The sequence below is a fragment of the Mycetocola sp. genome, assembly GCF_046716805.1.
GTDB lineage: Bacteria > Actinomycetota > Actinomycetes > Actinomycetales > Microbacteriaceae > Mycetocola_A.
The window spans coordinates 1-40,917 of sequence record NZ_JBKJWH010000186.1; the positions used below are offsets into that span (position 1 = coordinate 1).

Annotated in this window: 41 protein-coding genes; 23 read left to right on the forward strand and 18 right to left on the reverse strand. The window is 67.0% G+C overall.

The window, feature by feature from the left end:
- Positions 1-132: 132 nt before the first annotated feature.
- From ACLQ62_RS14865 to paaA, 6 genes are read right to left on the reverse strand one after another with little or no spacing between them, the layout of a single operon-like run.
- On the reverse strand, positions 133-903 hold the full coding sequence (locus tag ACLQ62_RS14865; RefSeq protein ID WP_411722404.1) for an enoyl-CoA hydratase/isomerase family protein: 771 nt from the start codon (positions 901-903) through the stop codon (positions 133-135).
- 31 nt (positions 904-934) lie between these two features.
- On the reverse strand, positions 935-2,050 hold the full coding sequence (gene paaE, locus ACLQ62_RS14870; protein ID WP_411722405.1) for a 1,2-phenylacetyl-CoA epoxidase subunit PaaE: 1,116 nt from the start codon (positions 2,048-2,050) through the stop codon (positions 935-937).
- A gap of 2 nt (positions 2,051-2,052) precedes the next feature.
- The gene (gene paaD, locus ACLQ62_RS14875; protein ID WP_411722406.1) at positions 2,053-2,568 is read right to left on the reverse strand and encodes a 1,2-phenylacetyl-CoA epoxidase subunit PaaD; all 516 of its coding nucleotides are present in this window, start codon (positions 2,566-2,568) and stop codon (positions 2,053-2,055) included.
- A 5-nt stretch (positions 2,569-2,573) separates the two neighbouring features.
- Complete coding sequence (paaC, locus tag ACLQ62_RS14880; protein ID WP_411722407.1) at positions 2,574-3,362, reverse strand: 1,2-phenylacetyl-CoA epoxidase subunit PaaC; 789 nt, start codon at positions 3,360-3,362, stop codon at positions 2,574-2,576.
- A 26-nt stretch (positions 3,363-3,388) separates the two neighbouring features.
- Complete coding sequence (gene paaB / locus ACLQ62_RS14885) at positions 3,389-3,697, reverse strand: 1,2-phenylacetyl-CoA epoxidase subunit PaaB (protein WP_411722408.1); 309 nt, start codon at positions 3,695-3,697, stop codon at positions 3,389-3,391.
- Positions 3,694-4,665: a 1,2-phenylacetyl-CoA epoxidase subunit PaaA gene (gene paaA, locus ACLQ62_RS14890; RefSeq protein ID WP_411722409.1), complete on the reverse strand. Its 972-nt coding sequence runs from the start codon at positions 4,663-4,665 to the stop codon at positions 3,694-3,696. Before paaA ends, paaB begins: the two co-directional genes overlap by 4 nt.
- A 122-nt stretch (positions 4,666-4,787) precedes the next feature.
- Between paaA and paaI the strand changes: the two genes are divergently transcribed.
- From paaI to ACLQ62_RS14905, 3 genes are read left to right on the forward strand one after another with little or no spacing between them, the layout of a single operon-like run.
- Complete coding sequence (paaI, locus tag ACLQ62_RS14895; protein ID WP_411722410.1) at positions 4,788-5,213, forward strand: hydroxyphenylacetyl-CoA thioesterase PaaI; 426 nt, start codon at positions 4,788-4,790, stop codon at positions 5,211-5,213.
- A gap of 12 nt (positions 5,214-5,225) precedes the next feature.
- Complete coding sequence (gene paaK, locus ACLQ62_RS14900) at positions 5,226-6,545, forward strand: phenylacetate--CoA ligase PaaK (protein WP_411722411.1); 1,320 nt, start codon at positions 5,226-5,228, stop codon at positions 6,543-6,545.
- Positions 6,546-6,583: 38 nt separating this feature from the next.
- Complete coding sequence (locus ACLQ62_RS14905) at positions 6,584-7,243, forward strand: TetR/AcrR family transcriptional regulator (protein WP_411722412.1); 660 nt, start codon at positions 6,584-6,586, stop codon at positions 7,241-7,243.
- A gap of 152 nt (positions 7,244-7,395) precedes the next feature.
- On the opposite strand, the gene paaZ is transcribed toward ACLQ62_RS14905, so the two are convergent.
- The 6 genes from paaZ to ACLQ62_RS14935 form a co-directional block, all read right to left on the reverse strand.
- A complete protein-coding gene (paaZ, locus tag ACLQ62_RS14910) occupies positions 7,396-9,465 on the reverse strand; it encodes a phenylacetic acid degradation bifunctional protein PaaZ (RefSeq protein ID WP_411722413.1) in 2,070 nt (689 codons plus the stop codon).
- Between the two features lie 116 nt (positions 9,466-9,581).
- Positions 9,582-10,448: a 3-hydroxyacyl-CoA dehydrogenase family protein gene (locus ACLQ62_RS14915; RefSeq protein WP_411722414.1), complete on the reverse strand. Its 867-nt coding sequence runs from the start codon at positions 10,446-10,448 to the stop codon at positions 9,582-9,584.
- Positions 10,445-11,182 carry an enoyl-CoA hydratase/isomerase family protein gene (locus ACLQ62_RS14920; RefSeq protein ID WP_411722415.1) on the reverse strand — a complete coding sequence of 246 codons (738 nt, stop codon included), beginning with the start codon at positions 11,180-11,182 and terminating at the stop codon, positions 10,445-10,447. The genes ACLQ62_RS14915 and ACLQ62_RS14920 overlap by 4 nt, the downstream gene beginning before the upstream one ends.
- On the reverse strand, positions 11,182-12,366 hold the full coding sequence (locus ACLQ62_RS14925; RefSeq protein WP_411722417.1) for a thiolase family protein: 1,185 nt from the start codon (positions 12,364-12,366) through the stop codon (positions 11,182-11,184). Before ACLQ62_RS14925 ends, ACLQ62_RS14920 begins: the two co-directional genes overlap by 1 nt.
- A 73-nt stretch (positions 12,367-12,439) precedes the next feature.
- Positions 12,440-13,507, reverse strand: a complete 1,068-nt coding sequence (locus tag ACLQ62_RS14930) for an enoyl-CoA hydratase/isomerase family protein (RefSeq protein WP_411722418.1) — start codon at positions 13,505-13,507, stop codon at positions 12,440-12,442.
- A 43-nt stretch (positions 13,508-13,550) separates the two neighbouring features.
- Positions 13,551-14,882 carry a PLP-dependent aminotransferase family protein gene (locus ACLQ62_RS14935; protein ID WP_411722419.1) on the reverse strand — a complete coding sequence of 444 codons (1,332 nt, stop codon included), beginning with the start codon at positions 14,880-14,882 and terminating at the stop codon, positions 13,551-13,553.
- Positions 14,883-15,083: 201 nt separating this feature from the next.
- Between ACLQ62_RS14935 and ACLQ62_RS14940 the strand changes: the two genes are divergently transcribed.
- The 9 genes from ACLQ62_RS14940 (at position 15,084) to ACLQ62_RS14980 (ending at position 25,092) form a co-directional block, all read left to right on the forward strand.
- A complete protein-coding gene (locus ACLQ62_RS14940; RefSeq protein WP_411722420.1) occupies positions 15,084-15,932 on the forward strand; it encodes a nitrilase-related carbon-nitrogen hydrolase in 849 nt (282 codons plus the stop codon).
- Between the two features lie 5 nt (positions 15,933-15,937).
- Positions 15,938-17,374: a dihydropyrimidinase gene (hydA, locus tag ACLQ62_RS14945; protein WP_411722445.1), complete on the forward strand. Its 1,437-nt coding sequence runs from the start codon at positions 15,938-15,940 to the stop codon at positions 17,372-17,374.
- A gap of 8 nt (positions 17,375-17,382) precedes the next feature.
- Positions 17,383-18,399, forward strand: a complete 1,017-nt coding sequence (locus ACLQ62_RS14950; protein ID WP_411722421.1) for a TIGR03842 family LLM class F420-dependent oxidoreductase — start codon at positions 17,383-17,385, stop codon at positions 18,397-18,399.
- The gene (locus tag ACLQ62_RS14955) at positions 18,396-19,316 is read left to right on the forward strand and encodes an ABC transporter permease (RefSeq protein ID WP_411722422.1); all 921 of its coding nucleotides are present in this window, start codon (positions 18,396-18,398) and stop codon (positions 19,314-19,316) included. Before ACLQ62_RS14950 ends, ACLQ62_RS14955 begins: the two co-directional genes overlap by 4 nt.
- Positions 19,313-20,155 carry an ABC transporter ATP-binding protein gene (locus tag ACLQ62_RS14960; protein WP_411722423.1) on the forward strand — a complete coding sequence of 281 codons (843 nt, stop codon included), beginning with the start codon at positions 19,313-19,315 and terminating at the stop codon, positions 20,153-20,155. The genes ACLQ62_RS14955 and ACLQ62_RS14960 overlap by 4 nt, the downstream gene beginning before the upstream one ends.
- A complete protein-coding gene (locus ACLQ62_RS14965) occupies positions 20,155-20,955 on the forward strand; it encodes an ABC transporter permease (RefSeq protein WP_411722424.1) in 801 nt (266 codons plus the stop codon). The genes ACLQ62_RS14960 and ACLQ62_RS14965 overlap by 1 nt, the downstream gene beginning before the upstream one ends.
- A 67-nt stretch (positions 20,956-21,022) precedes the next feature.
- Positions 21,023-22,183, forward strand: coding sequence for an ABC transporter substrate-binding protein (locus tag ACLQ62_RS14970; protein WP_411722425.1), 1,161 nt, complete (start codon positions 21,023-21,025; stop codon positions 22,181-22,183).
- A gap of 90 nt (positions 22,184-22,273) precedes the next feature.
- Positions 22,274-23,602, forward strand: coding sequence for an aspartate aminotransferase family protein (locus ACLQ62_RS14975; protein WP_411722426.1), 1,329 nt, complete (start codon positions 22,274-22,276; stop codon positions 23,600-23,602).
- The gene (locus ACLQ62_RS14980; protein ID WP_411722427.1) at positions 23,599-25,092 is read left to right on the forward strand and encodes a CoA-acylating methylmalonate-semialdehyde dehydrogenase; all 1,494 of its coding nucleotides are present in this window, start codon (positions 23,599-23,601) and stop codon (positions 25,090-25,092) included. The genes ACLQ62_RS14975 and ACLQ62_RS14980 overlap by 4 nt, the downstream gene beginning before the upstream one ends.
- Before the next feature lie 74 nt (positions 25,093-25,166).
- Here the strand turns inward: ACLQ62_RS14980 and ACLQ62_RS14985 are convergent, their stop codons facing one another.
- Entirely contained in the window at positions 25,167-26,120 is a 954-nt protein-coding gene (locus ACLQ62_RS14985) for a LysR family transcriptional regulator (protein ID WP_411722428.1), read from the reverse strand.
- A 108-nt stretch (positions 26,121-26,228) separates the two neighbouring features.
- Between ACLQ62_RS14985 and ACLQ62_RS14990 the strand changes: the two genes are divergently transcribed.
- The 4 genes from ACLQ62_RS14990 (at position 26,229) to ACLQ62_RS15005 (ending at position 29,881) form a co-directional block, all read left to right on the forward strand.
- Complete coding sequence (locus ACLQ62_RS14990) at positions 26,229-26,351, forward strand: hypothetical protein (protein WP_411722429.1); 123 nt, start codon at positions 26,229-26,231, stop codon at positions 26,349-26,351.
- A 224-nt stretch (positions 26,352-26,575) separates the two neighbouring features.
- Entirely contained in the window at positions 26,576-27,520 is a 945-nt protein-coding gene (locus ACLQ62_RS14995) for a zinc-binding dehydrogenase (RefSeq protein WP_411722430.1), read from the forward strand.
- Between the two features lie 94 nt (positions 27,521-27,614).
- Positions 27,615-28,163: an orotate phosphoribosyltransferase gene (gene pyrE, locus ACLQ62_RS15000; RefSeq protein WP_411722431.1), complete on the forward strand. Its 549-nt coding sequence runs from the start codon at positions 27,615-27,617 to the stop codon at positions 28,161-28,163.
- Positions 28,163-29,881: a septum formation family protein gene (locus ACLQ62_RS15005; protein WP_411722432.1), complete on the forward strand. Its 1,719-nt coding sequence runs from the start codon at positions 28,163-28,165 to the stop codon at positions 29,879-29,881. Before pyrE ends, ACLQ62_RS15005 begins: the two co-directional genes overlap by 1 nt.
- Before the next feature lie 22 nt (positions 29,882-29,903).
- Here ACLQ62_RS15005 and ACLQ62_RS15010 read toward each other — a convergent pair whose 3' ends face one another.
- Genes ACLQ62_RS15010 through ACLQ62_RS15030 form a run of 5 tightly spaced genes read right to left on the reverse strand, consistent with a single transcriptional unit; the run spans position 29,904 to position 33,883 of the window.
- On the reverse strand, positions 29,904-30,704 hold the full coding sequence (locus ACLQ62_RS15010; protein ID WP_411722433.1) for an HAD-IIA family hydrolase: 801 nt from the start codon (positions 30,702-30,704) through the stop codon (positions 29,904-29,906).
- A gap of 47 nt (positions 30,705-30,751) precedes the next feature.
- Positions 30,752-31,390, reverse strand: coding sequence for a metal-dependent transcriptional regulator (locus tag ACLQ62_RS15015; protein ID WP_411722434.1), 639 nt, complete (start codon positions 31,388-31,390; stop codon positions 30,752-30,754).
- Entirely contained in the window at positions 31,387-32,253 is an 867-nt protein-coding gene (locus ACLQ62_RS15020; RefSeq protein WP_411722435.1) for a metal ABC transporter permease, read from the reverse strand. Before ACLQ62_RS15020 ends, ACLQ62_RS15015 begins: the two co-directional genes overlap by 4 nt.
- Positions 32,250-32,969, reverse strand: a complete 720-nt coding sequence (locus ACLQ62_RS15025) for a metal ABC transporter ATP-binding protein (RefSeq protein ID WP_411722436.1) — start codon at positions 32,967-32,969, stop codon at positions 32,250-32,252. The genes ACLQ62_RS15020 and ACLQ62_RS15025 overlap by 4 nt, the downstream gene beginning before the upstream one ends.
- Positions 32,966-33,883 carry a metal ABC transporter substrate-binding protein gene (locus tag ACLQ62_RS15030; protein WP_411722437.1) on the reverse strand — a complete coding sequence of 306 codons (918 nt, stop codon included), beginning with the start codon at positions 33,881-33,883 and terminating at the stop codon, positions 32,966-32,968. Before ACLQ62_RS15030 ends, ACLQ62_RS15025 begins: the two co-directional genes overlap by 4 nt.
- A gap of 100 nt (positions 33,884-33,983) precedes the next feature.
- Here ACLQ62_RS15030 and ACLQ62_RS15035 point away from each other — a divergent pair, with 100 nt between their 5' ends.
- The 7 genes from ACLQ62_RS15035 (at position 33,984) to ACLQ62_RS15065 (ending at position 40,839) form a co-directional block, all read left to right on the forward strand.
- On the forward strand, positions 33,984-36,467 hold the full coding sequence (locus tag ACLQ62_RS15035) for a PEP/pyruvate-binding domain-containing protein (protein WP_411722438.1): 2,484 nt from the start codon (positions 33,984-33,986) through the stop codon (positions 36,465-36,467).
- A 9-nt stretch (positions 36,468-36,476) separates the two neighbouring features.
- On the forward strand, positions 36,477-37,127 hold the full coding sequence (locus ACLQ62_RS15040) for a TrmH family RNA methyltransferase (RefSeq protein WP_411722439.1): 651 nt from the start codon (positions 36,477-36,479) through the stop codon (positions 37,125-37,127).
- Positions 37,128-37,165: 38 nt separating this feature from the next.
- Positions 37,166-37,534, forward strand: coding sequence for a DUF4440 domain-containing protein (locus ACLQ62_RS15045; RefSeq protein ID WP_411722440.1), 369 nt, complete (start codon positions 37,166-37,168; stop codon positions 37,532-37,534).
- Positions 37,535-37,616: 82 nt separating this feature from the next.
- Positions 37,617-38,441: an ABC transporter ATP-binding protein gene (locus ACLQ62_RS15050; protein ID WP_411722441.1), complete on the forward strand. Its 825-nt coding sequence runs from the start codon at positions 37,617-37,619 to the stop codon at positions 38,439-38,441.
- Positions 38,438-39,124, forward strand: a complete 687-nt coding sequence (locus tag ACLQ62_RS15055; protein ID WP_411722442.1) for an ABC transporter permease — start codon at positions 38,438-38,440, stop codon at positions 39,122-39,124. The genes ACLQ62_RS15050 and ACLQ62_RS15055 overlap by 4 nt, the downstream gene beginning before the upstream one ends.
- Positions 39,121-39,867, forward strand: a complete 747-nt coding sequence (locus ACLQ62_RS15060) for an ABC transporter permease (RefSeq protein ID WP_411722443.1) — start codon at positions 39,121-39,123, stop codon at positions 39,865-39,867. Before ACLQ62_RS15055 ends, ACLQ62_RS15060 begins: the two co-directional genes overlap by 4 nt.
- A gap of 36 nt (positions 39,868-39,903) precedes the next feature.
- Positions 39,904-40,839 carry an ABC transporter substrate-binding protein gene (locus ACLQ62_RS15065; RefSeq protein ID WP_411722444.1) on the forward strand — a complete coding sequence of 312 codons (936 nt, stop codon included), beginning with the start codon at positions 39,904-39,906 and terminating at the stop codon, positions 40,837-40,839.
- Positions 40,840-40,917 lie beyond the last annotated feature (78 nt).

Consider the following 40,917-nt stretch of genomic DNA (forward strand, 5'->3'; position numbering starts at 1 on the left):
GGCTTGGAGCGTCGGGTCGCCGACGAGGGCCCCGGGCTACGCGAGCGTTAGCGCATCCGCCGCAGCCTGACCCAACCGCGAGTTGCTGGGTTTGAGGTGGTCTGCCGCCCCGCAAAGTCAGCAACTCGCGGCTCAGCGGCCGGTGAAGCTTGGCGTCCGTTTCTCCTGGAACGCGGCGAAGCCCTCCCGGTAATCGGGGGTGTCGCACAACGCTGCCTGGGCGGCGTTCTCCTGCGCCATCGACGCCCACAATCCGAGGCGGGAGTCGCGGAGTTCGGCGACGAGGGCTTTGCTGGCCAGGAACGCCCGGGTTGCGCCGGTCGACGCCGTGACGGCGGCTGCGCGGGTGGCTTCCTGTACCTCATCCGCGGGAAAGACCCGGCTGAACAGTCCGGACTGCACAGCCTCGCTTCCCGACAGGAGCCGGCCGGTGTAGATCAGGTCGAGGGTCTTGTGCGCTCCGAGCCGTTCGGTGAAGAGGGCGTGCCCGCCCGAGTCGAGGGTGGCGCCGAGCGCCGCGAACGGCGAGCCGATCTTCGCCGAATCGGCGACGTAGACGACATCGGTGGCGATCAGGAGCCCGAGGCCCACTCCGAGGCAGGCGCCATGGGCGGCGGCAAAGGTCGGGGCAGGGAATGCGCTCATTCGCTGCAGCAGCGGAGTGACCAGCCCGTCCAGGTAGCCGGCGACGTCATCGGTTCGCGGGTCGACGCCTGAGATGTCCCTGCCGGCGCAGAACGCCCTGCCCTCCCCGCGCAGCACGAGGGCACGCACGCCCTCCTCCTCGGCGCGCGCGTACGCGGCGTCCAGATCGCGAAGTGCGTCGGCATCCAGCGCGTTGAGCTTCGACGGCGCCGACAGCGTGACGTGAGCGACGTTGGCATCGATGGTCAGGTCGATCATGCGGGTCCTCCGGTTTCGGGCGGCAGGGCGATCAGACGTCGTAGTCGACGACGACCCTCTCGGTGGTGGGGTGGGACTGGCAGGTGAGGATGTAACCGCGCTCGAGCTCGTCCGGTTCGAGGGCATAATTTTCGGTCATCGTCACGTTCCCGGAGACCAGTCGGGCCCGGCAGGTGCCGCACACGCCGCCAGCGCAAGCGAACGGCACATCCGGTCGGACACGCAGAGCGGCATTGAGGATGCTTTCATTCGCGTGAACCGGCGTGGACACTGTGGCCGTCTGGCCGTCGAGGGTGAACTCGATGCTGTAGGTGGTGTCGCCGGGGTGGGTCACGACAGGGCGGCCGCGGTCGCCCTGCGCCTCGACCGGGTCGCCGGTGGTGAACAGTTCGAAATGCACGGCGGCGGGGTCGACCCCCGCCCGCTCGAGGGCGACCCGGCACAGTTCCACCAGTTCGAACGGACCGCAGAGGAACCACTCGTCGACGAACTCGGGCCGGATGATCGACTCGAGCATGGTGCTGAGCTTCTCCTCGTCGATGCGCCCCGAGAGCAGGGGCGAGGATCGCTGCTCGCGGGAGAGCACGTGATGCAGAGCGAGCCGGGCCGGGTAGCGGTCCTTGAGGTCGGCGAGTTCTTCGAGGAACATCACATCGAGCACCGTGCGGTTCGTGTAGACGAGCGTGAACCGGGACGTCGGGTCGGCGTCGAGGACGGTGTGCGCGAGCGACATCAGCGGGGTGATCCCAGATCCCGCTGCGATGCCGACAAGGTGTTTGCCCGCGAGTTCGTCCAGGGGCACGGTGAAGGTGCCCTGCGGGCTCATCACATCGATGCGGTCGCCGACGCGCAGCGAATCGTTCGCCCAGCCGGAGAACACCCCGCCGAGGTCCCGTTTTATGGCGACGCTGATGCTCCCGGTCGTCGGCGGCCGGCAGATCGAATAGCTGCGGCGCAGCTCGTGCCCGCCGATGTTCGCCCGCAGCGCCACGTGCTGACCGGGAAGATAGTCGTACGAGCCGTGCAGCTCCGGTGGCACCTCGAAGCTCACTTCGACGCTGTCTGCGGTGAGCGGGCGGATTGCGGAGACCGTGAGGGTGTGGAACCGGGCACGGTGCTTCGTCGCACCGAGGTTTCGCGCGGCCACCGTCAAAGGACCTTGAAGTAGTCGAACGGCTCCAGACAGTCGAGGCACTCGTAGAGCGATTTACATGACGTCGACCCGAATCGCGCCAGTTCACGGGTCCGGAGTGACGCGCAGCGCGGGCATTTCACCGACAGCTGCAGGCGCACCGGGCCGGCGTTCCGAACGGGGGCTGCCCCGCTCGGCGCAGCGATGCCGTACGCGCGCAACTTCGCCTTGCCCTGCTCAGACATCCAGTCGGTGGTCCAGGCGGGGGAGAGCGCGAAGCTCACACGCACCGGGCCCCACCCGTCCCGGGTCAGGGCGGAGACGACGTCGTCCCGCATGGCCTCGATGGCTGGGCAGCCGGAATAGGTGGGGGTGAGTACCACGGCGACCTCGCGCCCGCGAACGCGAACCTCACGCAGCACACCGAGGTCCTCGATGGTGAGCACAGGGATCTCAGGGTCGACGACGCTCGCCGCCGTGGCCCAGGCCGCAGCCTGCGCCTGGGTCGGGCTGATCGGCGCTGCCGTCGCCATGCTGCTCACCATGATGCTCCCGGGTGCCGGCGGGCGAGAACCTGCATCTCGGTGAGGAGATACCCGAGGTATTCGGAGTGTTGCCCCCTCCTGCCGCCGCCGGAGGCGATTGGCGTGCGCGGTATGTCGAGCTGTGCCTCGGCGAAAAGCTCAGCCACCACCCGGTCGAACCCCTCCCGCAGACCGGAGGGGCGCACGGCGATGCCGGCCAGGGCGTCGTGCAGCGGTTCGTCCCGGAACAGCTCCTCGAGGTACGGCCACAGGTCGGAGAGGGCGACGAGCAGTCGGGCCCTGGATTCATCGGTGCCGAGCGCGAGCCGCAGAATCCACTGGGAGGCGTGGTCGCGGTGGTAGTCGACCTCCTTCACGGCCTTGCCGGCGATGGCGGCGAGTGTGGCATCCGCCGACCCGGCCAGTTCCCGGTACAACTCGAACAGGTACACGCTGATCAGCAGCTGGCGGACGAGAGTGTGGGCGAAGTCGCCGTTCGGTTGCTCAACGAGGTGGACGGACCGGAACTCGTGCTCGTCGCGGAAGTAGGCCAGGTCGTCCTCGCTTCGACCGGTGGCGCCCCCGGCGTAGTGCAGGAACGAGCGGGCGTGCCCGATCAGATCGAGGGCGATGTTGCCGAGGGCGATGTCCTCCTCGAGTTCAGGCGCCCGTGAGATCCACCAGCCGAGCTGCTGAGCGAGGATCAGCGCGTCGTCGCCCAGCCAGGTCGCGTACTCGGCGACCTCGGCGGATGCGACGGATGCCCGGTCGACGATCTCCTCGCCGAGTGTGGTGACATTCACGTCGACGTGTCCATGCTGCTCGTCGTTCACAGGTGTTTCACGCCCTCTGATTTCGTGTAATACGAAGCGTGCCGGTAGTTCTTGCCCGAGGGTGACTCGAAAAAGGCGCCCTTGGCATCCGGGTCGCTCGTCGTGATGTCGGCGGCGCGGACCACCCACACCGACACGCCTTCGTTGCGGCGGGTGTAGAGGTCGCGGGCGTTGCGCACCGCCATGGTCTCGTCGGGGGCGTGCAGCGAACCGACGTGCACGTGCGACAGCCCCCGGCTCGGCCGCACGAACACTTCCCAGAGCGGCCAGGTGTCTCTTGCGTCCCGCTCACCCGGTGTCGTCATGACGCCGCCTGGAGAAATGTGGCGGCCTGCTTCTCGGCGTACGCTGCGGCGGCTTCGCGAACCCAGCGGCCCTCATCGTGCGCGTCGCGGCGGCGCTGCATCCGCTGGGCGTTGCAGGGCCCGCGGCCGGCGAGCACCTCGTGGAACTCGGTCCAGTCGATCTCGCCCATGTCGTAGTGTCCGCGTTCCTCGTTCCAGGCCAGTGCCGGGTCGGGGAGGGTGACGCCGAGCACTTCGGCCTGCGGCACGATCATGTCGACGAAACGCTGCCGGAGGTCGTCGTTGGAGAACCGCTTGATCTTCCACGCCATCGACTGCGCCGAGTTGGGGGATTCATCATCCGGCGGCCCGAACATCATGAGGCTGGGCCAGTACCAGCGGTTGACGGCGTCCTGCGCCATCTCCTTCTGCGCCTCTGTGCCGTTGCTGAGCTCGAGCAGAATCTCGAAACCCTGCCGTTGGTGGAAGGACTCTTCCTTGCAGATCCGGACCATCGCGCGCCCGTACGGGCCGTAGGAGGCGCGGCAGAGCGGCACCTGGTTGCAGATCGCGGCACCGTCGACGAGCCAGCCGATCGCTCCCATGTCTGCCCAGGTCAGGGCCGGGTAGTTGAAGATCGAGGAGTAACGGGCCTTGCCTGCGATCAGCTGCTCGGCCATCTCGTCGCGGCTGATGCCGAGCGTCTGGGCGGCGGAGTACAGGTACAGCCCGTGCCCGGCTTCGTCCTGCACCTTGGCCATCAGGATCGCCTTGCGCTTGAGGCTCGGAGCGCGGGTGATCCAGTTGGCCTCCGGCTGCATGCCGATGATCTCCGAATGCCCGTGCTGCGAGATCTGCCGAATGAGCGACTTGCGGTAGGCCGCAGGCATCCAGTCCCGGGGTTCGATCCGCGAGTCCCGGTCGATGAGCTCCTGGAAGTACCGTTCCTGGGCCTCGTCCGCTTCCGGGATCATCTCCGCCTGGCTCATGGGAACTCCCTCGCGTCGGTTTACTGAACGATCGTTCACTTAGTATATACTGATCGGCGATACAGCGGCAACGCCGCCAGCACCAGCCAGCACTCAACGAGGAGATTGCCGAGGTTCCAGCGATGACAGGTTCTCCCGAGCTCGGGGTCCGCGCGATGATGGCGCGCGACCGGGCATCCGCTGCCCTCGGAATGGTCGTCCACCGTGACGATCCCGGGCATGCCGTCGTGTCGATGAAAATCCGCGAAGACATGCTGAACGGGTTCGACGTCACCCACGGCGGCATTGTCTTCGCGCTCGCCGACACGGCGTTCGCGATCGCCTGCAACGAGGACGAACGGGTCACCCTCGCGGCGGGCGCCGACATCGCGTTCCTCCGGGCGACGACGCTCGGACAGACCCTCACCGCAACCGCACTGACCCGCACGCGCAGCGGCCGCAGCGGAATCTACGACGTGCAGGTCTCCGACGGGGAGCACATCGTCGCGGAGTTCCGCGGCCGAAGCCTCACCACGAACCGGGCGGTCCCCGACCGCCCGACCGACTGATCGGGAGCATCCATGGCAACACTGACGAAGGCCCGTTTCTTCGCTCCCCGTAAGGCCGAACTCGACGCCGAGGAGCGGATGTCCCGCGACGAACTCGAGGCGTTGCAACTGCAACGCCTGCAGTTCACCGTCCGTTCCGCCTACGAGAATGTACCCACCTACCGTCGGAAGTTCGACGGTGTCGGTGTGACGCCCGCCGACGTTCGCGAGCTGAGCGACATCCGCCTGCTGCCGTTCACGACGAAGGAGGACCTGCGCGCCAGCTATCCGTTCGGCATGTTCGCTGTGCCGATGGAACAGGTCTCGCGCATCCACGCGTCGTCCGGCACGACCGGGCGGCCCACCGTGGTCGGCTACACCAAGGGGGATCTCCGGCGCTGGGCGAAACTGATCGCCCGATCGCTCCGGGCATCGGGAGTGCGGCCGGGCATGAAAGTCCACAACGCGTACGGGTACGGCCTGTTCACCGGAGGGCTGGGCGCCCACGCCGGAATCGAGGAACTCGGCGCGACGGTCATCCCGATGTCGGGCGGGCAGACCGCCAGGCAGGTGCAGCTGATTTTGGATTTCGAACCGGATGTCATTCTGTGCACGCCGACCTATCTGCTCACCATCGTCGACTGCATGCGCGAGCAGGGCATCGACCCGCGCAGAACGTCGCTGAAAGCCGGTGTGCTCGGAGCTGAGCCGTGGACCAACCAGATGCGCCAGGAACTCGAGGAGCAACTCGACATCGACGCGCTCGACATCTACGGGCTCAGCGAAGTGATGGGGCCCGGGGTCGGCAACGAGTGCATCGAAACAAAGGACGGGCCGCACCTCTGGGAGGACCACTTCCTGCCCGAAGTGATCGATCCCGAATCGGGGGCGCCGCTGCCGGACGGGCAGGCGGGCGAGCTGGTCTTCACCTCGCTCACCAAGGAGGCGTTCCCGGTGATCCGGTACCGCACCCGGGACCTGACGACCCTGCATCCGGGTTCCGCCCGGCCGGGGATGCGGCGGATGGAGAAGATCACCGGCCGCAACGACGACATGATCATCCTCCGCGGGGTGAACCTGTTCCCGACGCAGATCGAGGAAATCGCGCTCGGGATCGACGCCCTGTCACCGCACTTCCTCCTCGAGCTGTCCAGGCGCGGCCGGATGGACGACCTCCTCGTGCGCATCGAACCCCGACCAGACGCGGATGCCACAGCGAGGGAACGCGCGGCGACGGTCCTGGCCGACCGGATCAAGGTCCAGATCGGCACAACGGTTCGGGTGCAGCTGGAGGAGCCCGGTTCGTTGGAGCGCAGCGCCGGCAAGCTCAAGCGACTGTACGACCTGAGGTGACCGAGCCGGAGACGCCGTCCGTGACAGACTTGACGGACATGTCATCCCCATCCACACCCGCCGCTGTGCCGGCATCCGCCGTCGAGCCCAAGCGCGGCCGCCCGGGATACGACCAGCGCCAGGTGCTCGACATCGCCGTCGCCGCCTTCATCGAACATGGCTATGACGCGACATCGATGGGTGTGCTCGCCGCACGGCTCGGGTTGAGCAAGTCGGCGATCTACCACCACTTCCCGTCGAAGGGCGACCTGCTGCGGCTCGCCCTGGACGAAGCGCTCACTGCGCTTGAAGGTGTGCTCACCGCTCCTGAGGCCGTGCACGGGCGGGCGGCCGACCGCCTCGCGTTCGTGCTGCGCGGCGCGGTGATGGTGCTGGTGAACAACATCTCCTACGTCACCCTGCTGCTGCGCGTGCACGGCAACACCGACGTGGAGCGCGACGCGCTGGCCCGCCGCCGCGCCTTCGACCGCTCAGTCACCGCGCTCGTCATCGAGGCGCGCGATGAGGGTTCGCTGCGGAGCGACATCGACCCGAGGATCGTCACCCGCCTGTTGTTCGGCATGATCAACTCGATCGTCGAGTGGTACCGGCCCGGTGGGCCGGAGAGCACGGAGCAACTGGCCGACGACATCCTCGCCGTCGCCCTCGACGGGCTCCGGATGCCGACCGCGAACCACGTCGGCGACCTGCACGGCTGAGCGGACAGGCCGGCGCGCACGAGCGGATCGGGGAGGTTGCGGTGGCGCGGGTGTGTTTGCTTAGCGCGGTTGCCATTGCACCGGCGCCAGCCCGCAGCACCCGCGCGAGCGGCCAAGCGGCTGCGGCGGCCCGGCTTCAGCATCCTCGCGGCTCATGAGTTCCGCTGCTCCTTCGCGACGAGGGTCAGCACGTCGTAGCTGGCGACCAGCTCATCGTTTTGATTCGAGATGACGGCATCCCACCGCACCTCGCCGTATTCATCCGTCTCGCGAGGCGTGATCTGTTTCGCCGTCAGGGCGACGCGGATGCTGTCACCCGGCGACACAGGAGTGACGAAACGCAGATTCTCCAGGCCGTAGTTCGCGAGCACCGGCCCCGGCTCCGGGTCGACGAACAGGCCGGCCGCCCACGACACGAGAAGGTATCCGTGTGCCACCCGGCCAGGGAAGAACGGGTTCGCCGCCGCAGCTTCCTCGTCGGTGTGGGCGTAAAACGTGTCGCCGGTGAACTCGGCGAAATGACTGATGTCCTCCAGTGTGATCGTGCGTTCGGCCGAGAGCACCTGGTCGCCCAACCGCAGCTCGGCGAGGCTCTTGCGGAACGGATGCCCGCCTGTCGGGTTCGCCGCCGCTCCCTGGTGCCAGATCCCGGTGATCGCCGTCAGCATGTCGGGGGAACCCTGGATCGCTGTGCGTTGCATGTGGTGCAGCACCGCGCGGATGCCGCCGAGCTCCTCGCCGCCTCCGGCGCGTCCAGGCCCTCCGTGCACGAGGTGCGGCACCGGCGAGCCGTGGCCGGTCGACGATCGGGCGTCGTCCCGGTCGAGGAGGAGCACGCGGCCGTTCATCGCGGCGATCCCCGTCATGATCTCGGTGGCGACAGCGGGGTCGTGGGTCGCGAGGCTCGTGACGAGGGATCCTCCGCCGAGGGTCACGAGCCGCACCACGTCGGGGATGCTGTCGTATCCGATCACGCTGGAGACCGGGCCGAACGCTTCGACCGTGTGAACGGCATCCGCGTTGCCGTCCTCGAAATGGAGAAGCAACGGTTCAAGGAAAGCCCCCTCCTCAGCGACGCGCGTGCTGCCGTCGGCGAGCCGGGCGTTGGGAGGGTCAGTCGACCCGACGACGATGCGGCCACCGGCGTCCACGAGTTTCGCCACCTGGCGGAGCACCTCGTCGCGCTGGCCGAGAGACACCAGCGGTCCCATCGTCACGCCGTCCGCCCGCGGATCGCCGAGGACCACGCGTTCGGTGATCCGGGTGCGGACAGCGTCGATGAGCGGCGCAACGAGGTCCCGCGGCACGAGCGCACGGCGGATGCTCGTGCATTTCTGCCCGGTCTTGCTCGTCATCTCGGCGACGAGCTGTTTGACGTATGCATCGAATTCCGGAGTGCCAGGCATCGCATCCGTTCCGAGGATCGACGCGTTGATCGAGTCCGTCTCGGTGGTGAAACGGACTCCGCCGACGCGGACGTTCTCGTGCGAACGCAGGCTCTCCGCCGTGGACGCGGACCCGGTGAACGCGACGAGGTCACCGAGCTGGAGCGAGTCGAGCAGGTTCGGCACGCTTCCCGAGACGAGCGAGAGGGTACCGTCCGGCACCAGGCCGGAGTCGAGAAGGATACGGACGACGGCTTCGGTGAGGTAGCCGGTGGGGGTTGCCGGTTTCACGAGCGTCGGCACACCGGCGAGGAACGCGGGCGCGAACTTCTCGAGGAAACCCCAGACCGGGAAGTTGAAGGCGTTGATCTGCACGGCCACGCCGGGCAGCCGGGTGTAGATGTGCCTGCCGAGGAACGAGCCGTCCTTCGACAGGGACTCGACCGGCCCGTCGGGGTAGACGACGGTGTTCGGCAGTTCCCGCCGCCCCTTCGACGAGTAGGTGAAGAGCACACCGATGCCGCCGTCGATGTCGACCCAGGAATCGGCCTTTGTCGCCCCGGTGCGGCTGGAGATTTCGTACAGCTCGGCCTTGCGGTCGGTGAGCACCTGCGCCATCTGCTTGAGCAGCACGGCGCGCTGGTGGAAGGTCAGCGAACCGAGGGATGCCTGCCCGACGGTTCGCGCGTAGTCGAGCGCTGCATCGAGGTCGAGTCCGCTGGTGCTGACCCGGGTGAGGACCTCGCCGGTCGACGCGTCGGTCACCGTTGCGGCGTCCGTCGTGTCGTCGGGGGTCCACCAGCTGCCGGAGACGTAGCTGGGCAGGATGTCGGTCATGGTGCCTCCAAGGCGGTGCGGTTTCGCGAGCTGACGGGGTTGCGGGGTCCGGAGCCGTGGGCACCCCTCGAAGTCGGCAACTCGCGGAGGGGGACTGGGAACACGGGATGCACGATTCAAGCCCCGTCCCAGTCGAAGAACCCGCGGCCGCTCTTCCGGCCCAGTTCCCCGGCGGCCACTTTGTCGCGGAGCAGTTGAGGCGGAGCGAAGCGTTCGCCGAGTTTCTCGTTGAGGTACTCAGCGATGCCGAGCCTCACGTCGAGGCCCACCTGGTCGGTCAGCCGCAGCGGACCGATCGGGAACTTGTAGCCGAGCACCATGGCAGCGTCGATGTCGTCGGCGGAGGCGACACCCTCTTCCAGCATCCGGATCGCCTCGAGCGCGATCGCGACGCCGAGCCGGGAAGAGGCGAACCCTGGTGCGTCCCGGACGGTGACCGGGGTCTTCCCGAGAGCGTGCACCCAGCCGAGTGCCGTCGCGGCCAGTTCGGGCGTCGTGGCCTGACCGAGGATTATCTCGACGAGAGACGACGCCGGCACCGGATTGAAGAAGTGAAGGCCGAGGAACGCACCGGGGCGGTGAAGCTCCGACGCCAGGTCGTCGATCGAAATCGAGGACGTGTTGCTCGCCAGCACGGCGTCGGCGTCGAGCACGTCCTCGACCCGGCGGAGGGCGTCGAGCTTCAGCGCCCGGTCCTCCGGCACCGCTTCGACGACGAGGCTGCACCCGGGAAACGCGGCGACATCGGTGGCGAGGCGAAGCCGACCGGCGAGGATCTCCTCCGCTTCGGTCGTCGTTCCGCGGTCGATGCTCGCGCGGATCGCTGCCCGCACGCGTTCGCCGGCGGCATCCGCTTGTTCGTCGTTCCGCTCGACGACGACCACGCGGGCGCCGGCGAGCAGGAAGGCGTGCGCGATCCCTGCCCCCATGCGGCCGCCGCCGAGCACGCCGACGGCGCCGGGGACAGCTGCACCGCTGTTCACGCGTGCTTCCTCTCGAGGAACGCCGTCATCCGAGCCAGCTTTTCGGGTGACTCGAACAGCACAGCCTGAGCTTCAAGGTCGATTTGCGGATGCTCATGCGCACCGGCAGCGAAAACCCGTTTCGTTTCGCGGAGGGCGGCTGGGTCCCCGCGGAGGATCCGACCGGCGAGCGCCCGCGCGGCGTCGAGGAGTTCCTCTGCCGGGTGGATCTCGGTGACGAGTCTCGCGGCGAGCGCCTCCTCGGCGGTGAGGATGCGCCCGGCGAGGAGGATCTCCTTGGCCAGCGGTTCGCCGACCAGTTCGCGGAGCCGCCAGCCGGCGCCCGCCGCGGCGATGATGCCGAGCGCGGGCTCAGGGTTCCCGATCCGCAGCGTCGGCGACGCGATCCGGAAGTCCGTGGCGTAAGCGAGCTCGGCTCCGCCGCCGAGCGCGTATCCGTCGAGGGCGGCGATGACCGGCATCGGCAGGGCGGCGATGCGGGAGAACAGGTGGGTGTTGATGCCGGCGAGCGCGTCAGCGGCTCGGCGTTCCCGCAGTTCGGCGATGTCCGCGCCCGACGCGAAGACGCCGCCGGTGCCACCGAGCAGGAGAACCCGCGGGTCGCGCTCGAGTTCCTCGCAGACGGCGTGCAACTCGTCGACCATCGCCTGGTTGATGGCGTTCCGTGCGGACGGCCGGTCGAGGAGAATCTCCACGCGCTCCGGCGACCGCGTTACCTGTAGAGTGCCGGCCATCAGTCGCGCTCCACGATCAGCGCGGCACCCTGCCCGACGCCGACGCACATCGTGGCAAGCCCGATCTTCTGGTCCTCGCGTTCGAGCCGGCCGAGCAGAGTGACGACGAGTCGCGCCCCACTGGAGCCAAGCGGGTGGCCGAGGGCGATGGCGCCGCCGTCCCGGTTGACGCGTTCGTCGTCGAGCCCGAGCCGGCGGATGCACGCGATCGACTGGGTGGCGAAAGCTTCGTTGAGTTCGACCGACCCGATGTCGTCGAGGCGGATGCCGGAGCGTGCGAGCGCGCGTTCGGTCGCTGGGACCGGTCCGAGGCCCATGACCTCAGGGGCCAGGCCGACGCTCGTGCCGACCACGATACGCGCCCGGGGGGAGAGACCGTAGCGGGCGACGGCATCCGCACTGGCGACGACGATGGCGGCGGCGCCGTCATTGAGTGGGCTGGAGTTGCCGGCGGTGACGACGGTTCCGCCCGGGACGACAGGGCGAAGGGCAGCGAGTGCCTCGAGAGTGGTGTCGCGGCGCGGGGTCTCGTCGACCGACACCGTTCCGGCGCGGGTGGGCACCGCGACGATCTCGGCGTCGAAGCGCCCGGCGTCGATCGCCTGGCCGGCGCGTTGCTGGCTCCGTGCGGCGAATGCGTCGGCCTCGGCGCGGGTGATCCCATCGATGCGCGCCACCTCCTCGGCGGTCTCCGGCATGGAGTAGGTGGCTTTGTCGCGGGCGGCGAGCACCGGGTTGGGGAATCGCCAGCCGATCGATGTGTCGTACTGCGCACCGGGCTTCGCGAATGCCTTCTCCGGTTTCGCCTGGACCCACGGCGCTCTTGTCATCGATTCCACGCCGCCGGCGACGATCAGGTCGGCGTCCCCGGCTCGCACCGCCTGGGCGGCCATCGTGATGGCGGACATGCCGGACGCGCACAGGCGGTTGACGGTGATGCCGGGGATCGAGTCGGGCAGACCGGCGAGCAGCACGCTCATCCGGGCGACGTTCCGATTGTCCTCACCGGCCTGATTCGCCGCGCCGAGGATCACGTCGTCGATGCGGGCGGGGTCGATGCCGGCCCTGGCGATGGCTTCGCGGACCACGAGGGCGGCAAGGTCGTCCGGTCGGACACCCGACAGGGCGCCGCCGAAACGACCGGTCGGCGTGCGAACGCCCCCGACGAGGTAAGCCTCAGCCATCGAATCTCCAGACTTCATCGTCGGTGAACGCCGCGGGCCGGAAGAATAACCGACCGTTCGGACAGTAAGTCTGTCAGATGCTGATGCCGCGGTCAATTGAGGGTTTGTCCGTGCCGAGAATGGACCGGACGGTGTGCAACCGCACCGCGTCGATCGTGGCCGGATCCCAGCGCGGCGACCGGTCCTTGTCGATCATCTGTGCACGGATGCCCTCGGCGAAGTCGGGACGGCCGAAGAGCGCCGTCGATACCCGCAGGTCCTGTTCGAGGACGAGCTCCAGCGAACCAAGGGCACCGGCGCGGCGGATCGCCGCGAGCGTCACAGCCACGGATGTCGGGCTCATCGCGAGAATGTCCGACCGGGCGGTTGCCGCTGCGCCAGTTCCGGCGGACGCCAGCCGGTCGAGGATCTCGGGTACCGAGTCGGCGGAGTAGCACGCGTCGATCCACTCCCGCTCTCTGCCGAGCGGCGCCTCCGGAGGGCGATTCGCGAAGCTTCGAACGACGGCCTCCGGTGCCTCCGCGCTCGAAACGAGGGCCGCTCGCAGGGAATCGAGTTGTGCTGAGTCGACGTAGTGGTCCGCGAAACCGCAGAGGATGGCATCCGGCCCGGTCATCGTGCGGGCGGTCAGGCCCAGGTGAATTCCGAGTTCGCCGGGCGCCTGCGCGAGCAGCAGGCTGCCGCCGACGTCGGGGGCGAGTCCGATCCGCACTTCAGGCATGGCCACCCGGGATCGTTCGGTGACCACGCGCACCGAACCGTGGGCGGAGATACCCACCCCGCCGCCCATCGTGATGCCGTCCATGATCGCGACATACGGCTTCGGGAACCGGCTCGACTGCAGGTCTGTCGCGTATTCCTCACGCCAGAACCGGGCGGCATCCGGGGCGGTCATCGACGCGATCAGTCGGATGTCGCCTCCCGCGCACAGCCCCCGATCGCCGGCGCCATCGAGAAGGACCGCTTCGACCCGGTCGTCGTCGGCCCACTCGGTGAGCGCTGCCGACAGGGCGCGGAGCATGTCCGGGGTGAGCGCGTTGAGCGCGTTCGGGCGGTTGAGGGTGATCCGCCCGATCCGCCCCTCGACTCGCCGGAGAAGATCGCCGGATGAGCCGGGAACTTCGTCTCTGAAGTGCTCCACGCCCCGAGCCTATTGCGTGGCGCCCTTCCGTGCCCCAGCGGTGTCAGCCGGGGGCCACCGCAGCAAGGGCAGAGCTGACCTCAGGGAAATCGTCGCGCAGCATCCCAACGGTGACCCGCACGAACTGTCGATTCCCGGGGCCGGACAGGTAAGGGGAACCGGCGGTCACCCGGATGCCTGACGCGGCGAGTTGTACGAGCGCGTGGCGTTCATCAGCGACCTCGATCCAGGTGTTGAGCCCGTCCGTTTGCGGCGCAGCGAAGCCCGTCGCCTGCCGGGCCTCGGCGAACTGCCGCTGCCGGGAGTGGTACACGCTGCGGGCGGCGGCCACCGTGCTGACGGCGTCGGAACTGGTGAGCAGTTCGTACAGGATCGTCTGCACCATCCTGCTGGTCCAGCCGGGGCCGAGCATCCGCCGGGCGACAACCTGGTTGATGAGCCTCTCCGGTCCGCCGAGTGCGGCGATCCGGAGGTCAGGTCCGTGTGATTTCGAGTAGCTGCGGATGTGCAGAACCCGCTCAGGCAGCCACCGGCCCAGGCTCACCTCCGTCGACGCACTGATCCCGGCTGAATGGTCGTCCTCGATCACGACCATGCCTGCCGCGTGGCGGCTGGAGCGCAGAATCCGGGCGAGTTCTTCGGCGCGTTCCACGGTCATCGAGATCCCTGTCGGATTCTGTGCCCGCGGCTGCAGGATCAGGGCGGCCGGCCCGAGCGCCAGCGCACGCCGGAGCGCGACCGGGTCGAGCCCGTCGGCGTCCACAGGCACCGGGATGCGCACAGCGCCGAGCTGGTCGAGCAGGTCGAAGAACGGCGGGAACGACGGGTCCTCGACGATCACACGGTCACCGAACCGGATCACCTGCTCGAGTGAACGCGAGAGAGCGTCGAGCGCACCGTCGACGACCGTGATCGCCTCGACGTCGTACGGCCAGGCAGAGCGCAGGTGGTCGAGGAGCGGGGGGATGACCGGCAGTTCCTGGTAGCTGAACGTTCCGGCAGACTCGGACACCCGGCTGAGCGCGAGCGTGAGGTCCGGCAGCAGAAGCGGGTCAGGAGCGCCGCGCGAAAGATCCAGTCGGGATTCCCCCATGTGCCCGGCCATCGTCTGCACCCGGGGGGTGAGCCAGGGCACCGGGCTGGCCCGGACGAAGCTTCCACTCCGGCCACGCGACTCGATGAGGCCGACGCTTCCCATCGCCCGCCAGGCCGAACTCACCGTCGCCGGGCTGACGCCGAGTTCGGCGCCGAGCTCGCGGACGGTCGGCAACCGGTCACCGGGGGCGAGCACCCCCGTCGTGATCAGCCGGGCGATCGCCTCCGCGATCCCCCGCGGTGATCGGTCGTCGATGAGCTCGCCGTACGCCGGGGTCATGGTCGGCCTTCCTGCGAGAAACCCAGATTGGGTATTTACGAATGCGTCATAGAAGGAAACAATGGAGAAATGTTCAGCTCGAATAATAACAAATGAGCGGAACAGGAAAATAGCTCTCGACCTGAGCTCCGGATCGGCAGAACCCGAACCGGAGAACGGGCCAGAAGCGCCCACCGCTCAATGACGATACGGAGGCTAGATATGACGGTAGTCCGCGCCGCAATCACCCAGACCACCTGGACCGGCGACAAAGAATCGATGCTCGCGAAACACGAACAGTTCGCTCGGGATGCTGCGGCGCAGGGGGCGCAGATCATCTGCTTCCAGGAGTTGTTCTACGGCCCGTACTTCGGGATCACGGAGGACAAGAAGTATTACGACTACGCCGAGCCGGCGGATGGCCCCATCGTCCAGCGCTTCGCCGCGCTCGCCAAGGAACTGGGTCTGGTGATGATCCTCCCGATCTACGAGGAGGACATGCCCGGCGTGTATTACAACACCGCCGTCGTCGTCGACGCCGACGGCACGATCCTCGGCAAATACCGCAAGCACCACATCCCGCATCTCGAGAAGTTCTACGAGAAGTTCTACTTCCGCCCGGGGAACCTGGGTTACCCGGTGTTCGATACGGCCGTCGGACCGATCGGTGTGTACATCTGTTACGACCGGCACTTCCCCGAGGGCTGGCGAGAGCTCGGACTCAACGGCGCCCAGATCGTGTTCAACCCCAACGCGACGAAACCCGGCCTCTCGAACCGTCTCTGGGACCTCGAGCAGGCCACAGCCGCTGCGGCGAACGGTTACTTCGTCGCCGCTCCGAACCGGGTCGGCACCGAGGACAACGAGTACGGAGCGCTCGCCGTCACCTTCTACGGCACGAGCCAGTTCGTGAACCCCCAGGGCAACTTCGTCGGCGAGCGCGGAAGCGCCGAACACGAGGACCTCGTCATCCGCGACCTGGATCTCGACATGATCAAGCAGGTCCGGGACGACTGGCAGTTCTACCGCGACCGCCGTCCGGAGTCCTACACGTCCATCCCGAAGCCGTAGGAGCAATCATGAAAACGCTCATCAAGAACGGCACCGTCGTGAACTCGACGGGCACGGCTGCTGCCGACGTCCTCGTCGACGGCGAGACGATTGCAGCGGTACTGGCGCCGGGCTCGAACCTCCTCGGCTTCGACGTCGAGAACAACGTCGACACGGTGATCGACGCGCAGGGCAAGTACGTCATCCCCGGCGGCATCGACGCGCACACCCACATGCAGATGCCGTTCGGCGGCACGGAGGCCAGCGACACCTTCGAAACCGGCACACGTGCCGCCGCCCACGGCGGAACCACGAGCATCGTCGACTTCGTCGTGCAGTACGCCGGTGAGCAGGTGCTCGACCAGTTCGCGCTGTGGCACGAGAAGGCGCGGGGCAACTGTGCCATCGATTACGGCTTTCACCAGATCCTCAGCGACGTGCAGGATTCGTCGCTGACGGCCATGGACGAACTTGTGAGAGAGGGGGTCTCGAGCTTCAAGCTGTTCATGGCGTACAAGGGCGTCTTCCTGTCCGACGACGGCCAGATCGTCAAAGCGATGCAGCGAGCCAGCGACAACGGCTCGATGATCATGATGCATGCCGAGAACGGCAGCGTCATCGATCTGCTCGTGCAGCAGTCGCTTGCAGCAGGCAACACCACGCCGTACTACCACGGGATCACCCGGCCGTGGCAGGCCGAGGAGGAGGCGACCCACCGGGCGATCATGCTTGCGAACCTCACCGGGGCTCCGCTCTACGTGGTGCATGTGAGCGCCAAGCAGGCGGTTGAACAGATCGCGATGGCCCGCGACACCGGGCAGAACGTGTTCGGGGAAACCTGCCCCCAGTACCTCTACCTCTCCTTGGAGGACCAGCTCGGTGCCACGAGCGAGGAGTGGGGCGACTTCGAGGGCGCCAAGTGGGTGTGCTCGACCCCGTTGCGGTCGAAGGCCGAAGGTCACCAGCACCACATGTGGCAGAGCCTGCGCACGAACGACATCCAAATGGTTTCCACCGACCACTGCCCGTTCTGCATGAAGGGGCAGAAGGACATGGGGCTCGGTAACTTCTCGAAGATCCCCAACGGAATCGGCGGCGTCGAACACCGGATGGACCTGCTCTACCAGGGCGTCGTCGACAAGAGAATCTCGCTCGAACGGTGGGTGGAGGTCACCTCGACGACGCCCGCCCGCATGTTCGGCATGTACGGCAAGAAGGGAGTGATCCAGCCGGGAGCAGACGGCGATCTGGTGATCTACGACCCGAACGGTCACACCTCCATCGGGGTCGGTAAGACGCACCACATGAACATGGACTACTCCGCGTACGAGGGCTACGAGATCGACGGGCACGTCGACACCGTCCTCTCCCGCGGCAAGGTCATCATCGACGACAACTCGTACCTGGGAACCAAGGGCGACGGCAAATACGTCCACCGCGGCCTCAGCCAGTACCTGATCTAAGGGCATCCATGGACTTCGGAGCAGTACTCCAAACCAACCCGCCCGCCTCGAGAACCGTGCACCTGGCGAAGCTCGCCGAGCAGTACGGCTTCAGCCACGTGTGGACTTTCGACTCACACCTCCTCTGGCAGGAGCCGTATGTCATCTACAGCCAGATCCTTGCCGAGACGAAGCGCATCACCGTCGGCCCGATGGTCACCAACCCGGCGACGCGGGACTGGACGGTGACGGCATCCACCTACGCCACCCTCAACGAGATGTACGGCAACCGCACGATCTGCGGCATCGGCCGGGGTGACTCGGCCGTCCGGGCAACGAACGGAGCACCGACGAACCTCAAAACGCTTCGCGAATCGATCCACGTGATCCGCGAGCTCGCCAACTCACGGCCCGTCGAATATCACGGCGCGACCGTCCAGTTCCCGTGGAGTGTCGGCTCGCAACTCGATATCTGGGTGGCCGCATACGGTCCGCTCGCACTCAAGCTGACCGGAGAGGTGGGCGATGGGTTCATCCTGCAGCTGGCAGATATCGACATCGCGAAATGGATGATCTCGACGGTCCGGGATGCTGCGGAGAAAGCGGGCCGCGACCCGATGTCGATCAAATTCTGTGTGGCAGCGCCGATGTACATCGGCGACGACTGGGAGCACATGCGCGACCAGTGCCGCTGGTTCGGGGGCATGGTCGGCAACCACGTCGCGGACATCGTCGCAAAATATGGCACGAGCGGCGCCGTGCCGAAGGCGCTCACCGACTACATCAAAGGCCGCGAGTCATACGACTACAACGAGCACGGCAAGGCGGGCAACACCCATACCACCTTCGTGCCAGACGAAATCGTCGACCGGTTCTGCGTGCTGGGCAACGCGAGCGATCACATCGCCAAACTGGAAGAACTGAAGAGCATCGGGGTCGACCAGTTCGCCGGCTACCTGCAGCACGACAACAAGGAAGAGACGTTGCGGGTCTACGGTGAAACCGTCATTCCGGCGCTCCGGGAAAAGATCGTGGCGACGGCATGACCGCCGAGAACCTCGCCCCAGCGATCCGGCGGCGCCGCGGCGCGCCCGCCAGGGAGCTGGCGCGCTGGGGATACGGCCTCGCCGGCATCCTTGTGCTCGCCGCGGCCTGGGAGCTCTACAAGTTCCTCGGGCCGGCCGACGGTGTGATGATCGGCGACGCCCGGGTGCTTCCCCGGGCAACGGACCTGGCGATGCCGCACACCTGGGACATGGTGGCGCGCCTGTTCGACCCGGTCACCCGGTCGGCCACCGCAAACCCGCTCTGGCTCGAGGTGGCGCTGGCCGCATTGACCACCCTCGGTATCGCCGCGGTCGGCTGGCTCGTCGGTATCGTCGTCGGGTTTGCCCTCGCCCTCGTGATGCAGCGCTGGCGACTCGCCGAATGGGGACTTCTGCCGTGGATCATCCTCAGCCAGACCGTGCCGCTCATCGCCTTCGCCCCCGTCGTCCGCAGCTGGGGATCACGCATCGAAATCGGCTCCTTCGAATGGCAGGACTGGATGTCCGTGGCGGTGATCGCCTCCTACCTCTCGTTCTTTCCGATCGCCGTTGGCGCTCTCAAGGGGCTGCAGTCCCCTGACACCATCCACACCGAACTCCTGCGCACCTACGCCGTCGGCTGGTGGACGACACTCCTCAAACTTCGCGTGCCGGCATCCGTTCCCTACCTTCTGCCTGCGCTGCGACTTGGAGCGGCGAACGCGGTCATCGGCGCTGTCGTCGCCGAAGTGTCCACGGGCATGCAGGGCGGTATCGGCCGCATCCTCATCCAGTACGCGGGCCAGGCCAGCGGTGACCCATCCAAAGCGTGGGGGCCCATCTTCGGCTCCATCGTGCTCGGCCTCGCCGCGGCCGGCTCCGTCGCCATCCTCGGCGCCATCCTCAGGAACTACCGACGTGTGGAGATTCACGCATGAACGAGCGACCAGACGTCAAGCGAACGTTTACCCCAGAAGCTGTGACCGTGACCGGGGTCGACAAGACCTTCGAGACCCGCTCCGGCCAGGTGCAGGCGCTGTCGTCGATCGACCTCACCGTCTCAGCGGGGGAGTTCGTCTCCCTGATCGGCCCGTCAGGCTGCGGCAAATCCACCCTCCTCCGCCTCATCGCCGACCTCGACCAGCCCACGGCCGGTGAAGTGACCGTGTTCGGCAAGACGGCGAAGCAGGCCCGGCTGGACCAGGATTACGGGATCGCGTTCCAGCAGGCCGGTCTCCTGCCGTGGCGGACCGTCGCCGCAAACGTGGGGCTACCGCTCGAACTGCACGGGGCATCCGGCCGGGAACGCGCCAATCGGGTGACGGAGTTGCTCGACATGGTCGGCCTGGCCGACTTCGCCGATCGGTTTCCCGACCAGCTTTCAGGAGGCATGCAGCAGCGCGTGGCGATCGCTCGGTCCCTCGCCGAGAAACCGGATCTGCTGCTCATGGACGAACCGTTCGGCGCACTCGACGAAATGACGCGAGAACGGATGCAGACAGAACTTCTCCGCATCCGCGCCGAGACCGGCGCCGCCGTGGTCTTCGTCACCCACTCGATCCCCGAAGCCGTCTACCTGTCGGACCGCGTCGTCGTGATGTCGCCGCGGCCTGGTCGCATCCAGGAAATCGTCCCGATGATCCTCAACCGGTCGCCGGAGCACGCCGAGGCACTCCGCGAGGAGCGCGCCTTCTTCGAGGGCGTCACCGCGGTCCGTGAAGCGCTGCACACCGGATCGCCCGTTGTAACGGGCGCGCGCGGAGTGGATAACCGCTGATGACGACAACCATGCTCGGCCGATCGGCCCCATCCACCCGAACCGAGGCGACCCTCCGCGTCGTGGCCCCCGTCGCGGTCGGAGTTCTGGTGCTCGGGTTTTGGCAGTTCCTGGTCAGCGTCGTCGGGGTCAGCGACTACCTGCTGCCGAGCCCCGCCGCGATCGTCGGCCAGTTCGTTGCGTTTCTCCCCTCCATGGTCTCCGCCACAGCGGTGACCGGGATCAACTCGCTCCTCGGACTCGTGATCGGGTCCCTTCTCGGCATCCTGATCGCTGCCCTTGCCGCCGGCTGGCGGCCGGTCGATCAGATGAGCGCACCGATCGTCGCGTCCCTCGCCGTCATCCCGATCGTGGCGCTCGCCCCCGTGCTCAACTCCATGTTCGGCGCCGACAGCCAGTTCGGCCGGCAGGCGATCGCGGGGCTGGCGTCATTCGTTCCGGTGTTCATCAACACGCTTCGCGGTTTCCGCCAGACGCTCCCCGTGCACCGGGACCTGATGAAGGTTTACGCTGCTTCATCCAGCCAGATCGTCCGCACCGTCACGCTGCCGACAGCGATTCCCTTCATCTTCACCGGCATCCGCATCGCTTCGTCCCTCGCCGTGATCTCGGCGCTCGTGGCCGAGTATTTCGGTGGCCCGCGCGGTGGTCTCGGCGGCCTCATCTCCACCTCGGCGGCTTCAAGCGCCTACCCGAGGGCGTGGGCGTATGTCGTCGCCTCGATCGCTCTCGGACTGATCTTCTACCTCGCCACTCTTGCCCTGGAACGCCTCGCCTCCCGGGGGCGCCAGCGCACCTGAATCGTCCTCACGCCCGCCGGGCGCACAGACGGACACCAGCACCACGGAAACACGAAAGGACCCGACAATGAAACGCAGCACACGTCGCTTCGCGACGGTCGGCGCACTCGCCCTCTCGGCAGCGCTCGCACTCTCCGCTTGTTCAGCACCCGCAGACACCGGATCCACCGGGAATGGTAATGAGAACGGAGGCGATGAACTCACCGAGGTGAAACTGCAACTGCAGTGGCTGCCGCAAGGCCAGTTCGCCGGTTACTTCGCCGCCCTCGACCAGGGTTATTTCGAAGAAGAGGGACTGGACGTCGAAATCATCCCGTCCGGCGGTGACATCGTCCCCCAGGACGCCCTCGCCAACGGAGACGTCGACTACGCCATCGCCTGGGTCCCGAAGGTTCTCGGATCGATCGAGGCCGGGGCGAATGTCACCAACATCGCACAGATCTTCCAGCGGTCGGGAACGCTTCAGGTGTCATGGGCCGACTCAGGCATCGAGAGCGTGGCCGATTTCGAAGGCAAGAAGATCGGTTCGTGGGGCTTCGGCAACGAGTGGGAGATCTTCGCGGCAATGGCTGAGGAAGGTCTCGACTCCTCCACCGTCGAAATCATCACGCAGGACTTCAACATGAACGCCTTCCTGCAGGGCGACATCGACGCCGCGCAGGCGATGACGTACAACGAGTACGCCCAGCTGCTCGAGACCGTGAACCCGGAGACCGGCGAGCTGTACACCGAGGACGACTTCAACGTCATCAGCTACGAGGACACCGTCGGCGCCATGTTGCAGGACGCCATCTGGGCCGACACTGAGAAGCTCGAGAGCGACGAGGCGTACCAGGAGACCACAGTCGCGTTCCTGCGGGCCGTCATCAAGGGCTGGGTGTTTGCCGCCGAGAACCCCGAAGAGGCCGCCGAGATCACGATCGCCGAAGGTTCAGGCTGGGGTCCGAGCCACGAGCTGTGGATGGTCAACGAGACCAACAAGCTCATCTGGCCGGCCGAGAACGGCATCGGCTTCATCGATGAGGAAGCGTTCAACCGCACGGTGGAAGGAGCTCTCTCCGCTGTGAACGAAAGCGGCGCCGCGCTCATCACCGAAGAACCGCCCGCCGGTGTCTGGACCAACGACTACATCCAGCAGGCGCTCGACGAACTCGAAGAAGAAGGGGTCGACGTTCGCGGTGAGGACTTCGAACCGATCGAGGTCACCCTCGAGGAGGGCGGCCAGTAGCACCATCCATTCCGGGTGGGCGGCCGAGTGCCGCCCACCCGGAATCCCCTCGCACGACACGCAACGCACGCACGCAACGAAGGAGATGCCGTGGCACTCACGCTCACGTCCGACACCAACCAGCAGACGCTCGACCTCGACCGCACCCACGTCTTTCACTCGTGGTCGGCGCAGGGCTCGCTCAAGCCGCTCGTCCTGGCCGGCGGCCTCGGCACGCGCGTCTGGGACTTCGAGGGCACCGAGTACCTCGATTTCTCCAGCCAGCTCGTCAACGTGAACATCGGCCACCAGCATCCGGCGGTGATCGCCGCCATCAAAGCGCAGGCCGACCAACTCATCACCATCGCGCCGTCCACGGCGAACCTCACCCGGGGCGAAGCAGCGCGGCGCATCACCGACCTGGCGCCAGACGGCTTCAATAAGGTGTTCTTCACCAACGGCGGGGCGGATGCCAACGAGAACGCCATCCGGATGGCCCGCCTCCACACCGGCCGGGACAAGGTCCTCTCGACCTACCGGTCGTACCACGGCAACACGGGCGCCGCCATCGTCGCCACGGGGGACTGGCGCCGCGTGCCCAACGAGTACGCGCGAGGGCACGTGCACTTCTTCGGGCCCTACCTGTACCGTTCCGAGTTCTGGGCGACGACGCCTGAGCAGGAATCAGAACGCGCCCTGCACTCCCTTGAGCGGGTCATCCAGGCTGAGGGCCCCGCGAGTATCGCGGCGATCCTGCTGGAGTCCGTGCCCGGCACCGCTGGAATCCTCGTGCCGCCGCCCGGATACCTCGCCGGTGTGCGTGCGCTGTGCGACCGCTACGGCATCCTGCTCATCCTCGACGAGGTGATGGCCGGGTTTGGCCGCACCGGTCGCTGGTTTGCGTTCGAGGGGTACGGCGTCGTGCCGGACCTGATCACCTTCGCCAAGGGAGTGAACTCCGGTTACGTCCCCGCCGGCGGCGTGATCATCCCGGATGCCATCGCTGCCGACTTCGACGAGACCGTGTTCCCCGGTGGGCTGACCTATTCCGGGCATCCGCTCGCCATGGCCTCCATTGTCGGGGCGCTCGACGCGATGGCCGATGAGGGCATCGTCGAGAACGCCGCCCGGATCGGGCGCGACGCGATCGGCCCGGGTCTGGCCGAATTGGCGCAGAAGCATGAGCTGATCGGTGAGGTGCGGGGGGAGGGCGTGTTCTGGGCGATGGAACTCGTCGCCGATCAGGAGACCCGCGAACCGCTCGCCGCCGCAACCATGGGCCGGCTCAAGGCGGCGCTCGTCGGGCGCGGCCTGCTGCCGTTCGTGCAGGACAACAGAATCCACGTGGTGCCTCCGTGCACCGTCACCGACGACGAAGTCGCCGAGGCTCTCGCGGCCTACGACGCCGTCTTCACCACCGTCCAGGGAGGACACGCATGACCACGTACATCGACCACTTCATCGGCGGAGCGACCGTTGAAGGATCATCCACCCGCACGGGACCGGTCTTCAACCCCGCGACCGGGGTCGTCCAGAAAGAGGTCCGCCTCGGCAGTGTCGCCGACGTCGACACCGCCGTCCAGGCCGCCGCTGCCGCCTTCCCCGCCTGGAGCGAGGCATCCCTGTCGAAGCGGCAGGCCGTTCTCTTCTCGTTCCGTGAGCTGCTCAATTCCCGCAAGGGCGATCTGGCCGAAATCCTCACCTCCGAGCACGGCAAGGTGCTGTCGGATGCCGGCGGCGAGATCGCCCGCGGGCTTGAAGTCGTGGACTTCGCCACCAGCATCCCGCAATTGATGAAGGGGGAGTACTCGGAGAACGTCTCGACCGGCGTCGACGTGTACACGCTCAAGCAACCGCTCGGCGTGGTGGGAATCATCAGCCCGTTCAATTTCCCGGCTATGGTTCCGATGTGGTTCTTCCCGCTGGCGCTCGCGGCCGGCAACACCGTCGTGCTCAAGCCGAGTGAGAAGGACCCGTCAGCGGCAATCTGGATGGCTGAGCTGCTCACCGAAGCGGGGCTGCCGGACGGCGTCTTCAATGTCGTGCACGGAGACAAGGAAGCGGTGGACGCGATCCTCGACCACCCCGTCATCCAGTCGGTGTCGTTCGTCGGGTCCACCCCGATCGCGCGCTACATCTACGAGACGGCCGCGAGGAACGGCAAGCGGGTCCAGGCTCTCGGCGGTGCAAAGAACCACATGCTCGTGCTACCGGACGCTGACCTCGACCTCGCCGCCGACGCCGCGGTGAACGCCGGCTTCGGATCGGCCGGGGAACGCTGCATGGCGATCAGCGTGCTGCTGGCCGTCGACACGATCGCCGACGACCTCGTCGCCCGCATCGCCACCCGGATGTCGTCGCTCACCACGGGCGACGGTCGTCGCGGTTGCGACATGGGGCCGCTGATCACCGGGGTGCACCGCGACAAGGTGGCCTCCTATGTCGACGTCGCAAGCACCGACGGTGCCACGGTCGTCGTCGACGGCCGGAACCCCGAGGTCAACGGTGAGGACGGTGGGTTCTGGTTCGGACCGACCCTGCTCGACCACGTGCCGACCTCATCGACCGTGTACAGCGACGAGATCTTCGGCCCGGTCCTCTCCGTCGTGCGGGTGTCGAGCTACGCCGAGGGGCTCCAGATCATCAACGACAGCCCATACGGCAACGGCACCGCGATCTTCACGAACGACGGCGGCGCGGCACGCCGGTTCCAGAGAGAGGTGAGCGTCGGCATGGTCGGCATCAACGTGCCGATTCCGGTGCCGGTGGCGTACCACTCCTTCGGCGGCTGGAAGCACTCGATGTTCGGCGACGCGAAAGCCTACGGACCGCGCGGTGTCGAGTTCTTCACCCGCGAGAAGGCGGTCACGAGCCGCTGGCTGGACCCGAGCCACGGTGGCCTGAACCTCGGGTTCCCCGAGCACGACTGACGCGAGTTGCTGGGGTTGAGGGGGTGTGATCACGTGAGAACCCCCTCAACCCCAGCATCTCGCGTGCTTGGTGGCTACACCCAGCGCGGCGACGTGAACGGTGCCGGGTCCTCCACCGGGGCGTGCGCCCGTTGCACGGCTTCGGCCTCGCGCTGCAGCGCATCGGCGACCGTCCGGACGGCAAGACGCTCGGCCTTGTCCGGGCGCATCAACGCGACGATGTGCCGGGACATGTCGACACCGGTGAGCGGTCGGGTCACGATGCCGCGTTCGGGACCGGATGCGGTGAACCGCGGGATCATGCTGATGCCGATCCCCGCAGCGACAAGAGCCTCGGTGATGCTGCTGTCAGTGACCCGCTGCACCACCGTCAGCGCCGAACCGGTGACCGCCTCGATCTCGTGCAGCAGACGGTCGAAGGGGTAGCCCTCAGGCACGCCGATCCACCGTTCATCGACGAGGTGGTCAGGGGTGAGCACGCTGACGCCTGCCAGTCGGTGCCCGAGGGGCAGCGCGATGTCGAGGGGTTCGCTGAGGAGATACAGGTTCCGCAGCCCGCGCCCGCTCCACGACCGGCCGCCGGGGACCGAGTGCGCCAGCACGATGTCGAAGTCGGCGGTCAGAGCGGGGAAATCCTCCGTCTCCGGGTCGCGGTCGACCATGGTCACCTCGAGTCCGGCCACGGACTGGAGGAACGCGAGCACACGGGGCAGCAGCATTTGCCCGGCCGTCGGGAAGGTCGCGACGCTGACCGTCCCGGTCGCATCGTTGCGGTACTCGTCCCACACCGCACCTGCGCGTTCCAGAGCGACCGCGATGTCGCCGGCGCTTCGGGCGAGCGCGCGCCCGGCATCGGTCAGCAGGATGCCGCGACCGCTTCGTTCGGTGAGTGGCAGTCCCGCTTCTCTCTCGAGCACCTTCAACTGCTGCGACACAGCTGACGGGGTCCGGTGGGTGGCTGCGGCGACCGCGGCGATGCTGCCACGCTCGGCCAGCTCCCGGAGAAGATCGAGTCGCCGAACGTCCATGTAGCTATGCTACCGAGTAGCTGAAGGAATCGTCGCTTGTCCTGAATAGTTGAACCGTCCAGTATTGAGGTATCGGCGGCATCCGTCGCCCCTATTCGGTTGGGAATCATGTTCGTTTTCTTCGCAGGAATCGCCGTTCTGAGTGCTGCCGCCATCGTCGGCAGTGCCGTCGTGGTGAGGCGCGACGGATATCGCCAGGTGCCGACGCGCACCTACATTTCGCTGCCGTAAGGCAAGCACCCCGAACTCGCGCCTTCCCAGGTCGACCCCGCAGCGCCAGATGCGGTCCCTGGGCAGGCGCGATTTCGTGCGTTAAGCGACTCCTCGTCGGGACCGGTCGAAGCCGTGGCAACCGGTTGCGGTGGCATACTGAACTCAGGGTCCTCGTCGTTTGCCTGGACCGGTAGCCCTCCCAGGCCCAGATCGCCGAGAGGGCCTGATGCAAGGAGCACCACATGAAAGCGTGGCAATTCACCAACACCCATGAGCCTCTCGTCCTCGCGGACGTGGCTGAGCCGACCGCCGCCCCAGGCGGCGTTGTCATCGACGTCAAAGCGGCCGGGCTGTGCCACTCCGACGTGGGCCTGATGGAAGACGAAGGCTGGCTCGCGCTTCTGGCCAGGCAGCCGATCACCATCGGACACGAAGTCGCCGGAGTCATCAGCGAGGTCGGCGAGGGCGTGACCGAGTGGAAGGTCGGCGACCGTGTCGGATTCTGCCCAACCACCGAGGTAGGCGCCCCCGTGTACGCCTTCGACGGCGGCTTCGCCCCGAAGGCAGCGATCGACCAGGTTGCCCTTGTCCGGATCCCGGACTCCGTCTCCTTCGCCTACGGTGCCGCAGGCACCGACGCCGGCATGACCTCGCACCACGCCGTCATCGTCAACGGCCAGGTGACGAAGGGGACCAAGCTCGGCATCATCGGGTTCGGCGGGCTCGGGCAGATCGGCTCCCGCGTCGCTGTGCTCGCCGGTGCAGAGGTCTACGTCGCCGAGGTGAACGAGGATGTCTGGCAGAACGCCCGAGACGCAGGCGTCACCGACGTGAAGAAGAACATCGCCGATTTCGCCGACATCGGCCTCGACGTCATCGTCGACTTCGCCGGTTTCGGCACGACGACAGCGCAGGCCATCGAAACGGTGCGCCCGGGCGGTCGCGTCGTTCAGGTGGGGATGGGCCGGTTGGAAGCGACCATCAACACCCGCGTGCTCATCACGCACAACGTCACGCTCGTCGGCTCGGTCGGCGGCACAAAGGCGGACGTGCAGGGCGTCTACGACTACCTCGCCACGGGTGAACTCAACCCGACGATCACGGAGATCTCCTTCGACGAGATCCCCGACGGCATCGACAAGCTCGCCAAGGGCCAGGTCGTCGGCCGGCTCGTCGCAACCTTCTGACCAGCCCTCGCGAAAACCGCGGAAATCAGCGGATGCCGCGACCTTCGGGTCGCGGCATTCGCCGCTCCAACCGCGCATCGCTAAACTTGCGAGAGTGACCGACGCGCGCAAGCAACTAATCGAATACATCACGGCGGATGCCGTGTTCCACGGGGACTTCACCCTGACCAGTGGCAAGAAGGCGACGTACTACGTCGACCTCCGCCGGGTCAGCCTCGATCACCGCGTCGCGCCGCTGATCGGCCAGGTGATGATCGACCTCATTTCGGACATCCCGGATGTCGTCGCCGTCGGTGGCATGACCATGGGTGCTGACCCGGTCGCTGCCGCCGTCCTGCACCAGGGCGCCGCCCGCGGCCTCGCCTACGACGCTTTCGTGGTGCGCAAGGAACCCAAGGACCACGGGCGCGGCAAGCAGGTCGAAGGGCCGGAGCTTGCCGGGAAACGAGTCATCGTGCTCGAAGACACGTCGACAACGGGGGGTTCACCGCTCGCCGCCATCGAGGCGCTCAAGAAAGTCGGAGCGGAGATCGCCGGCGTCGCTGTCGTCGTCGACCGCAACACGGGCGCCCGGGAGATCATCGAAGCCGCCGGCTACCCGTACCTCGCTGCAATCGGCCTGTCCGACCTGGGGCTCGAGTAGTGGCTGACGACACCCGCCGCCCCGACGACGACAAGAACCCGGTCGACCCGCCAACGGGTGAGAGAGAAGTCGCCGGAGCTGATTGGCTCATCTCACAGCTCGACGCCGCGCCGACGGGCCAGTTCGACACTAGGCAGGTCCCCCGGAATGGCGCCGACGGCTCCCCGGATGCAGCTCGTGCCGGAGACAACCCGGTGCTCGCCTGGTGGCGCGAGAAGCTGGTCGCCGCAGACGCACTGGTGAACCCCGAGCCGCGCCCGGAACACAACGTCGAGAACGCTGAGAACAATACGGGCGACAAGGCAGACACGGGCGTCCATCACGTCGCACCAGTCGAGGACGCTGCGCCGGCCGTCGACGCCGCCGAACCTGTGCTTCCTCAACCGGCACGGTTCGCGCCGCGACGTACCGAAAAGCCCGCTCCACCGTACGAACCAGAGCCGGCGTTTCTCCCCGAGCCCGCCTTCGCGCCCGCCTGGACCCCTGTCGTGCCGGGCGACGCCGACGGTGCCGACTCCCCTTTCGATCGCGAACCCACAGACGACCTCGAAGACGAAGCCGAAACCGGCCTGATCCCAACGGTAGAACCCGCGCTGTTCACACCGCGTTCCGCCCGCGAGTCCCAGGTGGAGGAGCCGGAAGAACCGGACCTTCCCGCCGGGAACGCCCACCCCGTTCTTCCGGTCCCGGCGTTCACGCCGCCCGCCCCGCGTCGCGACTCGGAACCGGAGGATTCGCTCGAAGCCGAATCTCAGGCGGACCTTCGGATCGACGCCCCGCACGACCCGCCCTTTGAGACCGAGGACCTCGACAACTTCAGCTGGAAGCTCACCGCGAACGACCAGCTGGATCCGCGGGTCCACCGCAGGGATGCCGCCGGAACGGTCGGGCCGGTTCCGGCCGGCTCCGGGGCATCCGATTCGCACAGTGACGACGCCGATGATGGGCTCCCCACCCGCCGGCCGACCCGCTTCGACGCCGAGCAGGAAACGTCGCCGGTGGAGCCCGTGATCATTCCCGCACCCGACCCCGCCGGACCGCGCAAGCGGATGACCTACACCAGCCCGGCGCCGGGAATCGAACCCGCAGTGCCTCGAGTGGCACCCTCGCCGGTCAAGCCGGCGAGGCGCCCTCTTCGCCCAGCGCGCCCGGCAGCCGCACGCGCGCCACGCCCGGTCGTTCTCGCTGCGATCGGCATCGTGGCTCTCCTCGTGCTCGGCGGGCTGTTCTTCCTCGGTTCCCAGCTTCCCGGCCAGCTCGCCGGGCCGGCGCCGACAGCCGCACCCTCACCGACGGCAACGCCGACACCGACCGTGCCGGCCGCTCCCGTCGGACCCGCCGCTCCGGGTGAGCAGCAATGGACCGCTCTCGGCGGCGGTGAATGCATCGAACCGTACTCGACCCCGTGGGCGGAGACCTTCACGGTCGTCGATTGCGCTGAACCTCACGCGGCCCAGATGGTCTTCACCGGACCGGTAGCCGAAGATCCCGCGGCGGAATACCCCGGCGAGGACGAGATCCTCGAGCGGATCGCCCTCTGGTGCAGCGCCCCAGGCGTCCTCGACGCCGACGCGGCAGACGAGTACTCAGACCTTCAGGTGCAGGGCACGTACCCGGTGTCCGAGGAGCAATGGGCGGACGGGCAGCGCAATTACTACTGCTTCGTCGACCGCTCGAGCGGTGAACCCCTGAGCGGGTCAGTCGCCGCCCAGGGCTGAGGCCTCGACGCCGGCCGGCGACTCAAACGACTTCCGACTCGATCGGGTGGTGTTCGAGCAGGTCGACCACGCCGCCGAGGATCTCCGAGGGCCGGAACGGGTACTTCTTGATCTCGGCCTCGTCGCTGATCCCGGTGAGAACAAGAATGGTGTGCAGGCCCGCTTCGATCCCGGCGACCACGTCTGTGTCCATCCGGTCACCGATCATGCCCGTGTTCTCGGAGTGGGCACCGATCTTGTTGAGGGCCGAGCGGAACATCATCGGGTTCGGCTTGCCGACGATGTACGGCTCCTTGCCTGTGGCTTTGGTGATCAGCGCGGCGATCGCGCCGGTGGCGGGCATCGGGCCGTCCGCACTCGGACCGGTGGCATCCGGGTTAGTCGCGATGAAACGGGCACCATTGTTGATCAACCGGATCGCCTTGGTGATCGCCTCGAACGAATAATTGCGGGTCTCACCGACGACGACGTAGTCAGGCGCTGTCTCGGTCATGATGAAGCCGGCCTCGTGCAGCGCGGTGGTGATTCCCGCTTCGCCGATGACGAAGGCTGAACCGCCCGGCATCTGGTCCTTGAGGAACGCCGCGGTGGCGAGTGCTGAGGTCCAGATGAACTCCTCAGGCACCTCAAGCCCTGACGCCCGCAGCCGTGCGCTGAGGTCCCGCGGGGTGAAGATGGAGTTGTTCGTGAGCACCAGGTAGGGCTTGCCCTGGTCGCGCCACTGCTGCAAAAGCTCGGCGGCGCCCGGCAGCGGCCGGTTTTCGTGAACCAGAACACCGTCCATGTCGGTCAGCCAGCACTCAACTTCGTCGCGTCTTGTCATGCCACAACTCCTTCGCTCATCGCTCAGTTTAGGGTGGCAGCCGAAACTCAGGCGCTCAGCCAGATCGCCGCCAACGCCGCCGACGGCAGCGGAACAAGAGTCGCCCCGACGAGAAGGGCGCCAGGGCGAACCGAAACCGTCGTGCCGACATCGATACCGGATGCCTCGAGCTCGCGCAGCAGGGACGGGTCCCGGTCGCTGATCCGCAGCACCACCCCGCTGTGTCCGTCGCCGGCCTCCTCCAGCAGAACGGCCCGCTCTCGCCGCACCGAACCGTCGACCGCTGGAATGGGGTCGCCGTGCGGATCCCGGTCCGGATGGCCCAGGCGCTCGTCGATGCTCGCCAGCAGGCGGTCACTGATCGCGTGTTCGAGCACCTCGGCTTCGTCATGGACGGCGTCCCAGCCGTACCCCATCTCCTGCACGAGCCAGGTCTCGACGAGCCGGTGCCGCCGCACGACAGCGACCGCCGCCGCCGTTCCCGCTTCGGTAAGCGAGATCGCCCCGTATCGAACGTGGGTCACGAGACCCTGAGCGGCGAGTTTCTTCACCATCTCGGTGACCGTCGACGGTGCCAGCCCGAGACGGGTGGCGAGCGCAGACGGCGTGATGGCATCCGCCTGCCATTCCGTGTGGGCGTAGATGGTCTTGAGGTAATCCTCGACAACGGGTTTCGACGGCTTCATGGGCTGACCAGACTACGGCGTGCGCGAAGGCGCGCCGTCGCAACCCCTCCGCGCGGTCCGAACAGGAACGCCAGACAGAACAGCACCGCCTGTGCGAGAACGACGGAGCCACCGGTCGACCAGTCCGCGTAGAAGCTCACGTAGACGCCCACGAGCGCCGCGACGCACGTGGCCGCGGTTGCGACGGCGAGCATCCCAGCCATGCTCCGAGCGACGAGGTAGGCCGTAGCACCGGGGATGATCAGCATCGCGACGACGAGGACGATGCCGACGGCCTGCAGGGTGACCACGACCGTCAGGGCGAGGAGCCCGAGGAGCATCACCCGGATCAGGCGCGTGTTGAGCCCGATCGCGTGAGCATGGAGCGGGTCGAACGCGAAGAGCGTGAAGTCGCGTCGCTTGAGAAGCAGTACTGAGCAGGTGAAGAGTCCGATCACGCCCACCTGCAGGAGGTCCCCTGGACCGACGCCGAGCACGTTCCCGAACAGGATGTGTGCGAGGTCGATCTGGCTCGGCGTCACCGAGATGAGGACGATTCCGAGGGCGAACAGGCTCGTGAACACCACGCCGATGGCGGCATCCGCCTTGATCTTCGTGTTCGACTGGATGCCGCCGATGAGTGCGACGGCTCCGACGCCGAAGAGAAAAGCCCCGACGGCGAACGGCCAGCCGATCGCATAGGCGAGCACGACTCCTGGGAGGACCGAATGCGAGACGGCGTCACCCATGAGCGACCAGCCGATCTGCACCAGCCAGCAGGAGAGCAGCCCGCAGGTCACAGCGGCGAGAAGAGTCGAAACCAGTGCCCGCACCATGAAGCCGTATTGGAGGGGGTCGGTGAGCCAGGCGACAAGGTCGATCATGTCTGCACCCCGAATGCCAGGGCCAGCCGGTCGGGGGTCAACGCCTCCAGCGGTGGGCCCTGGAAGAGCACGCGGCGCTGGAGGAGGATGACGTCGTCACAGAGTTCGGGCACTCCGCCGAGGTCGTGGGTCGACATCAGGATGCTGCGCCCCTCCGCCCGCAGTTCCCGGAGCAATGCGGTGATCGTCGCTTCGCTCCCCGTGTCCACCCCGGCGAAGGGTTCGTCGAGAAGCAGGAGCCGGGCGTCCTGCGCGATGCCGCGGGCGACGAAGGCGCGCTTGCGCTGGCCGCCGGAGAGGGCGCCGATGCTGCGGGAGGCCAGGTCGGAGAGGCCGACGCGATCGAGCGCGGACGCGACGGCATCATGGTCCGACCGCCTCGGGCGTCTCGAGAACCCCATCCGGCCGTATCGGCCCATCAAGACGACGTCACGGACGGAGACCGGAAAGTTCCAATCGACCGATTCGGATTGCGGCACGTAGGCGACAGCGTTCGATCCCCTGGCGGCTCCGCTCGATTCGCCGAAGATCCTCACCCGACCGGCTGCGGGTTTCACGAGCCCCATCACGCTGGCGTAGAGGGTCGACTTGCCTGAGCCGTTCATGCCGAGCAACCCCGTGATCGTGGCCGGGGTCACGTCGAAGGTGACATCGGAGAGGGCGGTGACGTCGCCGTACCGCACGGTCAGGTTCTCGACCGATACCGCGGCGCTCATACCCGGCCGTCCAGCCCGCGGGTGATGAGCTGGATGTCGTGGCGCAGGAGATCCAGGTAGGTGGGCACCGGCTCGCCGTCGGAGAGCGAGTCGACATAGAGCACGCCGCCGAATTGTGCCCCTGAGTCGGTGACGACCTGTTGCTGGGCGGCGTCACTGACCGTGGATTCGCAGAAGACAGCGGGGACATCGCGTTCGCGGACCGTGTCGATCAGACGCGCCGCCTGTTGAGGGGTGCCCTGTCCCTCCTGGTTGACCGCCCAGAGGTAGCCCTCGTCGAGCCCGGCATCCCTGGCCAGGTAGCTGAAGGCGCCCTCGCAGGTCACAAGCATGCGCTGATCGTCCGGAAGGGAGGCGACGGCGGATGACAGGTCGCCCGCGGCGGCCCGAAGCTTCGCCGTATAGGCCGCCCCATTCGCCTGGAACGTTTCTGTCGCTGAAGGGACGAGGTCGGAGAACGCCGTCACAAGATTGTCGACATAGACCTCGGCGGCAACCGGCGACATCCAGGCGTGTGGATTCGGCCGGCCCTTGTAATCGCCGACCGCAATCGAGATCGGCTCGACGCCATCGCTGAGGACGACCGTCGGCGCGTCGATATCGGCGGTGAACTGGTCGAACCAGCTCTCCAGGCCGAGCCCGTTCGCGAGGAGGAGGTCGGCCCCGTCCGCCCGGATCAAATCCGAAGGAGTCGGCTCGTAACCGTGGATCTCGGCGCCGACGCGGGTGATCGATTCCACACGGATGACATCCCCTGCAACGTTCTCGGCGAGATCCGCCAGCACCGTGAATGTGGTGAGGGCGAGCGGGCGCGAATCTGCGGCCGCCGGGGAATCGACGGGGGAGCAGCCGGCGCCCGTGAGAAGAAGAACCAGCGCGACCCCGGCACTGCGGAACGCGGAGGTTTTCGGCATACCGAAACGATAGCAAAATTTCGGTTCGCCGAAAAGAGCTGCCTGCGTGGATTTCGGTGTAGGACTGGGGGAGGCTCGAACGGGCGGAGGAGGTGCGGCGGTGGAGTGGGAGTCGCTTGTGGTTCCGCTGGGTTCGGTCGGCCGAGAGGACATTCCGCTTGCCGGCGGCAAGGGCGCCAACCTCGGCGAACTGGTGCAGGCGGGTTTCCCTGTCCCGCCGGGCTTCGTCATTTCGACCCAGGCCTATGCGGGGGTCGCTGAAACTTTCGACATCCGCGGATGGCACGAAGCCGGCGACGCCGAATCGATCCGCAACGCCCTCGCATCCGCGGCAGTGCCCGCCGAGCTGCGCTCGCGAATCGAGAGCGCCTATCAGGATCTGGGCGGTGGACAGGTGGCAGTCCGGTCGAGTGCGACGGCAGAGGACCTGCCCGGTGCAGCGTTCGCCGGACAGCAGGACACCTACCTCGGCGTCACGGGCGCTGATGCGGTGGTCGACGCCGTTCGGCGCTGCTGGGCATCGCTCTGGACCGATCGCGCCATCGCGTACCGCAAGCGGCTCGGCATCGGGCCCGCCGATGTGCGGATCGCCGTGGTCGTCCAATCGCTCCTCGACGCGGATGCCGCTGGGGTGCTGTTCACCGCGGACCCGGTTACCGGCAATCGCAGCCACACCGTCATCGACGGAAGCCCCGGCCTCGGTGAGTCCGTCGTGTCCGGGCTCGTGACCCCTGACCATTTCGTGGTCGGGAAGGACGGTTCGATCCTGAGCTGGACAGCGGGTCTCCGGGAAGTCGTTCTCCGGCCATCCGCCGACGGGGTCCGGCCTGAAACCGGCGCGGCGACAGGGAAACCGATCCTCGATCAGGCCCAGGTGGCTGCGCTGGTGCGACTGGGAACCGACGTGCAGGCGCATTTCGGCCGACCGCAGGACATCGAATGGGTGCTCGCCGGCGGCACGCTCTTCCTGGTCCAGGCGCGACCCATGACAGCGTTGCCCCCGCCACCCGTCCGGTTGAATGCAATCCAGAAGCGAGCCGCATCCGTGCTCCTCGACTACCTCCCGGTGCGCCCATACCCGCTCGATGTCACGACCTGGTGGCGGTTCGGGCCGGCCGGCCTCATGCTCAACATCGCCGGGGGGCTCGGCATCCGTATCGACGAAGCCGGTCTCCTTCCCGAAGTCGACGGGGTCGTCGACCGGTTCGTTCCGCCGATGCCCCGGCTCACTCCGAAAGCTCTCACAGCGCCCGTTCGGATCCTCTCGCGGGCCCGGCGGTTCGACCCGGCCGAGTGGAGGGCCGATTCCCGGTACTCCGAATACGACGCCGCCGTTCGGAGGCTGCGCTCGGCGGACCCCGAGCGGATGCGATGGGGTGTTCTTCTCCGTGTGCCCAGCGCCGTCGCCGCCGCGATCACACCGATCACCGGGCTCCGAGCCGACTACCTGCCCGGATCGGCGCTCGCCGTAGGCCGGCTGCTCGGGCTGCTCACCGTGCTCGGCAAACGACGACTGCTCGGCGATCTCCTCGTCGGCGCGCAAACACGCACCACCGACGGGAACGACGCTCTCCTCAACCTCGCCGCGCTGGTGCGAGACACACCGTCCCTTCGAGCGGTGTTCTCCGCGAACGATCCCGCCGACATCGAGGAGCAGATGGCAACGCTCGATGGCGCCGACCGGTTTCGAACCGAATTCGCGGCCTTCCTCGATGAGTTCGGGCACCGAGAAACGGTGAGCCCGGTGCTCGCGTCGTCGCCGACCTGGTCGGAGCGCCCGGTCGTCGCGCTGGGTGTTATCGCGGTTCTCTCCGCCGAGGGCCCGGACCGGGGATCGCCGGCAAGCGCCGCGGAACGCGAGTTGTTGCGGCATCCGTTGCTCGCGGGAGCGAACCGCCGACGTCTCGTTCTCCGGGTCCTCGAGCGGGCGAGGGAGGGCATCCGGTTTCGCGAGGATTCCCACTTCGAATTTCTGCGCCTTCTGCCGCCGCTTCGATCAGCCCTGCTCGAGATGGGACGGCGGCTGAGCGGGGCGGGACTTCTGGCAGCACCGGGAGACGTCTTCCACCTGCGGCTGGAAGAACTCGAGGCGATCGCCGACCCGGCCCGGATGCCGTCAGCGCAGGCGGTCCGGTTGCGGTCCGCTGTCCGTGTCCGCGCGGCCCGGCGCGACGAACTGGCCTCGGTGAAGCTCCTCGACTTCTCACAGATCTACCCGTCACCCACCGGCGGCGTCCTCGTGCAGGGAAGCCCGGCCAGCACGGGAGTCGCAACCGGGCGTGTGCGCGTCATTCTGGACGCCACAGCATTCGGGACCCTCCAGTCGGGTGAGATCCTCGTCTGCCCGTACACGAATCCGTCCTGGACGCCGCTGTTCTCCCGCGCGGCCGCCGTCGTGGTCGACAGTGGCGGCGTCGCGTCGCACGCCGCCATCGTCGCGAGGGAATACGGGTTGCCGGCGGTGATGGGAACCGGGACCGCGACCAGTGTGCTCGAGACCGGGCAGCTGGTCACCGTCGACGGGAACACGGGCCGGGTGACCGCCGCGGGGGACGGCGAGGTCGGGAGCCGGCCGCGCGGTTAGGGTTGGAGGGTGCCAGAGAACCCCCTGAACCCCAGCCACGAGCTGTCGACGAACGGCGTCGGGCCGTGGCAGGGCGACTGGCCCGAGGAGGAGTACTTCGACCCGGACCTGCTCATCCACGGCGACACCCGCAACGTCATCGACCGGTACCGCTACTGGAAGCTCGACGCGATCGTCGCCGATCTCGATGAGCACCGGCATCCGTTCCACGTCGCCATCGAGAACTGGCAGCACGACATGAACATCGGTTCGATCGTGCGCACCGCGAACGCCTTCGGCGCCGACACCGTGCACATCGTCGGTCGCCGCCGCTGGAACAAACGTGGCGCAATGGTCACCGACCGGTACCAGCACGTTCTGCACCACGCGGATGTCGCGGGGCTGGTCGAGTGGGCGCGCGCCGAGAACCTGCCGATCCTGGGGATCGACAACGTGCCAGGCTCCGTGCTGATCGAAACCTTCGCGCTTCCCGAGCGCTGCCTCATGCTCTTCGGGCAGGAAGGTCCTGGGCTCTCTCCCGAGGCGATCGCCGCGGCGGATGCCGTGCTCGAGATCAGCCAGTTCGGCTCCACCCGGTCCATCAACGCCTCTGCGGCCGCGGCCGTCGCCATGCACGGCTGGGTGATGCAACACGTCAGCTTTCCCCGGCTCGAAAGCTGATCCGTGGAGAACGGCCCTCGAGGGGGTAGCGTGAGGCCATGACTGAGATCACCGACGATCTACCCGCAATCCTCCTCCGTGAGGAACACGCCGGCTGGAAAGCCATTCTCCAGGGCCGCGGTGGTGAGCACTACGCGAGGGCGATGACCCGCGACGGCCTGATGATCGTGCCCGGTGCAGCGATCAGCCGGGACGACGTCGCTCGGTCCTTCGCCGGCACTGTGCCGTGGGACGCGTACGAGATCCACGAGCCCGCCATCGTCCGGCTGGGCGAGCACGCCGGGATCGTCGCATACCGGGCGGTCGCCACGCGCGGGGATGAGACGCTTGAGTTCCGCATGTCGACAACCTATTTGTACGGTGGCGGCAGCTGGCACGTGGCTCTACACCAGCAGAGTCCCGCGTAGCAACGCTGGCGCCCGTCGCGTTTCGTTGTCTACGCTGAAATCATGCAAAGCCACCCGACCGGCTTAGCTCGAGGGGCCGGCCATGATCAGGTTTGACGCGGTATCGAAAAAGTTCCCGGACACCACACTCGCCGTCGACAACTTCAGCCTGACAATTCCGTCACGCACCACGACGGTGCTGGTGGGGTCGAGCGGCTCAGGCAAGACCACCCTGCTGCGCATGATCAACCGCATGGTCGACCCCACCGCCGGCCGCATTTTCATCGATGACGACGACATCTCCACTCTGGAGCCGGTCAAGCTCCGCCGTCGCATCGGGTATGTCATGCAGAACTCAGGCCTGCTCCCGCATCGCACCGTCGCGGACAACATCGCCACGGTTCCGCTGCTCTCCGGCGTCAAGCGCGCGCAGGCGCGGGCGGAGGCCCTGACGCTCATGGACACGGTCGGCCTGGACCGTTCGCTTGCCGAGCGGTACCCTTCCCAGCTCTCCGGCGGGCAGCAGCAGCGTGTCGGCGTCGCCCGTGGCCTCGCCATCGACCCCAACATTCTGCTCATGGACGAACCGTTCGGGGCGGTCGACCCGCTCGTCCGGAGTGAACTGCAGCAGGAACTGCTCCGAATCCAGAAGGATCTCGCGAAAACCATCGTCTTCGTCACTCACGACATCGATGAGGCTTTCCTGCTCGGCGACCAGGTCGTGCTGCTGAGGACGGGCGGGCAGATCGCCCAGGTCGGCACTCCGGCTGAAATTCTCGCCAACCCGGCCGACGACTTCGTCAATAACTTCATCGGCGCTGATCGAGGTCGACGGGCGCTCCGGATCGAAGTGGTGTCCGGGCGCCAGGTCGTGGTCGACGGAACCGGCCGGCTCGCAGGCATCCTGAACCAGGGCACACGGATATGACCTGGGTGCTCGCGAACATCGAGCAGATCTGGGATCTGACCCTGGACCACATCCTGCTCAGCATCCCGCCGATTCTCCTCGGGTTCCTGTTCGCTGTGCCGATCGGCTGGCTCGCCCACCGCTATCGCATGTCCCGCGGGGTGTTGCTCACCGTGTGCGGTCTGCTGTACACGATTCCGTCGCTCGCTCTCATCGTGGCCATGCCGACGGTGCTCGGCACCCAGATCCTCAACCCGGCGAACCTCATCGTGACGCTCACCATCTACGCTGTGGCCCTCATGGTCCGGACGGCGACGGATGCCTTCGACGCGGTGTCCGGAGACGTCACCCAATCCGCCACAGCCGTCGGCTTCGGCGCCTGGCGCCGGTTCTGGCAGGTTCAGTTGCCGCTCGCCGGCCCTGTTCTCCTCGCCGGTCTGCGCGTCGTCTCGACGAGCACCGTCAGTCTCGTGACGCTCGGTGCCCTCGTCGGTATGTCCGGGCTCGGCTATTTCTTCACCAACGGGTACCAGCGCAACTTCGCGACGGAGATCCTCGTCGGCATCGTCGGCACGATCCTCATCGCCGTGATCTTCGACGTGCTCCTGGTGCTCGCCGGACGGATTCTTCTGCCGTGGGCACGTGTGGACGCCGCGGCTCGTCGAAACGCCAGGACGGCACGAACGAAAGCCGTCGCCGCATGAACGCCTTCGCAGAAGCTTTCGCCTGGATCGGCGACCCGTCGCACTGGACCGGGCCCGACGGCATCCCGACCCGGCTCGCCCAGCATCTGGGATACACCGGGTTGACCGTCCTCATCGCCGTTCTCATCGCGGTGACCCTCGGCCTGTACATCGGCCACACCGGGCGATTCCGTGGCATCTCGATCGGTGCGACAAGCGCGCTTCGGGCGCTTCCCACCCTGGGGCTGCTGACGTACCTTGCCATTGCCTTCGGCTTCGGCATCCGGCTCGCCCTCATCCCGACCATCATCGTGCTCGTCGTCCTTGCGATTCCGCCGTTGCTCGCCGGCGCATACTCAGGGATCGAATCGGTGGACCCGCGCACGGTGGATGCCGCACGGTCGATGGGGATGACCGAGTGGCAGATCCTGTGGAAGGTGGAGATTCCGCTCGCGCTGCCGCTCATCATCGGGGGAGTGCGATCGGCCGTGCTTCAGGTCGTCGCTACGGCCACCGTTGCGGCATACATCTCGCTCGGCGGGCTTGGGCGGTACATAATTGATGCCCTCCCTGTCCGCGATTACACGAAGGTGCTCGTCGGAGCACTGCTTGTCACTCTCCTCGCGCTCGTGCTCGAGGGAATCCTGATCTCGATCCAACGCCTGACCGTGCCGGCCGGGGTTCGGGCAATCCGAACGACCGCGCCGCTCCGAAGGCTTCGCGCGTCTGGCCAGGATGCTTCCACAGCATCCCGGGCAACGTGAACGGCAACGTTCCATCCCACACAGTAAGGAAATTCGATGTTCTCTTCACGACGCGGCCGCCTGGCCGCCGCACTTCTCGCCGCGGGCACGACGCTCGCTCTCACTGGTTGCGGTGCGGGGGGCGACCCTCTCGAGCCCGCTGAGCCGTCAGGCGACGCCGAAACGATCGTCGTCGGTTCTGCGGGCTTCGCCGAGTCCGAAATCATTGCCCAGATTTTCGCGCAGGCGCTTGAAGCCAACGGTGTGACCGTCGAGTTCGCCGGCCCGATCGGCCAGCGTGACGTCTACATCGAAGCACTGCAGGACGGCTCGATCGATCTCATCCCCGATTACAGCGGCAACCTGCTTCAGTTCTTCGACGAGGATTCAGAGGCAACGTCGAGCGAAGAGGTCTTCGCGGCGCTTCCGGATGCCCTGCCAGAGGGCTTCGAGGTGCTCGAGCAGTCCAACGCAGAGGACAAGGACAGCTACAACGTCACGCGGGAATTCAGCGAACAGAACAATGTCACCAGCCTCGCTGACCTCGCCGGACTCGACGTGCCGCTCATCGTCGGCGGCAACCCGGAGCTCGCTGAGCGCCCGTACGGGCCGCAGGGACTGACCGACATCTACGGTGTCGACGCGGCCAACATCAGCTTCGTTCCGATCAGCGACTCCGGTGGACCACTCACGACGGCCGCTCTGCTCGACGGCACGGTGAACATCGCTGACATCTTCTCGACCACCCCGTCGATCAAGGAGAACGGCTTCGTGACACTCGAGGACCCCGAGAACATGATCCTCCCGCAGAATGTCCTTCCACTCATCAACTCGGAGAAGGCATCCGACACCGTGAAGGACACCCTGAACGCCGTTTCGGCGGAACTCACGACGGAAGACCTGATCGAACTCAACAGCCGGAACCAGGGTGACGAAAAGGCTTCCCCCGAGGCTCTCGCCTCCGACTGGCTCGCCGAAAAAGACCTCTTTTAAGGAGAAGATACCCGAAGCGGGTGCCCTCGGGCACCCCCATAGGGAAGGCGGGACAACCCCAGACCGCCAGACACAAAG

What these genes read in the sequence shown, in the direction of transcription:
- ACLQ62_RS14865 (WP_411722404.1), bottom strand. Translation starts at nt 903, where the DNA reads ATGATCGACCTGACCATCGATGCCAACGTCGCTCACGTCACGCTGTCG.
- paaD (WP_411722406.1), bottom strand. Translation starts at nt 2,568, where the DNA reads ATGGCGACGGCAGCGCCGATCAGCCCGACCCAGGCGCAGGCTGCGGCC.
- paaB (WP_411722408.1), bottom strand. Translation starts at nt 3,697, where the DNA reads ATGACGACACCGGGTGAGCGGGACGCAAGAGACACCTGGCCGCTCTGG.
- paaA (WP_411722409.1), bottom strand. Translation starts at nt 4,665, where the DNA reads ATGAGCCAGGCGGAGATGATCCCGGAAGCGGACGAGGCCCAGGAACGG.
- paaI (WP_411722410.1), top strand. Translation starts at nt 4,788, where the DNA reads ATGACAGGTTCTCCCGAGCTCGGGGTCCGCGCGATGATGGCGCGCGAC.
- paaK (WP_411722411.1), top strand. Translation starts at nt 5,226, where the DNA reads ATGGCAACACTGACGAAGGCCCGTTTCTTCGCTCCCCGTAAGGCCGAA.
- ACLQ62_RS14905 (WP_411722412.1), top strand. Translation starts at nt 6,584, where the DNA reads ATGTCATCCCCATCCACACCCGCCGCTGTGCCGGCATCCGCCGTCGAG.
- paaZ (WP_411722413.1), bottom strand. Translation starts at nt 9,465, where the DNA reads ATGACCGACATCCTGCCCAGCTACGTCTCCGGCAGCTGGTGGACCCCC.
- ACLQ62_RS14920 (WP_411722415.1), bottom strand. Translation starts at nt 11,182, where the DNA reads ATGGCCGGCACTCTACAGGTAACGCGGTCGCCGGAGCGCGTGGAGATT.
- ACLQ62_RS14925 (WP_411722417.1), bottom strand. Translation starts at nt 12,366, where the DNA reads ATGGCTGAGGCTTACCTCGTCGGGGGCGTTCGCACGCCGACCGGTCGT.
- ACLQ62_RS14935 (WP_411722419.1), bottom strand. Translation starts at nt 14,882, where the DNA reads ATGACCCCGGCGTACGGCGAGCTCATCGACGACCGATCACCGCGGGGG.
- ACLQ62_RS14940 (WP_411722420.1), top strand. Translation starts at nt 15,084, where the DNA reads ATGACGGTAGTCCGCGCCGCAATCACCCAGACCACCTGGACCGGCGAC.
- ACLQ62_RS14950 (WP_411722421.1), top strand. Translation starts at nt 17,383, where the DNA reads ATGGACTTCGGAGCAGTACTCCAAACCAACCCGCCCGCCTCGAGAACC.
- ACLQ62_RS14955 (WP_411722422.1), top strand. Translation starts at nt 18,396, where the DNA reads ATGACCGCCGAGAACCTCGCCCCAGCGATCCGGCGGCGCCGCGGCGCG.
- ACLQ62_RS14960 (WP_411722423.1), top strand. Translation starts at nt 19,313, where the DNA reads ATGAACGAGCGACCAGACGTCAAGCGAACGTTTACCCCAGAAGCTGTG.
- ACLQ62_RS14965 (WP_411722424.1), top strand. Translation starts at nt 20,155, where the DNA reads ATGACGACAACCATGCTCGGCCGATCGGCCCCATCCACCCGAACCGAG.
- ACLQ62_RS14970 (WP_411722425.1), top strand. Translation starts at nt 21,023, where the DNA reads ATGAAACGCAGCACACGTCGCTTCGCGACGGTCGGCGCACTCGCCCTC.
- ACLQ62_RS14980 (WP_411722427.1), top strand. Translation starts at nt 23,599, where the DNA reads ATGACCACGTACATCGACCACTTCATCGGCGGAGCGACCGTTGAAGGA.
- ACLQ62_RS14985 (WP_411722428.1), bottom strand. Translation starts at nt 26,120, where the DNA reads ATGGACGTTCGGCGACTCGATCTTCTCCGGGAGCTGGCCGAGCGTGGC.
- ACLQ62_RS14990 (WP_411722429.1), top strand. Translation starts at nt 26,229, where the DNA reads ATGTTCGTTTTCTTCGCAGGAATCGCCGTTCTGAGTGCTGCCGCCATC.
- ACLQ62_RS14995 (WP_411722430.1), top strand. Translation starts at nt 26,576, where the DNA reads ATGAAAGCGTGGCAATTCACCAACACCCATGAGCCTCTCGTCCTCGCG.
- ACLQ62_RS15010 (WP_411722433.1), bottom strand. Translation starts at nt 30,704, where the DNA reads ATGACAAGACGCGACGAAGTTGAGTGCTGGCTGACCGACATGGACGGT.
- ACLQ62_RS15015 (WP_411722434.1), bottom strand. Translation starts at nt 31,390, where the DNA reads ATGAAGCCGTCGAAACCCGTTGTCGAGGATTACCTCAAGACCATCTAC.
- ACLQ62_RS15020 (WP_411722435.1), bottom strand. Translation starts at nt 32,253, where the DNA reads ATGATCGACCTTGTCGCCTGGCTCACCGACCCCCTCCAATACGGCTTC.
- ACLQ62_RS15025 (WP_411722436.1), bottom strand. Translation starts at nt 32,969, where the DNA reads ATGAGCGCCGCGGTATCGGTCGAGAACCTGACCGTGCGGTACGGCGAC.
- ACLQ62_RS15030 (WP_411722437.1), bottom strand. Translation starts at nt 33,883, where the DNA reads ATGCCGAAAACCTCCGCGTTCCGCAGTGCCGGGGTCGCGCTGGTTCTT.
- ACLQ62_RS15045 (WP_411722440.1), top strand. Translation starts at nt 37,166, where the DNA reads ATGACTGAGATCACCGACGATCTACCCGCAATCCTCCTCCGTGAGGAA.
- ACLQ62_RS15050 (WP_411722441.1), top strand. Translation starts at nt 37,617, where the DNA reads ATGATCAGGTTTGACGCGGTATCGAAAAAGTTCCCGGACACCACACTC.
- ACLQ62_RS15055 (WP_411722442.1), top strand. Translation starts at nt 38,438, where the DNA reads ATGACCTGGGTGCTCGCGAACATCGAGCAGATCTGGGATCTGACCCTG.
- ACLQ62_RS15060 (WP_411722443.1), top strand. Translation starts at nt 39,121, where the DNA reads ATGAACGCCTTCGCAGAAGCTTTCGCCTGGATCGGCGACCCGTCGCAC.
- ACLQ62_RS15065 (WP_411722444.1), top strand. Translation starts at nt 39,904, where the DNA reads ATGTTCTCTTCACGACGCGGCCGCCTGGCCGCCGCACTTCTCGCCGCG.